Source organism: Halococcoides cellulosivorans (genome assembly GCF_003058365.1).
GTDB classification, from domain to species: Archaea; Halobacteriota; Halobacteria; order Halobacteriales; family Haloarculaceae; genus Halococcoides; species Halococcoides cellulosivorans.
Map to the genome: position 1 here is coordinate 1790452 of NZ_CP028858.1, position 54503 is coordinate 1844954.

General features: G+C 67.8%; 60 protein-coding genes (2 of these 60 only partly in view). 29 read left to right on the plus strand and 31 right to left on the minus strand.

The features are described from left to right. The 3 genes from HARCEL1_RS08840 to HARCEL1_RS08850 all read left to right on the plus strand — a co-directional run. Window positions 1-797, plus strand: partial view of a 50S ribosomal protein L10 gene (locus HARCEL1_RS08840; RefSeq protein ID WP_108382528.1) — the 3' portion only. The gene continues 235 nt to the left of window position 1, outside the view; only the last 797 of its 1032 coding nucleotides appear in the window; the start codon falls outside the window, past its left edge; the stop codon is at window positions 795-797. 18 nt (window positions 798-815) lie between these two features. Continuing rightward, entirely contained in the window at window positions 816-1145 is a 330-nt protein-coding gene (gene rpl12p, locus HARCEL1_RS08845) for a 50S ribosomal protein P1 (protein WP_108382530.1), read from the plus strand. 103 nt (window positions 1146-1248) lie between these two features. Next, window positions 1249-2523: a tripartite tricarboxylate transporter permease gene (locus tag HARCEL1_RS08850; RefSeq protein ID WP_108384184.1), complete on the plus strand. Its 1275-nt coding sequence runs from the start codon at window positions 1249-1251 to the stop codon at window positions 2521-2523. A 16-nt stretch (window positions 2524-2539) separates the two neighbouring features. On the opposite strand, the gene HARCEL1_RS08855 is transcribed toward HARCEL1_RS08850, so the two are convergent. From HARCEL1_RS08855 to pan1, 5 genes are all read right to left on the minus strand, one after another. Further along, window positions 2540-3562 carry a phosphoribosylaminoimidazolesuccinocarboxamide synthase gene (locus HARCEL1_RS08855; protein WP_108382533.1) on the minus strand — a complete coding sequence of 341 codons (1023 nt, stop codon included), beginning with the start codon at window positions 3560-3562 and terminating at the stop codon, window positions 2540-2542. 384 nt (window positions 3563-3946) lie between these two features. Then, window positions 3947-5869, minus strand: a complete 1923-nt coding sequence (locus HARCEL1_RS08860) for a heme-binding protein (RefSeq protein WP_108382535.1) — start codon at window positions 5867-5869, stop codon at window positions 3947-3949. Window positions 5870-5938: 69 nt separating this feature from the next. Continuing rightward, entirely contained in the window at window positions 5939-7726 is a 1788-nt protein-coding gene (locus HARCEL1_RS08865; RefSeq protein ID WP_108382537.1) for a site-2 protease family protein, read from the minus strand. Between the two features lie 52 nt (window positions 7727-7778). Further along, a complete protein-coding gene (locus HARCEL1_RS08870; protein ID WP_108382539.1) occupies window positions 7779-8228 on the minus strand; it encodes a UPF0179 family protein in 450 nt (149 codons plus the stop codon). A gap of 82 nt (window positions 8229-8310) precedes the next feature. Beyond that, window positions 8311-9522, minus strand: a complete 1212-nt coding sequence (pan1, locus tag HARCEL1_RS08875) for a proteasome-activating nucleotidase Pan1 (RefSeq protein WP_108382541.1) — start codon at window positions 9520-9522, stop codon at window positions 8311-8313. Between the two features lie 150 nt (window positions 9523-9672). Between pan1 and HARCEL1_RS08880 the strand changes: the two genes are divergently transcribed. Next, window positions 9673-9960, plus strand: a complete 288-nt coding sequence (locus HARCEL1_RS08880) for a helix-turn-helix domain-containing protein (RefSeq protein WP_108382543.1) — start codon at window positions 9673-9675, stop codon at window positions 9958-9960. A 108-nt stretch (window positions 9961-10068) separates the two neighbouring features. Here HARCEL1_RS08880 and HARCEL1_RS08885 read toward each other — a convergent pair whose 3' ends face one another. Both HARCEL1_RS08885 and HARCEL1_RS08890 read right to left on the minus strand, forming a co-directional pair. After that, the gene (locus HARCEL1_RS08885) at window positions 10069-10860 is read right to left on the minus strand and encodes an aldo/keto reductase (RefSeq protein WP_108384187.1); all 792 of its coding nucleotides are present in this window, start codon (window positions 10858-10860) and stop codon (window positions 10069-10071) included. 227 nt (window positions 10861-11087) lie between these two features. Further along, entirely contained in the window at window positions 11088-11345 is a 258-nt protein-coding gene (locus tag HARCEL1_RS08890; RefSeq protein ID WP_108382545.1) for a hypothetical protein, read from the minus strand. 144 nt (window positions 11346-11489) lie between these two features. Here HARCEL1_RS08890 and HARCEL1_RS08895 point away from each other — a divergent pair, with 144 nt between their 5' ends. Then, on the plus strand, window positions 11490-12023 hold the full coding sequence (locus HARCEL1_RS08895; RefSeq protein WP_108382548.1) for an Rrf2 family transcriptional regulator: 534 nt from the start codon (window positions 11490-11492) through the stop codon (window positions 12021-12023). Window positions 12024-12056: 33 nt separating this feature from the next. Here the strand turns inward: HARCEL1_RS08895 and HARCEL1_RS08900 are convergent, their stop codons facing one another. Continuing rightward, complete coding sequence (locus HARCEL1_RS08900) at window positions 12057-13118, minus strand: Gfo/Idh/MocA family protein (protein ID WP_108382550.1); 1062 nt, start codon at window positions 13116-13118, stop codon at window positions 12057-12059. 142 nt (window positions 13119-13260) lie between these two features. Here HARCEL1_RS08900 and HARCEL1_RS08905 point away from each other — a divergent pair, with 142 nt between their 5' ends. From HARCEL1_RS08905 to HARCEL1_RS08915, 3 genes are read left to right on the plus strand one after another with little or no spacing between them, the layout of a single operon-like run. Beyond that, on the plus strand, window positions 13261-14511 hold the full coding sequence (locus tag HARCEL1_RS08905) for a COG1361 family protein (protein ID WP_159077077.1): 1251 nt from the start codon (window positions 13261-13263) through the stop codon (window positions 14509-14511). Further along, window positions 14498-15160, plus strand: a complete 663-nt coding sequence (locus HARCEL1_RS08910) for an ABC transporter ATP-binding protein (protein WP_108382554.1) — start codon at window positions 14498-14500, stop codon at window positions 15158-15160. The genes HARCEL1_RS08905 and HARCEL1_RS08910 overlap by 14 nt, the downstream gene beginning before the upstream one ends. Beyond that, window positions 15157-16296, plus strand: a complete 1140-nt coding sequence (locus tag HARCEL1_RS08915) for an ABC transporter permease (protein ID WP_108382556.1) — start codon at window positions 15157-15159, stop codon at window positions 16294-16296. The genes HARCEL1_RS08910 and HARCEL1_RS08915 overlap by 4 nt, the downstream gene beginning before the upstream one ends. Window positions 16297-16329: 33 nt before the next feature. Here HARCEL1_RS08915 and hpt read toward each other — a convergent pair whose 3' ends face one another. Next, on the minus strand, window positions 16330-16884 hold the full coding sequence (gene hpt / locus HARCEL1_RS08920) for a hypoxanthine/guanine phosphoribosyltransferase (RefSeq protein ID WP_108382559.1): 555 nt from the start codon (window positions 16882-16884) through the stop codon (window positions 16330-16332). A 126-nt stretch (window positions 16885-17010) separates the two neighbouring features. On the opposite strand from hpt, the gene HARCEL1_RS08925 reads away from it, so the two are divergent. Both HARCEL1_RS08925 and HARCEL1_RS08930 read left to right on the plus strand, forming a co-directional pair. Further along, the gene (locus HARCEL1_RS08925) at window positions 17011-17202 is read left to right on the plus strand and encodes a hypothetical protein (protein WP_108382561.1); all 192 of its coding nucleotides are present in this window, start codon (window positions 17011-17013) and stop codon (window positions 17200-17202) included. Continuing rightward, window positions 17203-17496, plus strand: a complete 294-nt coding sequence (locus HARCEL1_RS08930; protein ID WP_108382564.1) for a type II toxin-antitoxin system RelE family toxin — start codon at window positions 17203-17205, stop codon at window positions 17494-17496. It begins immediately after the preceding gene. A 43-nt stretch (window positions 17497-17539) separates the two neighbouring features. On the opposite strand, the gene HARCEL1_RS08935 is transcribed toward HARCEL1_RS08930, so the two are convergent. From HARCEL1_RS08935 to HARCEL1_RS08945, 3 genes are read right to left on the minus strand one after another with little or no spacing between them, the layout of a single operon-like run. Beyond that, a complete protein-coding gene (locus HARCEL1_RS08935) occupies window positions 17540-17929 on the minus strand; it encodes a PIN domain-containing protein (RefSeq protein ID WP_108382567.1) in 390 nt (129 codons plus the stop codon). Continuing rightward, the gene (locus tag HARCEL1_RS08940) at window positions 17919-18140 is read right to left on the minus strand and encodes a ribbon-helix-helix domain-containing protein (RefSeq protein WP_108382569.1); all 222 of its coding nucleotides are present in this window, start codon (window positions 18138-18140) and stop codon (window positions 17919-17921) included. Before HARCEL1_RS08940 ends, HARCEL1_RS08935 begins: the two co-directional genes overlap by 11 nt. 30 nt (window positions 18141-18170) lie before the next feature. Further along, window positions 18171-19424, minus strand: a complete 1254-nt coding sequence (locus HARCEL1_RS08945; RefSeq protein ID WP_108382572.1) for an RNA-guided endonuclease InsQ/TnpB family protein — start codon at window positions 19422-19424, stop codon at window positions 18171-18173. Window positions 19425-19765: 341 nt separating this feature from the next. On the opposite strand from HARCEL1_RS08945, the gene HARCEL1_RS08950 reads away from it, so the two are divergent. Beyond that, window positions 19766-19957, plus strand: coding sequence for an antitoxin VapB family protein (locus HARCEL1_RS08950; RefSeq protein ID WP_108382574.1), 192 nt, complete (start codon window positions 19766-19768; stop codon window positions 19955-19957). An 82-nt stretch (window positions 19958-20039) separates the two neighbouring features. On the opposite strand, the gene HARCEL1_RS08955 is transcribed toward HARCEL1_RS08950, so the two are convergent. From HARCEL1_RS08955 to HARCEL1_RS08965, 3 genes are all read right to left on the minus strand, one after another. Next, entirely contained in the window at window positions 20040-20489 is a 450-nt protein-coding gene (locus HARCEL1_RS08955; protein ID WP_174182924.1) for an HVO_A0114 family putative DNA-binding protein, read from the minus strand. 603 nt (window positions 20490-21092) lie between these two features. Continuing rightward, complete coding sequence (locus tag HARCEL1_RS08960) at window positions 21093-21587, minus strand: type IV pilin (protein ID WP_108382577.1); 495 nt, start codon at window positions 21585-21587, stop codon at window positions 21093-21095. A 287-nt stretch (window positions 21588-21874) separates the two neighbouring features. Continuing rightward, window positions 21875-22057: a DUF7836 family putative zinc-binding protein gene (locus HARCEL1_RS08965; RefSeq protein WP_108382579.1), complete on the minus strand. Its 183-nt coding sequence runs from the start codon at window positions 22055-22057 to the stop codon at window positions 21875-21877. Between the two features lie 115 nt (window positions 22058-22172). Between HARCEL1_RS08965 and HARCEL1_RS08970 the strand changes: the two genes are divergently transcribed. After that, on the plus strand, window positions 22173-22523 hold the full coding sequence (locus HARCEL1_RS08970; protein WP_108382581.1) for a nucleotidyltransferase domain-containing protein: 351 nt from the start codon (window positions 22173-22175) through the stop codon (window positions 22521-22523). Then, complete coding sequence (locus HARCEL1_RS08975) at window positions 22516-22890, plus strand: HEPN domain-containing protein (RefSeq protein WP_108382583.1); 375 nt, start codon at window positions 22516-22518, stop codon at window positions 22888-22890. The genes HARCEL1_RS08970 and HARCEL1_RS08975 overlap by 8 nt, the downstream gene beginning before the upstream one ends. Before the next feature lie 8 nt (window positions 22891-22898). Here the strand turns inward: HARCEL1_RS08975 and HARCEL1_RS08980 are convergent, their stop codons facing one another. Together HARCEL1_RS08980 and cysE are read right to left on the minus strand one after the other, a co-directional pair. Further along, entirely contained in the window at window positions 22899-23465 is a 567-nt protein-coding gene (locus HARCEL1_RS08980; RefSeq protein WP_108382585.1) for a DNA-3-methyladenine glycosylase family protein, read from the minus strand. Beyond that, entirely contained in the window at window positions 23462-24025 is a 564-nt protein-coding gene (cysE, locus tag HARCEL1_RS08985) for a serine O-acetyltransferase (protein WP_108382588.1), read from the minus strand. The genes HARCEL1_RS08980 and cysE overlap by 4 nt, the downstream gene beginning before the upstream one ends. Window positions 24026-24201: 176 nt before the next feature. Between cysE and HARCEL1_RS08990 the strand changes: the two genes are divergently transcribed. From HARCEL1_RS08990 to HARCEL1_RS09015, 6 genes are all read left to right on the plus strand, one after another. Continuing rightward, on the plus strand, window positions 24202-25185 hold the full coding sequence (locus HARCEL1_RS08990) for an HhH-GPD family protein (RefSeq protein ID WP_108382590.1): 984 nt from the start codon (window positions 24202-24204) through the stop codon (window positions 25183-25185). Window positions 25186-25274: 89 nt separating this feature from the next. Further along, window positions 25275-25625, plus strand: coding sequence for an Hsp20/alpha crystallin family protein (locus HARCEL1_RS08995; RefSeq protein WP_108382593.1), 351 nt, complete (start codon window positions 25275-25277; stop codon window positions 25623-25625). Window positions 25626-25632: 7 nt separating this feature from the next. After that, window positions 25633-27378, plus strand: coding sequence for an ABC1 kinase family protein (locus HARCEL1_RS09000; protein WP_108382596.1), 1746 nt, complete (start codon window positions 25633-25635; stop codon window positions 27376-27378). 25 nt (window positions 27379-27403) lie between these two features. After that, window positions 27404-27937, plus strand: a complete 534-nt coding sequence (locus HARCEL1_RS09005) for a DUF5815 family protein (RefSeq protein WP_108382598.1) — start codon at window positions 27404-27406, stop codon at window positions 27935-27937. 47 nt (window positions 27938-27984) lie between these two features. Then, window positions 27985-28815 (plus strand): aldo/keto reductase, encoded by an 831-nt coding sequence (locus HARCEL1_RS09010; protein WP_108382600.1) that lies wholly within the window; start codon window positions 27985-27987, stop codon window positions 28813-28815. Window positions 28816-28852: 37 nt separating this feature from the next. Next, a complete protein-coding gene (locus tag HARCEL1_RS09015; RefSeq protein WP_108382603.1) occupies window positions 28853-31105 on the plus strand; it encodes a beta-glucosidase in 2253 nt (750 codons plus the stop codon). Window positions 31106-31132: 27 nt separating this feature from the next. On the opposite strand, the gene HARCEL1_RS09020 is transcribed toward HARCEL1_RS09015, so the two are convergent. Beyond that, window positions 31133-32449 carry a M28 family peptidase gene (locus HARCEL1_RS09020; protein ID WP_108382605.1) on the minus strand — a complete coding sequence of 439 codons (1317 nt, stop codon included), beginning with the start codon at window positions 32447-32449 and terminating at the stop codon, window positions 31133-31135. 91 nt (window positions 32450-32540) lie between these two features. Between HARCEL1_RS09020 and HARCEL1_RS09025 the strand changes: the two genes are divergently transcribed. Continuing rightward, window positions 32541-32987: a TIGR00725 family protein gene (locus HARCEL1_RS09025; protein WP_108382608.1), complete on the plus strand. Its 447-nt coding sequence runs from the start codon at window positions 32541-32543 to the stop codon at window positions 32985-32987. A 1-nt stretch (window position 32988) separates the two neighbouring features. Here the strand turns inward: HARCEL1_RS09025 and HARCEL1_RS09030 are convergent, their stop codons facing one another. Beyond that, window positions 32989-33384 (minus strand): DUF302 domain-containing protein, encoded by a 396-nt coding sequence (locus tag HARCEL1_RS09030; RefSeq protein ID WP_108382610.1) that lies wholly within the window; start codon window positions 33382-33384, stop codon window positions 32989-32991. 132 nt (window positions 33385-33516) lie between these two features. Here HARCEL1_RS09030 and pepF point away from each other — a divergent pair, with 132 nt between their 5' ends. The 5 genes from pepF to HARCEL1_RS09055 all read left to right on the plus strand — a co-directional run bounded on the left by pepF (window position 33517) and on the right by HARCEL1_RS09055 (window position 38061). Further along, window positions 33517-35322, plus strand: a complete 1806-nt coding sequence (gene pepF / locus HARCEL1_RS09035) for an oligoendopeptidase F (RefSeq protein ID WP_108382613.1) — start codon at window positions 33517-33519, stop codon at window positions 35320-35322. 110 nt (window positions 35323-35432) lie between these two features. Then, window positions 35433-36653 carry a proteasome-activating nucleotidase Pan2 gene (gene pan2 / locus HARCEL1_RS09040; protein ID WP_108382615.1) on the plus strand — a complete coding sequence of 407 codons (1221 nt, stop codon included), beginning with the start codon at window positions 35433-35435 and terminating at the stop codon, window positions 36651-36653. A 31-nt stretch (window positions 36654-36684) separates the two neighbouring features. Beyond that, the gene (locus tag HARCEL1_RS09045; RefSeq protein ID WP_108382618.1) at window positions 36685-36972 is read left to right on the plus strand and encodes a DUF5779 family protein; all 288 of its coding nucleotides are present in this window, start codon (window positions 36685-36687) and stop codon (window positions 36970-36972) included. Window positions 36973-37012: 40 nt separating this feature from the next. After that, window positions 37013-37654 (plus strand): hypothetical protein, encoded by a 642-nt coding sequence (locus tag HARCEL1_RS09050; protein ID WP_108382620.1) that lies wholly within the window; start codon window positions 37013-37015, stop codon window positions 37652-37654. After that, window positions 37651-38061: a hypothetical protein gene (locus HARCEL1_RS09055; RefSeq protein WP_108382622.1), complete on the plus strand. Its 411-nt coding sequence runs from the start codon at window positions 37651-37653 to the stop codon at window positions 38059-38061. Before HARCEL1_RS09050 ends, HARCEL1_RS09055 begins: the two co-directional genes overlap by 4 nt. A 12-nt stretch (window positions 38062-38073) precedes the next feature. On the opposite strand, the gene HARCEL1_RS09060 is transcribed toward HARCEL1_RS09055, so the two are convergent. The 3 genes from HARCEL1_RS09060 to HARCEL1_RS09070 all read right to left on the minus strand — a co-directional run bounded on the left by HARCEL1_RS09060 (window position 38074) and on the right by HARCEL1_RS09070 (window position 40416). After that, complete coding sequence (locus HARCEL1_RS09060) at window positions 38074-38283, minus strand: ribbon-helix-helix domain-containing protein (RefSeq protein WP_108382625.1); 210 nt, start codon at window positions 38281-38283, stop codon at window positions 38074-38076. A 40-nt stretch (window positions 38284-38323) separates the two neighbouring features. Further along, on the minus strand, window positions 38324-39127 hold the full coding sequence (locus tag HARCEL1_RS09065) for a hypothetical protein (protein WP_108382628.1): 804 nt from the start codon (window positions 39125-39127) through the stop codon (window positions 38324-38326). A gap of 65 nt (window positions 39128-39192) precedes the next feature. Further along, on the minus strand, window positions 39193-40416 hold the full coding sequence (locus HARCEL1_RS09070; RefSeq protein WP_108382630.1) for an MBL fold metallo-hydrolase: 1224 nt from the start codon (window positions 40414-40416) through the stop codon (window positions 39193-39195). Between the two features lie 162 nt (window positions 40417-40578). On the opposite strand from HARCEL1_RS09070, the gene HARCEL1_RS09075 reads away from it, so the two are divergent. Together HARCEL1_RS09075 and HARCEL1_RS09080 are read left to right on the plus strand one after the other, a co-directional pair. Next, window positions 40579-41205, plus strand: a complete 627-nt coding sequence (locus HARCEL1_RS09075; RefSeq protein WP_108382632.1) for a DUF7342 family protein — start codon at window positions 40579-40581, stop codon at window positions 41203-41205. Between the two features lie 2 nt (window positions 41206-41207). Further along, window positions 41208-41672, plus strand: a complete 465-nt coding sequence (locus tag HARCEL1_RS09080) for a hypothetical protein (protein ID WP_174182925.1) — start codon at window positions 41208-41210, stop codon at window positions 41670-41672. A gap of 5 nt (window positions 41673-41677) precedes the next feature. Here the strand turns inward: HARCEL1_RS09080 and HARCEL1_RS09085 are convergent, their stop codons facing one another. The 7 genes from HARCEL1_RS09085 to HARCEL1_RS09115 all read right to left on the minus strand — a co-directional run bounded on the left by HARCEL1_RS09085 (window position 41678) and on the right by HARCEL1_RS09115 (window position 49888). Then, window positions 41678-42970, minus strand: coding sequence for a glucose-6-phosphate isomerase (locus HARCEL1_RS09085; protein ID WP_108382634.1), 1293 nt, complete (start codon window positions 42968-42970; stop codon window positions 41678-41680). Between the two features lie 100 nt (window positions 42971-43070). Next, the gene (locus HARCEL1_RS09090) at window positions 43071-43790 is read right to left on the minus strand and encodes a DUF2103 domain-containing protein (RefSeq protein ID WP_108382637.1); all 720 of its coding nucleotides are present in this window, start codon (window positions 43788-43790) and stop codon (window positions 43071-43073) included. A 65-nt stretch (window positions 43791-43855) separates the two neighbouring features. Beyond that, a complete protein-coding gene (locus HARCEL1_RS09095; protein ID WP_108382639.1) occupies window positions 43856-45280 on the minus strand; it encodes a tRNA pseudouridine(13) synthase TruD in 1425 nt (474 codons plus the stop codon). A gap of 41 nt (window positions 45281-45321) precedes the next feature. After that, window positions 45322-45906 carry a hypothetical protein gene (locus HARCEL1_RS09100; RefSeq protein WP_159077078.1) on the minus strand — a complete coding sequence of 195 codons (585 nt, stop codon included), beginning with the start codon at window positions 45904-45906 and terminating at the stop codon, window positions 45322-45324. A 126-nt stretch (window positions 45907-46032) separates the two neighbouring features. Further along, a complete protein-coding gene (locus tag HARCEL1_RS09105; RefSeq protein WP_108382644.1) occupies window positions 46033-46224 on the minus strand; it encodes a hypothetical protein in 192 nt (63 codons plus the stop codon). Continuing rightward, entirely contained in the window at window positions 46224-47549 is a 1326-nt protein-coding gene (locus HARCEL1_RS09110) for a Coenzyme F420 hydrogenase/dehydrogenase, beta subunit C-terminal domain (RefSeq protein WP_108382646.1), read from the minus strand. The genes HARCEL1_RS09105 and HARCEL1_RS09110 overlap by 1 nt, the downstream gene beginning before the upstream one ends. A gap of 2 nt (window positions 47550-47551) precedes the next feature. Continuing rightward, complete coding sequence (locus HARCEL1_RS09115; RefSeq protein WP_108382649.1) at window positions 47552-49888, minus strand: rhodanese-like domain-containing protein; 2337 nt, start codon at window positions 49886-49888, stop codon at window positions 47552-47554. Between the two features lie 347 nt (window positions 49889-50235). Between HARCEL1_RS09115 and HARCEL1_RS09120 the strand changes: the two genes are divergently transcribed. Beyond that, window positions 50236-51099: a J domain-containing protein gene (locus HARCEL1_RS09120; protein ID WP_108382651.1), complete on the plus strand. Its 864-nt coding sequence runs from the start codon at window positions 50236-50238 to the stop codon at window positions 51097-51099. Here the strand turns inward: HARCEL1_RS09120 and menD are convergent. Further along, window positions 51096-52865 (minus strand): 2-succinyl-5-enolpyruvyl-6-hydroxy-3-cyclohexene-1-carboxylic-acid synthase, encoded by a 1770-nt coding sequence (menD, locus tag HARCEL1_RS09125; protein WP_108382654.1) that lies wholly within the window; start codon window positions 52863-52865, stop codon window positions 51096-51098. The two genes, HARCEL1_RS09120 and menD, sit on opposite strands and share 4 nt — an antisense overlap. After that, window positions 52862-54154, minus strand: a complete 1293-nt coding sequence (locus HARCEL1_RS09130) for an isochorismate synthase (RefSeq protein ID WP_108382657.1) — start codon at window positions 54152-54154, stop codon at window positions 52862-52864. Before HARCEL1_RS09130 ends, menD begins: the two co-directional genes overlap by 4 nt. A gap of 115 nt (window positions 54155-54269) precedes the next feature. Here HARCEL1_RS09130 and HARCEL1_RS09135 point away from each other — a divergent pair, with 115 nt between their 5' ends. Next, window positions 54270-54503, plus strand: partial view of a rubrerythrin gene (locus HARCEL1_RS09135; protein WP_108382660.1) — the 5' end (the start) only. It continues 345 nt past the right edge of the window; only the first 234 of its 579 coding nucleotides appear in the window; it begins with the start codon at window positions 54270-54272; its stop codon lies beyond the right edge, outside the window.

Sequence of the window (54503 nt, forward strand, 5' to 3'; positions counted from 1 at the left end):
TCGTCGAGCACCTCACGGGCCACGTCGGCGTCATCGCGACCGACGAGAACCCCTTCGCGCTCTACCAGCAACTCGAAGCCTCGAAGACCTCCGCCCCGATCAACGCGGGCGAGGTCGCGCCCAACGACATCGTCATCCCCGAGGGTGACACCGGGATCGATCCCGGGCCGTTCGTGGGCGAACTCCAGAGTGTGGGCGCGAACGCGCGCATCCAGGAAGGCTCGATCCAGGTGCTCGAAGACTCGACCGTCCTCGAAGCCGGCGAGGCCGTCACGGCAGACCTGGCGAACGTGCTGGGCGAGTTGGGCATCGAACCCAAGGAAGTCGGCCTGGACCTCTCGGCGCTCGTCGCTGACGGCGTCCTGTTCGAACCCGAGGAACTCGAACTCGACATCGACGAATACCGCTCGGATCTCGCGGGCGCAGCGGGCGAGGCCCGTGCGCTGGCGAGCGAGGCCGCCATCGCGACGCCGGCGACCGCCGCATCGCTGCTCGCGAGCGCGGACGCCGACGCGAGTGCGGTCGTCCTCGAGGGGGCCATCGCGGCCCCGGACGCCGTCGACGACCTGCTCGCGGCGGCCGACAGCGACCTGCGGGCGCTCGCCGCGTCGATCGACGACGAGGAGGCGCTCCCCGAGGAACTCGCCGCTGAGACTGCCGACACAGACGCATCGACCGACGAGCAATCCGACGGCGACGCCGACGAGACTGCCGACGAGGCAGATGCCACGGAGGACGACGACGCCTCCGAGGACGACGACGGCGACGCTGGCGCAGCGCTCGGCGAAATGTTCTGACACCATCGGAGACACACAATGGAATACGTTTACGCAGCACTCATCCTGAACGAATCGGGCGAAGAGATCAACGAAGACAACGTCACGGCGGTCCTCGAAGCGGCCGGCGTCGACGTGACCGAATCGCGCGTGAAGGCGCTCATCGCGGCGCTGGAAGACGTCGACATCGACGAGGCCGTCGAGGAAGCCGCCGTGCCCGCCACGACCGGTGGCGCGGCCGCGCCCGCCGCCGACGAGGGCGACGCCGATGACGGCGACGACGAGGAAGCCGACGAAGAGGAAGCCGCCGACGAGGACGACGAGGACGAAGAGGCCAGCGGTGAAGGCCTCGGTGACCTGTTCGGCTAATCACGCGGACCTTTTCCGTGCTGGATAGATCAGAGGGACAGTGCCGTCGATCGCACCGATCGATCGACCAGCCGCGCGTGTCGCGGACTGGCGACCCACAGCCATGACGGTGCCGGGCGTTCGCGTACTTCTCGCGCCGGAGACGACCGCCCTCGTGCTCGCAGCGATCGGCGTGGGCGTCGCTTGCGGGACGCTCACGGGACTCACGCCCGGCCTCCACGCGAACAACGTCGCACTCATCCTCGCGGGCATCGCGCCCGCGGTGCCCGCGCCGCCGCTCGCGGTCGCCGTCGCGGTGCTCGCGACGGGCATCGTCCACACCTTTCTGGATATCGTCCCGTCGCTCGCGCTGGGCGTGCCCGACCCCGCGATGGCCGCGACCGCCCTCCCCGGCCATCGACTCGTCCTCCAGGGCCGGGGGCGGGAAGCGCTGCGCCTCTCGGCGATCGGATCGGCGACCGCGCTGCCGGTCGCGCTCGTCGTCGCCGTCCCGCTGACCGCGGCGATGGTGCTGGCCTGGGGGACGATTGCCGAGGTGCTCCCGGTGATCTTCGGGCTCATCATCGCCTCGCTGATCTGGCTCGAAACCACGCGCCGGGCGCGGATCGGCGCGGCACTCACCATCGCCGCGTCGGGCGCACTCGGGGTGGCCGTCCTCGACGTCGGCGCGGCGGGCGACCTCGTCGCGCTCGGGCTGACCGCCGACGGCCTCTTGCCCGCGGGCAGCATGTTCGCGCCGCTGTTCGCGGGGCTGTTCGGCGCGCCCGTGTTGATCGACGCCATCGGGAGTGCGGGCATTCCGCCACAGGCCGACGCCGTCGTCGCCCAGTCCCGCCGTGCGGTCGGCCGGGCCGCGGGCGTCGGTGCGCTCGCGGGCGCGGTCGTCGGCTACATTCCCGGCGTGTCGAGTGCGATCGCCGCGACGTTCGCGCTACTCGCGCTCGACACCTCGGACCGGGGTGGCGAGCGCGCGTTCGTCGTCGCGGCCAGCGCGGTCAACACCTCCAATGCGATCTTCGCGATCTTCGCGTTGTACGCCCTGAGCGACGCCCGCACGGGCATTCTCGTCGCCGTCAAGCGGATCGGCGCACCCCAGTCGATCCCGATCTGGCTCGCGGCCGTCGCCATCGCGGCCGTCGCGGGCGCACTGTTGGTCCTCGTCGTCGGTGATCGCTACCTTGCGGCGGTCGGGCGGATCGATCCGACCTGGCTGTCGGTCGGCGTGTTGGGCCTGCTCGTCGTGCTCTCGGTCGTGTTCGCCGGGCCGATCGGGATCGCCGTCTTCGCGGCGAGCACGCTGATCGGGCTGGTTCCGGTGCGCTTCGGCGCGCGACGGGCGAGTTGTATGGGCGTGTTGCTCGTCCCGTTCGCGCTGTAGTCGGGCCCCGGTCGCGCTACAGCTCCGCGATGGTGTCGATCGTCCCCTCGATCGGTGGCGCGTCGAATATCGACCGGTCGCAGTAGGCGTTCGCCCCACCCCGATACAGATCGCTCGCCAGGTCGCGCAGGTCGGCCGGGAGCGGGTCGGGATCGACGTCACACAGCGAGCGCCAGTCCGCGACGCCCCGTTCGGCGGCCTCGTCTTTGGCCGTTTTGACCGCCTCGACCCACGCGGGCTGAGTCCGACGGTAGTGCTGGCGGAGGAACTCCTTGGAGAGCTGGACGCCGTCGGCCAGGAATCGGTTCTCGTCGAACGTGCCCGCGACGTCCGCGACGAGCACGTCGCCCCCGCTGTACACACACTCGATCTTGCCGTCGGCGTGGGTCCAGCCCGCCTGCTCGGCCTGGTCGGTCACGACGGCTTCGACCTCGCGGGCGCGCTGTTCGAGGACGTCGATCGACGCGGGCCCGGCGATGCGGTCGGCCTCCGACCGGTCGAGATACCGGTCCTGTTCTTCGTACTTCGTCGAGAACTCCACGACTGGCTCGGGCAACACGACGGTCTCGTCGGGCCAGTTCGCGACGTCGAGGCCGTGATCGGCGGGGTCGGTCCGCGAGCGCAGACTCGATCCCGGTGGCACCGTCCGCCGGAAGACGATCTCCAGGGGCACGACGAACTGTTCGCCCGCCGCGTCGTGGAACGCCGAATAGTCGTAGCTGCCGTCCGCGAACGGCAGGTCCGGCACGCGTGCGATCTGGAGGGCCATCTCGGTCGGAGCCCTCCCCGCGTCGAGGGCGTCCGCGAGCGGGACGGCGTCGGGCCCGACACCGAGATAGTGCGTGGGCACGCCCTCGTGTTCGAGGTGTTCGAAGTTGGACGCGCCCATCGTACACAGACTCGCGCCCTTCCCGGGGATGGCGTCGGGCATCTCGCCCCAGTCGAACACCGAGTACGCGTCACTGAACAGAAAGGCGCCCCGTCCGAGGCCGTCGGCCGAAGGCTCGCGATCGATCCGCACCGATTTCACGCTGGTCATGGCCGACCGTTGGTGGCCACTCCCTTCAGCGTGTCTGTCGGGCGTTCCGGACGGTTCGTGATAAGATTAACTCGAACCCGAAACAATAAGTACCTGTAGCTGTGACGTTCACTCGATGGCCCTCAGAGGCTGCCCGGTCGGCGTCACCCCCTCGCCGTCCGGACGACGTTCGTCGGTGTCGGACCGGCTTGCCCCCCTCTTCGGTCCACGCCGACGACTCCGATCGCGTTCCGGGCGGTCCCCCCTCCGCCCAGGACGCGAGGGCCGTCGTCACCCCTGACCCCCAATCCACAGGCTGCACACTCTGCCGGGTCGAACACCCCCCGTCCGATCCGGCAGTCGTTTTTCGTCTTCAGACCGACAGCGAGCGACGCGCGTCGAGTTTCACTCGGGATCCGCCAGCACGACGTGTCGGGGCTGATCCGCGAGGACTTCCCGGCCCCACGCGACGGTCTCGCGGAACGCCTCGGACCGGAAGAATTCGAGGGCGGACTCGCGATCGGTCCAGCGCGAGTCGATGAACGTGTTGGTGTCGTCGCCGACGTCGATCATGAGCCGACTCTCGCGGTGGCCGTCCATCTCCGCGAGTGTCTCACCGACGGTCTCGAAGGTCGCGACGAACTCCTCGCGGTGATCGGGTTGCACCCGGTAGAACAACCCGAGCGTCGTATAGCCGTCGTCGGGGCGGTCTTCGACTCCCGGAAGTCGGTCGAGGGCGTCGGCAACCGCACCAGCGTCGTCCAGTTCGTCCCAGAGCGTCACGACCGCCGCCGACCCCCCACCGTGTTCGCGATAGACCGTCGTCTCGTGGTGGCCCGCGCGGTCGGCAAACGGCTGGTCTGTGAGCGCGTCGGCCAACGCGTCGGGATCGGCCTCCGAGAACGCCACGAGCGCGGTCACCTCGTCGTCGCGCGGGCGGCCCGCGAACACGTCCAGATCGTCGAGATCGGCCGTCTCGGTCGCACTCGCGGCCGTCCCCGCGATCGGGCCGCGCACGCCACCGGTGACGCCGTCGAGGTCGAGGAGAAAGCCTGCCGCGGTCGTCGCCGCGCGTTCGGCGTCCCAGCAACTGATGACCCGGGTTTCGCCGCCGGAGGCCCGGACGTACGTGCCCAAATGCGAGTCGTAGTGATCGAAGTTCGAACGGAGCGCCGCGACCGCGTCGTTCAACTCGCTCGCGTCGGCGTCGGCGGTCAGCGCCAGCACGTACCCCCCGTCGGCGGGCGGGTCGACGCCGAACCGGACGAGGACGGCCTCGATGTCGTCGGTCGCCTCGATCTGGTCGAACGGGTCGTCGACGGTCTCGGGGCGCCCATCACCGCCGTTCGACGGGTGCTCACCGGCCTCGCCGTCGGGGTGAGCGTCCGACCCGTGGGCGTCGGTGTCGCCGCCGGGGTGGCCGTCGGCCTCGCCACCGTGACCGTGGGGGCCGCTCCCCGCGGACCCGGCGTCCGACTCGTGGTGGCCGTGCGAACCGCTGGCGGCCGCGTCGTCCGCCCCGGTCGACCCAGCCCCCGCCCCCGAGTCGCCAGCGGCCGCGATCCGGTCGCCCGCGAACACCGCGGGCAGGTCGGACGGTTCGATCTTCCGCCCGACGAAAAAGGGGCCGAACTCCGCGAACTGCGAGGTCGACGGGTCGAACCGCATCTCGTAGAGCAGGTCTTTCACGTCGGTCAGATCGTCGGCCCACAGCGTCACGCCCCACTCGTGGTCGTCGAACCCGATCGCCCCGGTGATCATCTGGGTGACCTTCCCCGCGTACTTCCGGCCGATCTCGCCGTGCTGTTCCATGTGCGCCGAGCGCTCTTCGAAGGGGAGATCGTACCAGTTCTGTTCTGGATCGCGGCGCTTGTCCATCGGGTAGAAGACGACGTGCTCGGCGTCGGGAATAGTGGGGTAGAGCCGCGAGTCGACGTAGCTCTGGATGCCCTCGCCGCCGGTCCCCTCGATCGCGGCCTCGAAGCGATCGGAGTAGCCCGAGGCCTCGGTGACCGACACGAACGAGTCGACCCGATCGGTCAGCCGACCGAGTGTCGAGCGCTGGGTCGCCCGATCGAGCGCGTCGATGTCGGCGGTCGTCGGGCGCAGGTGGACGATCAACAGGTCGGCGTCGGCCCCCACGATCGTGTAGATCGCACTCTGGCCCGCATCGGTGTCGAGGGCATCGGTGAGAAACGCCTGCGCCTCGTCGAGCAGGCGATCACGGGTGCGGTCGGGGGTGTCGGCCCAGCCGTCCCAGTCGATCGATCGAAAGTCGTGGAGGGCGTACCAGCCCTCGGCGGTCGTCGGCGGGTCGCGCGAATCCATGGTCGGGGTTCGCCGCCGCCGACAAGGAAGGTTCCGGCGAGCGACGGCCTCGCCGGGATCGGACCGCGACTACAACAGCATCGGGCCGAACAACATCACCAGCAGTCCCGCCCCCATGACCAGTCCGATCGTCGTCGTGACGACGCGGACCGCCGACCGACTGTTGAACCGCGTGCGCGAGAGCACGCCCTCCGTGCCGACTCTGAGGAGGTGCCCACCGTCGAGCGGGAACGCCGGGATGCAGTTGAAAAACGCGAGATTGACGTTGACCCATCCGGTCCAGAACAGGACGTTCGCGAGCGTGAAGACCAGCCCACCCAGGCCCGCGAGCGGGCCCTCGATCACGTAGAAGTTCGCGACGGGGTCGATGAAGCCCGCGAAGCCCTCGCCCGCGCTCATCGGAAGCATGGCGACGAAGGGCAAGAACAGTATCGCCCCGAGTCGAAGCAGGAAGTCGCCGCTCACGAGGTCGGCCAGCGGCGTCTCGCTGGTCAGCGTCGCGGCGTAGCGCTCGGCGGGATACGTCTCCAGGCCCACCTCTCCGACCCCCGCGGAGCTGTATCCGGGCCGGAGGCCACCGACACCCAGGTGTGGGTCCGAGGCATTCTCTGCGTCGGCGCCGAGTCTGACCGTCGCGGTCTCGCGCCCGCCGTCGAGCCGGTAGTACTCGATGTCGACACGATCCTCGGGCGCGAAATTGGGCGCGCGGAATCGGTCGATGAAAGCCTCGTAGGAGACAACGCGCTCTCCGCCGAGACGCGTGATGACGACCGGATCGTCCGTTCCCAGGCCGGTCGCAGTCCCGAACGGCCCGTCGGGATCGACGCCGGCGGCGAGCGCACCGATCGGCACCGTCGCCGTCCCGCCGGAGGTCTCGATCCGGGCAAGGGAGTGGTTCTCGACGGCCGCCTCGAACTCCGCGGTCGTCCGAACGGTGGTTCCGTTGACGGCGTGGATCGTCGGCCCGCCGGAGGTGTTGATCGGTTCGAACACCGCGGGGACGGCCCGGACGAGCATCACCGATCGGTCGAGGGCGACCTCGCGGCCGTCGGCCAGCCCCACCGTCACGCGGCGGTCCGATTCGTTGGCGAGTGCAGCGTCGAACGCGTCGCGATCAGCGACCGCCTCGCCCTCGACGCTCGTGATCCGATCACCGAACGTGAGTCCGGCCTCGTCGGCCGGCGATCCCCGATAGGTCTGGCCGACTGGAACGCCGTCCGCGACGGCGACCGACCCCATGACCGGCCCGAACAACAAGAGGAGCGCGACGATCGTGATCGCGAGGTTGTTCGTGACGCCCGCGGCGAACATCCGGGCCTGCGCGCCGCGATCGGCGGCGATCTGGCTGTCCTCGTCTGGCGCGACGAACGCGCCCATCGGGATCGGGCCCAAAAAGACCAGGCCCAGCGAGTCGATATCGATGTCCTCGACCCGACAGAGCAGGCCGTGGCCGCCCTCGTGGACGACGAGTGCGACAAGGAGCGCCGCGACGATCGCCGGGGCGGCCGCCAGCGGGAGATATTCGTTGACCCCGGGGATGACGAGCATGTGCCGGGGCTGGTAGTCGAGTTGGATCGACGGGTTCTGGAGCAGATTCGCGATCGACGTCCCGATGACGCCGAACATCGCGACGGCCACGACCGCCGCGAAGCCCAGTCCGAGGTTGCCCCAGGCCCGCCAGAGTCGTTTCGGACCGGCGAGTCTGTCGAGAAGGTCGCGCCCGCGACCGGTGTGCAGCGTGATCAGCGGGCCGCTCACGTTGACCGACTCCGGCAGGCGACCGGTCCGTTCGGCCCACATCGCGATCACCGACACCGCGATCAGGGCGACGAGCAGCCAGGTGAACGTCCCGACCATTGATTCAGAGGTCGACTGGCCCGGCAAAGAGGGTTGTGTCTGTGGAAGGGCCCTATTCGTCGGGGGGCGCGAGTTCGACCAGCGTCAGATCGCGATCGAGCATGCAGTAATCGTGCGGTGGGTCACCGATCACCGAGGCGATCTTTCGCGTCTCGTCGAACTCCAGACCGTCGGGCTCGCAGAGCGCGTGACTCGGGCAGTCGGTGTACTCACAGGGGCCTTCGAGCGTGACGGCACTCCCCGCGTACGCGCGTCGACTGGCGACATTCGCCTCGATCGGCGCGGGTTCGACCTCGACTGCGCGGACGCCGGCGTCGTGGACCGCACAGTCGAGGACGCTGCCGTCTTCGCGAACCTCCGTCACACGGTAACGGCGGCCCTCGACGAGGTTGAGACACTGATCGCGGTAGGGGCATCCGGCACAGCCCTCGGCCTCGCCGTGGTAGACGAACTCCTGTCCCGGGTTGGCGAGTCGGGTCCCGACGAGCGTGATCGTCGCCATCGTCGGCGCTTCGAGGTCACCCCCAGTAAGCCCACCGGTCCAAGACAGCGCCGACGAGCGACAGAACAGACCGCGACGCCCGTCAGGCGAACGTTCGGGAGATCGAGTCGTCGTCCTCTTCGTCCTGGATCTTCGCCCAGGCGTCGAGGAAGTCGCGATCGGTCACCTGGGTGCGGTCGTCACGGATCGCGAACATCCCGGCTTCGGTGCAGATCGCCTTGACGTCCGCCCCCGACGCCTCGTCGGTGGCCTCCGCGAGGTGGGCGAAATCCACCGACTCGGCCAGATTCATGTTCCGAGTGTGGATCTCGAAGATCTGTTCGCGACCCTCGCGATCGGGTTTGGGTACCTCGATCAACCGATCGAACCGGCCCGGACGGAGGATTGCGCGATCGAGCATGTCGAACCGGTTGGTCGCGGCGATGATGCGGATCTCGCCGCGGTCTTCGAACCCGTCCATCTCACTCAACAGCTGCATCATCGTCCGCTGGACCTCGGCGTCGCCCGAGGTCTTCGAGTCGGTCCGTTTGGCGGCGATGGCGTCGATTTCGTCGATGAAGATCACCGCGGGTTCGTGCTGACGGGCCAGATCGAACAGGTCGCGGACGAGTTTCGCGCCCTCTCCGATGAACTTGTGGACCAACTCCGAGCCAGCCATCTTGATGAACGTGGCGTCGGTCTGGTTCGCGACGGCTTTCGCGAGCATCGTCTTGCCCGTGCCGGGCGGGCCGTGGAGGAGCACACCGCTGGGCGGGTCGATGCCGACCTCGTCGAACATCTCCGGGCGATCGAGTGGCATCTCGACGGTCTCGCGGACCTCCTCGATCTGGTCGTGGATCCCGCCGATGTCCTCGTAGCCCACGTCGGGGCTCTGATCGACCTGCATGACGCGGGCCCGCACGTCGGTCTCGTCGTCGAGCGATTTGACGATCGACAGCGAGTTGTTCACCGCGACCCGGTCGTCGGGGTCGATCTCCGCGCGGAGTTCGTCGGTGACCTCGGTGAGCGCCTCCTGGTTGTTCCCATGTTGTTTGATGATGGCGCCGTCGTCGGTCATCTCCTGGACCGTCGCGACGAACAGTGGCGACTGTTTGAGCTTCTTGTTCTCGTGATTGAGGCGTTCGAGTTTCTGTTGAAACTTGTTGTTCTCGGCGTTCGCATCCAGCAGATCGTCACGCATCTCCTCGTTCTGGGACTTGAGCACCTCGATTTGCTCCTGCAGCGTCTCGATTTTCTCCTGTTTGGAAGCGTCCTCGTCGAACGGGAGTTCGACGTCGTCCACCGTGTCCGTCATTGACCTATTCGTAGCACTCGGCCGGTCAAGAGACTTCGGGTCGGCACAGTGCGCCCGGAGAACAGCGTGATCGACACTCGTCCGAGATACACTGTAGTAATACCCGCAAGCGAAATTATTATCTCCCGGTATCCCATTGGACCGCATACGATGAGCCAGACTCAACAGATTGCCGCCACGGAATCGACCAGCACGCCCGGATGGGACGCGATCGCGGATCACCCGCCGAGTGCGAAACTCGTCGCGAAGGTCCTTGAGTACAACGACGCACTCACACAGTCACAGATCGCAGAGCACTCGAAACTCCCCGGTCGGACCGTCAGGTACGCACTCGGGAGATTAGAAGAGGTGGACGTGGTCGAATCACGACCGTCTTTCCGTGACGCCCGCAAGCGCGTCTATTCACTCGCTATCGAGGACGACCCCGGGCCCGTCTGACCCAGGCCATCGATCGACGCCTCGGCGAGTGCTATCGGCCGATCGCGGTCGATCGAACTGTCGGTCGATCACGCCCTGTCGAACTGTCGGTCGGTCGAAAACGGGACGCTACTCCCAGGCGTCGGGGCCGAAGTCGGGATCGACACGCCGATCCCGCCGGTCGATCCCGTCGATCGCGGCGACGTCGCCAGGGGTGAGATCGAGATCGAGGGCGCCCAGATTGTCGCGAATGTGGGCCTCGCTCGTGGCTTTCGGGATCGGCGTGACACCTTTCTCACGTGCCCACGCGATGGCGACCTGGGCCGGACTCGCGTCGTGAGCCGATGCGATCTCGGTGATCGTCGGATCGTCGAGGACGGCCCCGCGCGCCAGCGGCGAGTACGCGACGATTTCGAGGTCTGTCTCGGCGGCGAACTCCCGCAGGTCGCGCTGGGGCAGGTAGGGATGCATCTCGACCTGATTCGCGAAGATCGGGGCGTCGATCGCCGCCTGGGCCTCTCGAACGTGTTCGGGGGTGAAATTCGAGACGCCGATCCGGTCGATCAGCCCCCGGTCGAGCAGGTCCTCGAACGCGTCGAGTGTCGCAGTCGGCTCGTAGGCGTGAGCCGGCCAGTGAACGTACAGCAGATCGACCGCGTCGACGCCGAGGCGGTCGAGACTCGCTTCGGCGGTCTCGATCACGTTCTCGGGGGCGAGATTGCGCGTCCAGATCTTCGTCGCGAGAAAGATCTCCTCGCGATCGACGTCCGCGCGGGCGATTCCCTCACCGACCGCCGCTTCGTTCTCGTAGATCTGGGCGGTGTCGACGTGGCGATAGCCCGCCTCCAGGGCGGTCGCGACGCTCGTGGCACACTGGTCGGGGTCGGCGTTCTCCCAGGTTCCCAGGCCGAGGGTGGGCATTCCCCCGACGCGACGGATCTCGGTGGCGGCACGCTCTGACATGACGTCCCCCCGTTCACGTGGTGGGGCCAAGAATCGTCTGGTCGACCGACGGCCAGTCCAGCGATCGAGGCCGACGCTCTCGAAATCGGGCGTCCGGTGATCCAAAATCGATGGAGGACGGACGTGCTCGGTCATCACGCGAGACATCGATCCGCGATCGTGAGCGGACGGGAGACGTCTCGATCTCAGGGATTCAGCCGCTTCATCGTGTCTTCGAGGGACTCGTCGTCGGACTGTTCTTCAGCGAGTTTGTCGTAGACGGTCCACCCGTTCGAACCCTGGTAGATGTCGCCTTGCTCGACGGCCCCGTCGTCGTCGGGGGTCAGCGCCGCCTCCAGACCCAGCACCCGGCCCAGCGTCTCGTTGACGGACTCGTCCGACCGTTGTTCGCGGCGCAACGCGCCGTACACCTCCTCGGAGACGTCGATGGATTTGTCTGTCATCGTCGGGCCCCTTTGATATACGTCCTCAACCCTCTTGAATGTCGTTGGCCACAGATCGGGGGGTATAAACCACGTCGTCCGAGAGTCGTTCGTGTTTCGTGTGTCACCGTCGATTTTAAGAACGGGTATCACGAAAAATCACTCATGTCATCAATCGAATTGACTCCGAGTCAGAAGAACATCCTCCAGGAACTGGTCAATCTGTTTCGTGACACCGAAAGCGCCGTCAAAGGCGAGGAGATCGCCGACCGGGTCAACCGCAACCCCGGCACGATCCGCAATCAGATGCAGAGTCTGAAAGCCCTCCAGTTGGTCGAGGGCGTCCCCGGGCCGAAAGGCGGGTACAAACCCACCGCGAACGCCTACGACGCCCTTCAGATCCAGGACATGGAGCACGCAGCGGACGTCCCCCTCTTTCACGAGGGAGAACTCGTCGAGCAGGCGAACGTCGCGGAGATCAACCTCACGAGCGTTCATCACCCCGAGAACTGCCGTGCCGAGATCCATCTGCAGGGGTCGATCGCGAGTTTCGACGAAGGCGACACCGTCACCGTCGGGCCGACGCCACTCTCGAAACTCCAGGTCATCGGCCGGGTCGACGGTAAAGACGACACGAACAACATCTTGATCCTCGTCATCGAGGACATGGTCGCGCCCGCCGAGACACCCGAACACTGATCGCCGGTCTTTCTGTCCGACAGCCGACCGTTCTCACGCTCTGCGGTCGGCCACCATCGCCGCCAGGGGGTTGTCGTCGATCTGAAGCGGGAACGTCACCCGTTCGGTGCGTCGGGCCGATTCGTACGTCCCGAAGACGAGTTTCGTCGCCCGGAGCGCGTTCTCGACCCCGAGTGGCGACGGCGTGTCGGTCGACAACGTCTCCACCACGTTCCGGAGCGCTCGCTCGATGGCCGCGTCACTGTGGATCGACTCGTCGGTCTCGAAGGTCTGCCAGTCCCCACCGTCGACGCGATATCGATGTCGGTCGGCCGCCTCCTCGTCGGGATAGCCGACGCCAAGTTCGATCACGCCGTCCGCGCCGACGATCCGGTGGTGGGCCCCGATCAGACCGGGGCCCGCCGCCTCCCCGGTCGCGATCAGCGCCTCGACACCCGAGGAATAGCGCCACTGCGCCAGCGCCTGTGAGGCGTTGAACACCCCGAAATACCGCTTCGCGTCGCGCGGATCGACCTGTCCGAACACCCACTCTGGGTCGCGTTCGCCCACGAAGGCGCCGACGAGATCGACCGAATGAGTCCCGTAATCGAACAGCGTCGGTGCGGCGGCCTCGACGCGCACGACCGACCCGACAATTCCCTCGTCGATCAACGCCTGGGCCTCCTGGACGGCGGCGGCGAACCGGCGCTGGTGGTTGAACGTGAGACGGGTGCCCTCCCGGTCAGCGACACGGGCCATCCGTCGGCTCGCCCCCCAGGTGTGGGCCATCGGTTTCTCACAGTGGACCGCCGGGACGCCGGCCTCGGCACAGTCGACGACGATGTCGGCGTGCGTCGACGGCGGCGTACAGACGCTGACGAGGTCGGGTTCGATCACGTCGAGCATGCGTTCGTGCTCGGTGAACACGCCATCGCCCGAGAGGCCGTGCTGGCGAGCGAACGACTTGACGCGGCCGGGGACACGGTCCACGGCCGCGACGAGATCACAGTCGTCGATCGCCGCGTAGGCGTCGGCGTGTCGGTACGCCATCGCATACCCCGTCCGATCCGGTTCGTCGGGGTTCTCACCGGTCCCGACGATGGCCACCCTGGTCATAGATTCGCATCGCAGAGCCACCCCAAAGTCGTTGGGAACGCGGCGGAATGGGGTGCGGTCGACGTGACGGTCTCCTCTCCAAAATACACGACAATATTACATGACCAAGAAGTTTATGTGCACCCCGATCTGACCGCAGTTTATGGACATAATGAGCGGGGCCGGTGGCGAGACCGACCGCGACCGGACACGCCGCCAGCTGGCGGTGTTCGTGGCGTTGATCGTGATGGCGAGTCTCGTCGGTACAGTCGTCCTGATCGGGAGCGCACAGGCCGCCGACGTCGCGGTCGTCAGCGTGACGAGCACGCCGGATCGGCCGACGGTGTACGACGACGTCCGGATCGAAGCGAGCGTGACGAACCCCGAATCGTCCGACGAGCAGTACATCGTCGACCGACTCGTGATCCGGGAAGGGGCCGATCCGACGAGTGACGTGGTGGAACGCGAAGACACCTCCGCGACCGTCCGGCCGGGGACGACCGGATCGGTCGCGTCGGAGATCGACATTTCGGAGAGCGGCACCCGAACGGTGTACGCCCACATGCGGATCCTCACCGGCGGGAGCGGGTCGGTATCGGTCGTCCGGCCGGTCACGTTCGAGGTGGCCGACCCCCACCCGAGTCTGAGTCTCCGGGCGAGTCCGATCGACGCGGCCAACCGGACGACGCTCTCGGTGAACGTCGTCAACGGGCGCGAGACCGACCTCCGTGGGCTCTCGCTGGAGGCCGATGCCGATCGGCTCCGGATTCAAGAGCCCCGCCGTGTCGCGGGTGACCTCGCGGGCGGCGAGACGGCCCGCTTCGAGTTCACCGGCGTCGAGGCCACGCCCGGGCCCGAGACCGTCGACGTTTCGATGAGCTACGTCACCGCCGACGGCGACGAGCGCGAGACGACGACAACGCTCCAGACGGACCTCCAGCCCCGACAGAACCCCGCCGAGATCGTCCTGACGGGCACCCAGATCGCCCGCGAAGACGGGCGACTGGTCGTTCGCGGCGAGGCGAGCAACGTCGGTGGGTCGAACGCCTCGGGCGTCCGCATCGGGGTCGACTCGGCGGACGGCGTCTCACCGGCCCAGAACCAGGCGACCTTCTTCGTCGGATCGGTCGAGGCCGACGAGTACAAGCGATTCACCGTCAACGCCGCCGTCGAGAACCTCTCGGCCCCGGTGACGGTCCCGCTCCGGATCGACTACACCGTCGACGGAGTGAGTCGCTCACAGACCGTCGAGTTGGGCTACAGCAGCGGTGGCCAGTCCGACGATGACGCCTCGGGTGGGGCAGGCCCGACCGGAGTCGCGGGGATCGCGGGCGTGCTCGTGGTCGTCCTGATCGGCCTCGGGGCACTGTACGGTGTCTACCGCTATCGCTCTCGGGACGATGGCGACGCTTGACGTCACGGACGCGGTCAAGGAGTACACCCGCGGGTCGGAGACGGTCCGCGCACTCGACGGCGTCTCGCTGTCGATCGACGCCGGCGAATTCGTCGCCGTCGTGGGGCCCTCCGGGAGCGGGAAGTCCACACTGCTCAACCTGCTCGGGTTGCTGGACGTCCCGACCGAGGGGACCGTCGAGATCGACGGCACCGACGTCGCGACGCTGTCGACCCGCGAGCAGACCGATCGACGCCGAGAGACCATCGGGTTCGTCTTTCAGCAGTTCTTTCTCGTGCCGACGCTGACCGCGCGCGAGAACGTCGCCGTCCCGCGGCTTTTGATCGACAAGCGCAGTCGAGTCCTCGACCGGGCCGACGAGTTGCTCGACGACGTGGGCCTGGCCGATCGCGTCGACCACCGCCCGAACGAACTCTCCGGCGGGCAAAAACAGCGCGTCGCGATCGCTCGCGGGTTGATCAACGAGCCACGCGTCGTGCTCGCGGACGAGCCGACGGGGAACCTCGATCACACGACCGGCGAGCGCATCCTCGATCTGTTCGCGGAGGTCACCGAGCGGGACGTCGCGGTCATCACCGTCACCCACGACGATCAGGTCGCGGAGTTCGCGGACCGGGAGATCCACCTCATGGACGGTGAAATCGTATGATCGGCCGACAGTGGCGCATCCAGCGCGCGCTCACGACGATGGCCGCACGCAATCTCCGCCGGTCGGGCGTGCGCACCGGCCTCGCCGTGCTCGGCATCGTCATCGGCGTCGTCGCCATCGCGTCGATCGGAGCGCTCGGGGTCGCCTTCCAGACATCCTTCTCCCAGCAGGTCAGCGACGTTACCTACTCGGCGCTCGTGACGCCGGGCGACGACGCCACCGAGCCGTATCTCACCGACCGCGACGTCCGGACGATCCGCCAGTACACCGACGTGGAGGTGTTCGCGGTCGCGACCGGGTCGGCCCGCGTGACCGCGTTCGGGAATTCGGAACGCACGAGTGTCTACGGGTTCGAACGACCGGGGCGGACTCTCGACGCCAGAGCGGGGTCGATCCCCGAGGTCTGGCGGTCGGGCGCGATCGTCGGATCGAGTCTGGCCGACGACCTCGACGTGGGCGTCGGTGACTCGGTGACCGTCGGCGGTCAGCGCCACCGGGTCGTCGCCGTCCTCGAACCCGCTGCCGGGCAGTTCAGCCTGCTCGAAGACAACGATCGACTCTATCTCCCGCCGAGCGCGGTCGACCGGCGCGGCTACAGCCAGGTGATCCTCAAAGCCGAGAGCGTCCCGGAGATCAACGCGACCGCCCAGACGCTACGCGATCGGCTCAACGAACGCGGCGAGTTGTACGACGTCCAGGACTTCACGAACGTCCAGGATCAGATCCAGGCGCAGTTCGCGCTCATCCGAACGTTCCTCATGGCGATCGGCGGCATCTCGCTGTTCGTCGCCGCGGTGAGCATCCTCAACGTCATGCTGATGAGTGTCATGGAGCGCCGCACGGAGATCGGCGTGTTGCGGGCCGTGGGCTACCACCGTGGGGACGTCTTGCGGCTCATCCTGAGCGAGGCGATCCTCATCGGGGCGATCGGGACGATCGTCGGCGTGCTCGTCACGCTGGTCGTCACGATGGTGATCAACGGCGTGATGCTCGACGACCCGCTGGCCTTTACGACCCAGTCGGCCGTCCAGATCGGCATCGGCGCGGCGTTCGGCGTCGTCGCGAGTGCGGTCAGCGGGCTCTACCCCGCCTGGAAAGCCGCCAACGAACACCCCGTCGAGGCGCTCCGGGGATAGCCCGATCGCCAAGGGCACACGAGCGTCGCCCGGTCACTCGACGATCGTGACCTCGCCGTCGACCATCTCGACGCGGACGAGACTCGTCACGCTTTCCTCGCGGTCGGCCATTTCGTTTCCGCCGCCGACCTTCTCAATGACGGCGACGATGTCGACGATATCAGCGCCGATCGAATCGAGCGCGCCGACGATCGCATCGAGCGTCCCGCCGGTCGAGAGCACGTCGTCGATGACGAGCACGCGATCGCCCGCGTGGACGTCGTTGATGAACATCTCCGATTCGGAGTAGCCGGTGACCTGCTGGAGCGACACCTCGCCGTCGAGGCCGTACTCGCGTTTCCGGACGACCACCAGCGGGACGTCAGTCATCATCGAGACGCCCGTCGAGATGTGGATGCCCATCGCCGCGGGCGTGACGATCTTGTCGACGTTTTCGACGTCCGCCGCGCGGATGATCCGGACGACGATCTCCCGGAGGAGTGCGGGTTTCAGCGTCGGGACGCCGTCGCTGATCGGGTGGACGAAGTAGTGATACCCCTCTTTTTCGATCACCGGCGTCTCCAACAGCGAGCGTTCGAGTCGGTCCATGCGCCGCCGTTCGACGGAGCGGGCCAAAGGGCTGTTGGGTCCGTTTGTAGGGATGTTCGACCACCGCGCCCACGTCGATCAGATCGGACGGAAGATTTACCCGGCTGAAGCGGCAATCTTGTAAATATGTCACGGGCTGAAAAGCGAATCCCCGTCCGCGAGGAGACGTTCGACCGACTGGGCGAGTTCAAAGGGGCGGGCGACACCTGGGACGAGGTCATGCAGGAGTTAATCGGGGCCAGACAGGAACAGAACCGTCGAGAGCTGCTCGAACGGACCGACGACGAGGAGTACGTTCCCCTCGACGAGATCGAATAAATGTCGTACACCGTGTTACTGGCCGAACAGCCGCGATCCGTTCTCGACGACGCCGACGACAAAACCGATCGGATCGTCCGCGACAACCTCCAGAAACTCGCAGACGACCCGTATCCTCGACCGAACGCTGGACGTGGTGACCGCGAAAAGCTCACCGTCGACGGTCGATCGATGTATCGGTTACACATCGGGCGCAGCTATACGGCGTTCTATACGATCGACGACGGTGAGACGGCTGTCCGCGTGCGTGAAATTCTCCCGATCGACGAGGCTCATCGTCGGTACGGGACGTAGCCGCGGCGCGATCGGCACGATCGGACATCCATTCGAGCGGAGATCAGTCGATGGCTCGCGGATCGACGTGATCGATTTCTTCGATCTGGGGGGGGAACAGGGTGTCCGTCGAGACGATCGGTTCCTCACGGACAGACGCAGTGCCGAGATGCACACCGTCGAAGACGTTCAGCGCCTCGTACTCCGAACGAAGGGAACTCGCAGCGTCCAGTGCGTCACTCGTTAGCGGAACCAGTTCGACGCCGAGACGGACGATCTCACGATGAGCGCTGACGACGCGATCTCGATTCCACTCATCCTCCATGACGTACTGAAGTTCGATACCCGTCGCCACCGAGGTCGTCGGCTCGTCGATCGATTCGATGTCGACGGCACTCGCCAGCCAGTCGTCCGCTTTCAACTCCGCCAGGATGACATCGAGATCAAGGTACACGCTTTCGATCCAGGCGGTCCTCGACGTCTGCCCGCGCGTCGCTGTCCGCTCGTTCGTGGAGCCGCTGTCGCTCGTCGCGGACCACGAGTCGGGCCCCGTACCGGAGCGCGGCGGACCGCGACCCGAAAACGCCGTCCTCGACGAGTCCGTCGAGTCGGTCGACCAGTTCCGGCGGCAGCGACACCGGAACCGACTGTCGATCGCTACTCATACCTCCACGTAGCGTATACGATCGTTTGAGCTACCCACCGCTAAAGCGGTGGGATTCAGCGTGGACTGCCGTTCTGGCCGATTCTTCGGCAGGAGAATAGCCTCCATTCACGTTCAACGTCCCGCTGTTCAAGCGCACACCCAAGGGTGCGCCTCCGTCGCCCCCAGTTTGGTTGCGACGGAGATACCGTAACCCGATGTTCTTCGCGGCGTTGTAATCAGCGTGGTTCGCATACCCGCACTTCAGGCACTCGAAGTCATCGTCATCGCGGTTGTGGGGATGGGTGAATCCGCAGTGTGAGCAACGCCGACTCGTGTTCTCGGGGGCAACCTGCGTAACCGCAATACCGTATTCTTCGGCCTTGTACTCAACGTAGTTGTAGAGGCGGTCAAACGCCCACTTGTGCCCCCACGACGCACCAGTCCGCTCACGAATATCGGCCAACTCCTCGAATGCGATGACCGAACACTCGTTCTCGCGGGCTTCTGCAACGAGTTCGTTGGCGATTCGGTGCAACATCAACTTGAACCGCCCATCCTCTTTCCGACCGACGGACTGCATATTCTCGTGCGCCCAGCGCGTCCCGCACTGTTGAAGCGAGCCACGTCTCTTCTCGTACTCACGCCGCCAGTGGTCGAACTCATTGCCCGTCCAGACCGTTCCCGTCGAGGTGACCGCGAGGTTGTTCACGCCGAGGTCAACACCGAGAACCGTTCCGTTCTCAGTTGTTGCCTGTTTCGACGTGTCGGACTCCACTTCCTTCTTGCAGTGGATGTGAAGTACCCAGTTGCCGTCTTGGGAGTGTAGTTCCGCACCCGTAATTTCATATTCATCTGAAAACAGGTACTCCGAGTGCGGCGTGTCACTATCCTCGTCAGGCAGTACGTAGTCGGCTTCAATCCTGCCGTCTGTGGTGGCGAGGCTCACGTAGTCGTCGTGGAAGGTGGCTGTGCGGTGGTCGTAGACGACGTGTGGGCTGGTAAAGCGTGGTTTTGATGCCTTCTTGCCGTTCTTCCAGCGGGCGACGACGCTTTTGCAGGCTTCCGCTGCTTTGTTCCGAGCGGCTTGTACCAGTCCACCGTTGAAGCCGTCTGTTTTCTCGCGTACATCGTCGTAGGTTTCATCGTCCAGCGTGGTCTTGCTCGTGGTGACGTACTCGCCGTGGAACGCGTGGTCTACGACGTACTGTGCCGACCAGAGGAACGTGTCTACGGTGTCTTCGAGGAGTGCAGCGTCATCGCTGTCCACGTCGAGCGCAACGGGGACAGTACGCCGCACCTCCATACCTTATATGTAGAGTCTATGTTTTTTAAACATTGGGGAGTCGGCCTGCTCCTGTAACGTGGTTTGATTCCCAGTTGTCGGCTTCTGCGAGCGGGCAATGCGCGGCGCTACGCGCCGCGATTTCGAGGCGACAGAGTCGTCTCGCCGCCCGCTCGCACGGCCCGCGGAACGTAGTTCCGCGCTGTCATCCCACGGCTAAAGCCGTGGGTTTTCGCCTCGCACTTTCTATAACTATTTCCCAGGGAAGCCGAGACGGCCGTCAGCCATTGCCGTGCGGCCGTCGGTCGGCGGGGAGGCCATCGCGCACACGGACATCCGATCGGAACGGCAATTCAGGACGGATGGCACGGGCTGAAAAGCGAATCCCCGTCCGCGAGGAAACGTTCGAGCAGTTAGAGGCATTCAAGCGATCGGGCGACACCTGGGACGATGTCATGCAGCAGTTGATCGAGGCCAGACAGGAACAGAACCGTCGCGAACTACTCGAACGGACCGACGACGAAGAGTTCGTCCCCCTCGACGAGGTCGAATAGCGATCCTCTACGATAGTAAGACGCGAGCGCCCGCGGTCGGTTTTCCTCGAACCCGGCCACACAACCACATCGTGGCCGATCGTCACGGCGCGGCGGCGGTCGCGTCCCCACCCTCTGGCTCGAAGGGGAGATCGATGAGGAGTTCGTCGAACCAGACGACCGGGCGCTTGCGCTGGCCGTCCTGTTCGAAAAAGACGACGCCGAGTCGAGCGAGTCGGTCGAGTTCCTCGTGGACGTTTTTCACGTCACGATCGACGACCCGCGACGCCTCGTTGATACTGGCCGGTTCGTCCCGACGAATGGCTTCGATGAGGTCGAGCACGCGCGGCGTGAACGTCGCCATCAGATCGTCGTAGCTCGAAAACGACAGCGTCGGCGGCGACGCCGCCTCCTCGCCCGCATCGATCGACTCGATCGCGTCGGTCACGGCCCCGTGAAACTCCGCGGAGGACTCCACGGTCACGACGAGCGTCGAGTGGGCCTGTAGCTGTTCGCGCTCCATCGGGTGCAGCGGTGGGGTGGTGTCGGTCATGGGTAATGGGGGTTATTCGACCTCGAACGCGGATTTCGGGATCTCGCTCCAGAACCGGCCCCAGAGGTCGAATTTCGGTATGTGAGCCACAGTGATACGAGTATTGGTCCATGGACCAATGGCTATCAGTGGGCGACAGCATTTTTACGCCGACTAAAATCGTCCACATCGAGAGACACGCTGTCGATTCGAGCGGTCCGCGACGGCAGCACGCGTCGCGAGGGCGCTCGTCGCGGACGACGAGTCGGGTCCCGGCGGACGCGACACCGCGGTCGAAGTCGCTCGCCGGCGACTGGAGTCCACGTGCGGGTTCCCAGGTGAGGACGCCCAGCGAGAGAACGACGGGAGACACTGGCGCGAAACGGCTGTGAGAACTCCATTCGGGACTGATTTCGAGTGTCGGGACGCCGTCGCTGACGGGATGGACGGAAGGGGAACGCTCGTTTTCGATCCGGCGGCTCAAAAGTGAGCGGTCGAGTGTGTCTATGCGCCGCACTTCGACGGAGTAGGCCGAAAGGCTGTTAGACCGGTCTGAATTTGACAAAAAGGTCTCTGACTCGACTGACCGAAATGAAAATGCGTCGAAAATCCGATTATGCGACGTTAGAAGGTGTGCTCGCCGATGACCGTACTACTTCCGCCGCCAGTGTAGACGACTCGAACAGTTAATCCATCAATATCGGCAGGGGGGCTACTGAGACTGTCAATGTGAACCAGTGCCTGATTGCCGGCAGTCAAGGTACCACTCGAACCAAAGCTGGTCGAGGGGCCAGAGTCGGTAACATCTTCACCAGCCAGTTGAATTTCGATATCTTCCAAATTGAGGGCGTTTTCTCCGGCGGGCGCGTTCGTCACAGTAATGTTAGCAGAGGTCGAGTTGCCAGAATCGTAATCGAACGCGACAGCCGACGTCCCCGAATCTGCCGCGAGACCGTCCATCTGCGTCACCATCAGACCGACCGTCCCCGCGAGGATGACGGTAATTGCGACCATCAGGACGACCCCGATGACTGGACTCACTGCGCTGTCGTCTGTAAACATCTCGTTGAGTTTCATGGTTTGATTTTCCCGTGTGGGTTGCTCGCGCGTCCGGGTCACCGACGACCTCCATCGACGGGCGACCAGGTCAGGTCCCCCAGCTTGCAGCCCCGGTGCGCGTACTGCCAACTATGGAGACCGGTGTAAATAACATTATCGTTCGTTTCACCCCGCTGGGACAAAATCGCGCGTTTTCACGGCCAGAAAATACCCCACGGGAACGGTGTCGAACGGCGACCAGACCTTTCTTTCTCAGTACTAAAAATTGATTTTTGCCTTCTCAGCGGTCGCTCCTGTCGAATCGCAGTCCAACCGCCAGACAGCGTCGGGACGAGCGGTGAGAACGGCTACGCGCGCAGCGAGCGGAGGATTTCGAGGTCGCGCGCGGTGCGGGTGAACTCCGACAGTGGTGCGGCGCCATCGCAGTCGTCACAGGTGTGTGTGGCGTCGGGCCCGGGCAACGTCGTCGCCGTCTTCGAGTATTCGTGATCGCAGTCCGGGCACGTCAGTTGAATCCACGCTTCCTCCATGGTCTTTCGTATGGGTTCGGGGGTTGGTAAACGTTGTCGTACATGTCGGTCCGGAGAGCGGCGGAGCGGACAGCGAGGGGCAACGATTTCCACGCTGGCGTGCCTACGGGAAAGTATGAGCACGCGGGAGGACCGTCGGGCCACGGCGCACGCGTCCGCCGCGCGAGCGTTTGTCGAGCGCGTCCGCGAGCGCGATATCGACCGCCTCGACACGCTGTTGCAGTTCGGATCGACCGTCCGCGGCGAGGCGAGCGGGTTGGGAAGCGACGTTGACTTCCTCGCGATCGTCGACGACGACGCGGATCGGGACGCAGTCGAGACAATACTCAGCGATACTGCATACGACGTAATGGTCGAATACGGGCCCGTGGTCGAGGTCCACGTCCGATCACGATCGGCGGTCGAGCGACAGCGCGATCACCCGTTTTTCTCGCGAGCGTTTCGAGAAGGGAAAATCCATGTCTGAAAGCGTCGCTGAGCAGGTTCGACAGGCGCGCGAAGCGCTGAACGACGCCAGCGGGGCCCGATCCGCAGGGCTCTCCGAGACCGTCATCATCAACCGGTGTTATTACGCCTGTTTTCATGCCGCACAGGCAGTCCTCTACGACCGTGGGTTCGAGCCGACATCTCACGGTGGCGTGCTCTCATTGTTTGGGTCTGAAATCGTCACGGAGGGCGACATATCCAGGGACCACGGGCGGTTTCTCAACGAGTGTTCGACGCTTCGAAAGCGGGCCGATTACGGTCCAGACGCTCCAGAGACCGACATCAACGACCTGATCGAGGAGACAGCGTCGTTCGTGGACGACGTGCTCGACCTGATCGAAAACTGACCCGCCGATCAGTCTTCGAGCGCCCACAGATACCGCGCGGCGTAACTGCGATACGGCGCCCAGCGCTCGGCGATCGAGCGCATCTCCGCGCGTGTCGGGTCGTCGAACAGCCGTTCCATCGCGCGGCGGACCCCCAGATCCTCGACGGGGAAGACGTCCTCGCGCCCGAGCGCGAAGATCAGGTACATCTTCGCGGTCCAGGGCCCGATCCCGTGGATCGCGGTGAGCGCGTCAGTGACCTCCCGATCAGACTGGTCTGCAAAGGCCGCGGGCCAGTCGTGATCTTCGTGCGCGCGGGCGACCGCGCGGAGCGCCTCGACTTTCGCGGTCGAGAGCCCCGCGTCGGCCAACGCCGCAGGATCGGTCCCGAGAATCGCGTCGGGCGTCGGCTCGACGGCCTCGAACAACTGTTCGCGGATCGACCGTGCCGACGCCATCGACAACTGCTGGCGGACGATCGAGACGACGAGGCGACGGAAGGGGTCGGCGTGGGCCTCGATCGTCACGGGACCAACGCGCTCGACGACCGGACCCAGATCGGGATCGTCGCGTAGCGTCGCGATCGGCCCACTCATGAGGCGTTGTTGGGAATGTCGACATCCGCCGCGACGGACTCACAGTAGGGTTCGTCGACCACCTCGGCGGGGACGCCCGTGACGGTCGCCTCGGGCGGGACCTCGTTGACGACGACCGCGCCGGCACCGACGCTCGCGCGCTCGCCGATCGTGATGTCCCCGACGACGGTCGCGCCCGCGCCGATCGTGACGCCGTCCTCCAGGGTGGGGTGGCGTTTCTCGCGGCGCATGGTGTTCCCCCCGAGCGTACAGCCGTGGTACATGTGGACGTCGTCGCCGATCACGGCGGTCTCGCCGATGACCGTTCCCATGCCGTGATCGATGAAGAGGCGCTCGCCGATCTCGGCACCGGGATGGATCTCGACGCCCGTGAACAGGCGTGCGAAGTGACTGAGCAGGCGCGCGGGGAGATTCCAGTCGCGCTCCCAGAACGCGTGGGCCAGCCGGTGAATCCAGACCGCGTGAAGGCCAGCGTAGGTCAACACGACGGCGAGCGTACTCTGAGCGGCGGGATCTTTCGCCATGGCAGTGCGAACGTCGTCGCGGAATCGGTCGAACATCAGTCAATCCTCGCTCCCCACAGGGCAGGGCACGTTACACACAGGTAGGTGTCCGACGCACTAAAGTCGGGTGATCGCCGACGCTGCCGCCGGGTGTGCGTCCGCGGTGGGTCCCGAAACGGCGAGCGCGTCCGTGATCCGAAGATGCATTGGGCCGGACGACCGACCCGCCGCCGATGAGTAGCGTGGCGTGGCCGACGGATCCCGACCACCTCCGCGAGGCCCTGCTGGCGTGGTACGACGACGGGCATCGCGAGTTTCCCTGGCGCGACGATGCCGACCCCTGGGCGATCCTCGTCTCGGAGGTGATGAGCCAGCAGACCCAACTCGATCGGATCGTCGAGCCCTACCGCGAGTTCGTCGATCGGTGGCCCACCCCGGGGGCGCTCGCCGCCGCGGATCGTAGCGCGGTCGTCGCGTTCTGGACCGATCACAGTCTCGGCTACAACAACCGGGCACGATATCTCCACGAGGCCGCCGCTATGGTCGTCGAGGAGTTCGACGGGTCGCTGCCCGCGGATCGCGACTCGCTCCAGACCCTCCAGGGCGTCGGCCCCTACACCGCGACCGCGGTCGCAGCGTTCGCGTTCGATCGGCCCGTCGCCGTCGTCGACACCAACGTCGAGCGCGTCCTCTATCGGCTTCTCGAGGGCGTCCGCGAACACGACGATCCGCCCTACGACGCGTTGATCGAGGAACTGCTCGCGCCCGACCGCCCGGCGGCGTTCAACAACGCGATCATGGAACTCGGTGGCGTCGCCTGTACACCGACGCCCGCGTGTGACGACGCCGCGTGTCCGTTCCGATCGCACTGTCATGCCTATCGGACGGGCGATTTCACCGCGCCAGACGTGCCCACACAGCCCGCATTCGACGGGTCGCGCCGGCAGTTTCGCGGGCGCGTCCTCCGAACGCTCGCGGACGGCCCCCGCCCGGTCGACGCCGTCGGGCACGCGGTCCGGGTCGACTACGATCCGGCGGGCGACCCCGGCCGCGAGTGGCTCGATGGCCTGCTCGACGACCTGGAGCGCGATGGCCTGATCGAACGGCGCGAGAGCGACGGCGAACGCGTCGTCGCGCTGCGATCGTCGGACTCCCCGGCGGAGACTAGAGACGCGACAGCGGAGACTAGAGACGCGACGGCGGACGGACCTGACTGATCGACGATCGCCCAGGGCCCACAGTCCGTGCCCACACCACTCACACCGCGACCCCGGCCTTTTTCGCCTGGCCCGTCGTAGCCCGATCCATGACAGCGCTCGAAGACGGCCTCGCTGAACTGCCCGACTCGGTGTTCGCGGACCTCCTGGAGTCCGAGGAGGCCTACTGCCTCCGGATCGACGTGCCCGGCGCGACGCCCGATTCGACGACGGTGACCGCCGGCGACGGGCGACTCTCGATCGAGGCCCACCGGCAGAAAGACCCGCCGGCCGAATACTCCTACGTCGAGGAGCGCCGCCAGATGATCCTCGACGTCGAGCTTCCGCTCCCGCCGATCGTCGACAGCGACGAGGCAACGGCGAGCGTCGAGCGTGGCGTCCTCGAAGTGACGCTGCCGAAACGCCACACGGGCGGCGTCGAAATCCCCATCGAGTCGTAGGTGACGGCTGGTGTTTCGCTCCTACGCGCGCTTTCTGAGAGTCGTCCGGCAGTTCCTCCCGCTGGCGATCGCGTACGCCCGGGATCGCCGGCGTTGGGTGCTCGTCGGCGGGTCGCGTCGCGTCGACGCCGACACGCAGCGCCGACGCGCCGAGCGCCTGCTGGACTCGATGCTCACGCTCGGGCCGACGTTCATCAAACTCGGGCAGTTGCTCTCGACACGCCCCGACGTCCTCCCGCCGGCGTACATCGAGGAGTTCACGCGCCTGCAAGACGACGTGCCGCCCGCCGACTGGCCGGAAGCGAAAGCGATCCTCGAAGCCGACCTCGGCCCGATCGAAGAGGTGTTCACCGAATTCGACACCGCCCCGATCAGTGGCGCGAGTCTCGGGCAGGTGTACGCCGCCGAAATCGACGGCGAGCCAGTCGCGGTGAAGGTCCGCCGGCCCGGCGTCGAAGAGTTGGTCGCCGCGGACCTGCGGGTGATCAAATGGCTGCTGCCGATCCTCCTGTATTTCGTCGACGACACCCGGTCCTTTTCGCTGGAGACGATGGCCGAGGAGTTCGAGCGCACCATCACCGAAGAGATGGACTACGAGCGCGAGGCGAGGATGTGTGCGGCGATCGGCGCGAACTTCGCCGACGACCCGGGCGTCGCGATTCCCGACGTGTACGACGACTACTCGACCGATCGCGTCCTCGTCATGGAGTACGTCGACGGGACGAAAGTGACCGATCTGGACGACCTCGACGCGCGGGGGATCGACCGGACGGACCTGGCCGAGCGTCTCGAACGCACGTACTTCCAGATGATCGTCGACGACGGGGTCTACCAAGCCGATCCCCATCCCGGGAATCTCGCGGTGCAGGACGACGGCACGCTCGTCTTCTACGACTTCGGGATGAGTGGGCAGGTCGATTCTCGCGTGCGCGATCAGATCGTCGAATTCTACGTCGCCGTCGCAGAACAGGACATCGACGGGATCCTCGACGCGTTGATCCAGATGGGGACCCTGTCGCCCGAGGCCGATCGGCAGATCATGGCCGACGTCCTCGAACTCGCGATCGCTGACGCCCGCGGTGAGGAGATCGATCAGTACCGCGTCCAGGAGATCGTCCAGCGCATCGAGGACACCATCTACGAGTTCCCCTTTCGGTTGCCCCCGAATCTCGCGCTCGTCTTGCGCGTCGCGACCGTCGTCGAGGGCGTCTGTGTCACCCTCGATCCCGGGTTCGATTTCATCGCAGTCGCGACCGAGTACCTGGCCGACGAGGGCCACCTCCAGCGCGGTGTCGAGCGGGCCGCTCGCGACGCCGGCCGAGACCTGCGGGCAGCGGGCGAGGCGCTGGTGTCGGTGCCGCCGAAACTCGATCGCACACTCGACCGGATCGACCGCGACGCCCTGACGCTCACCGCGACGATCGACGACGAGAACGGCCACATCGAGCGTCTGGGCGCCCGGATCACCCTCGGGATGGTCGCCGCCGCGGGCGTGCTCTCGACGGCGATCCTCCAGGCGTTCGGCACACAGATCACCACGCTGTTTGCGGCACTGGGCACGCTCGTCGTCGGGATCGCCCTGTATCGATCGTTCCGCAAGCAGCGTGGGATCCGGGCGAAACCGCAGTTCACCCGTCAGAACCTGGGCGCAGGCGACGGAATCGGCGGAGACAGGACCCACGACGGGACACGTGCAGACGACGAACCGATCGCTGGCGATACGAACGGCGACGAGTCGTTCCGCGGCTCTTAAACCCACACCACACGAACGAGGTGGTATGTCAGTCCCAGGCGTGCCGACCGACGACGACCCGGAACTCGAACTGCCCTGTGGCGAGACCGTCGACGTCCGCGAGTTCGATCTGAACACCAGCGAGATCGACTGTGAGTGTGGCGAAGCCCACGGTGTCGTCTACGACACCGATCCGCTCACCCGGTTCATCCCCGAGCAGATGGCCCACACACTCGAAGAGACCGTCAAGCCCCGCGAGACCGACCACACGTTCGGAACGCTCCACGCGGTGGGGATGCTCGCAGACGAAGTCCCCCAGACGGTCGCCTCGACCGACGCCTCCGAGATTGGCGAGGTCGGGTTCAACTACGTCTGGGTGAGCGACTTCACCGCTCGCGAGGTCCACGTGCTGCTCGTCCAGTTGCTGGTCGACCTGATGGATCACGCCGTCGACCAGGTCGGTGACGACTCGATCAAATCCGCGTTCGCTGAACGGCTCGACGGCCTCGACGTCGAGGAGTTCGTCGACGAGTACCGCACCCAGCGGTCGTTCGACGGGCCCGACGACACCGCCGTTTAGGGCGGGGCTCCCAAACGCTCTTATCGGTCGGCGGTCCGTTCCCGAGTATGGCCCCGACCGTCGACCTGCCGACCGGCGCGATGCCCCAACTCGGCCTCGGAACGTACAAACTCCACGACGAGACAGTTCGCGAGGTGCTCGACACCGCGTACGACGCGGGCTATCGCCACGTCGACACCGCCGAGGGCTACGGCAACGAAGCCGCGCTCGGTGACGCGCTCGCGAGCTACGACCGCGACGACTTTTGGATCACCTCGAAGGTCTTGCCCTCGAATCTGAACTACGAGTCCGTGATCGACGCCTGCCAGGCCAGCCTCGACCGGTTGGGCATCGACACGCTCGATCTGTATCTCGTCCACTGGCCGAACCCGGCGATCTCGTTGCGCGAGACCCTCGACGCGATGGCGACACTCGTCGATCGCGGCCTCGTCCGTAACGTCGGCGTCTCGAATTTCACGGCCTACCAGCTCCGGGCCGCCCGGCGGATCAGTCCGGTCCCGATCGCCGTCGATCAAGTCGAGTTCCACCCCTACTATCAGCAAGAACGCGTGCGCGAAGAGGTGGCCGACGGCTCGATCGCACTCGAAGCGGCGGCCCCGCTCGCCCGCGCGGCGGTGTTCGACGACCCGACGATCACCGAGATTGCCGAGCGATACGATCGTACGCCCGCCCAGATCACGCTGCGGTGGGCGATCGAGCACGGCGCGACGGTCATCCCCCGATCGTCGACGCCCGATCACGTCCGAGCGAACGCGGACGTGCTCGACTGGTCGCTCGACGATCGGGACGTGGGGGCGATCGACGATATCGCGACCCGCGAGTCGGCGTACTACGAGGGGTTCGACTTCACAGGCGAGACGTACGGTATCGCTGAATAAGCGAACGATCAAATGGATCGCGGGCCGAGCGACGCGCATGCACGCAGCGGACGCCGCGCCCGCGATCGACGCCCTCCTCGATCGGATGACGCTGGCCGAGCAGTGCGCCCAACTCGTCGGTGTCCGCCCGTGCGATCTGGCCGATTCGGAGGGGCGATTCGACCCCGAGCGGGCCGCCGAGGCGATTCCCCACGGCGTCGGGCACGTCGCCCGCATCGGCGGGTGGGCCGGACGCGAGCCACGCGACGCTGCCGCGTTCGCGAATTCCGTCCAGCGGTTCTGTCGCGAGGAGACTCGCCACGGGATTCCCGCGATTCCCCACGAGGAGTGTCTCTGTGGCTACATGGGCCCGGGCGGGACGGTCGTCCCGCAGGCGATCGGGATGGCCGCGACCTTCGATCCCGACCTCCTCCGGGCGACGACCGACGCGATCGGGGCGGAACTCGCGGGGATCGGCTGTCGACAGGCGCTCTCGCCCGTGTTGGACGTGGGTCGAGACCCCCGATTCGGGCGGATCGAGGAGACGTTCGGAGAGTCGCCCGCACTGATCGAGGTGATGGCGACGGCGTTCGTCGATGGGATCCAGGACGGCGACGGGCCCGCACTCGGCGCGACGGTCAAGCACTTTATCGGGCACGGGACCCCGTCGGGTGGGCGGTCGCGTGCGTCGGTCTCGGTCGGCCCGCGTGACCTCCGGGCCGTCCACGCACGACCGTTCGAGACGGTGATCGCCGCGGCCGACCCCGACGGCGCGATGAACGCGTACAACGACGTCGACGGACGGCCCTGCGGGGGCGCCCCAGAGCTTCTTGAGGGCCTGCTCCGCGACGACCTGGGCTTCGATGGCACGGTCGTCTCCGACTATTTCAGCGTCCCGCAACTCGCCTCGGTCCACGGCGTCGCGAGCGACGATCGCGAGGCGGCCCGACAGGCACTCACCGCCGGGATCGACGTGGAACTGCCCGAAGCCGACGCCTATCGCGCCCTCGAAGCGAGCGTCGAGAGCGGCGATCTCGACCGCTCGGTCGTGCGGCGGTCCTGTCGGCGCGTCCTCGAACAGAAGGCCGCGCTCGGCCTGTTCGCGGATCCCACGATCGACGCCGAGCGGGCGAGCGATCGCGTCGGGGCCGAGCGCACCCGCCAACTGGCCCAGCGAGCGGCCCGCGAGAGCGTCACGATCGTCGAGTCGGGCCCGCTCCCGATCGACGATCCCGACCGTATCGCCGTCGTCGGGCCCCAGGCCGACGCGACAGTCGGCCTCCTGGGTGATTACGCCTACCCGGTCCACATGGAGGATCCGGACGCGTGTGCCGTGGTCTCGCCGGTGGAGGGGCTGCGTCGCACCGTCGACGCCCGAATCGACCACGCGCCTGGCTGTCCGCTGCTCGACGACGATCGGTCGGGCATCGAGGAGGCGCGATCGGTCGCCGCCGACGCGGATCTCGCGATCGCGGTCGTCGGCGCGCGCTCGGGGCTGTTCGCCGCCGAGACCGAAGACGGCGAGTACACCGGCCTGGCGAGCGCGGGCGAGGGGATCTCGCGGTCGGGGCTGGGCCTGCCGGGCGTCCAGCCGGAGTTGCTCGACGCACTCGCCGCGGTCGACACCCCCACCGTCGCAGTCGTCGTCGCGGGCCGCCCACTCAGGGTCGACGCGGCGGTCGACGGCCTCGTCTACGCCTGGCTGCCCGGCGAACGCGGCGGCCTGGGCCTCGCGGAGGCGCTCGCTGGGACCGACCCCGGCGGGCGACTCCCGGTATCGATCCCCCGATCGGCGGGTCACGTCCCCGCCCATCACGCCCGCCGGCCGCAGTCGGGCCCCGCGGGCTACCGGTTCGGACCGGGCGATCCCGCCCACGCGTTCGGCGCTGGCGAGAGCTACGCGACGATCGAATACGGCCCGCTGGAGGCCCCCGACGCGAGCGAGACGACGGCGCCGCTCGAACTCGCGACGACGGTCACGAACGTCTCCGATCGCCCGGGGGTCGCGGTTCCACAGGTGTACGCCACCGATCTGCCGGGCGATCGCACCAGCCCCGAGCGTGAGCTCTGCGGGTTCGCTCGGGTCGACCTCGATCCCGGCGCGTCGAAGCGCGTCTCCTGGTCGATCCCAGCGGTCGCGCTGGCCGACTACGACGCCGACGTGGAGCGGGTGCTCCACCCCGGACCCGCAACGATCGCACTCGGCCGGTCGAGTGCCGACCTCGTCGATCGGCAGTCATTCGACCTGACTGGCGACCCAGCACGGCTCCCGCCGGGTCGCGATCATCGGGCGACAGTCACGATCGAGTGAGTGGCCGTCACACCAATGACGGTCGAGTCACCACGCCTCGGGCCAGACGCCTGCCGTGCGCATCCGGTCGGACAGGCCCGTCTCCTCGAAGCCCGCCCGGATCGCGTCGGGGTCGCGCCGCGGGACGCGCGTGTCGAGCAACCGGCGGACGGCCACCGCCGCGACCATCGCGTGATCGCGGACGGTCGCGATCGAGACCTTCTCGCGGGTGTCGGCGGCAGTGTGGGTGACGCCGCGCTCCCAGCGATCGGTCCGCCCGCCGGGTCGAGTGCTGTGAAACTGCAGTGCCGGGACGCCACGCCGGAGAAAGGGCCAGTGATCGCTGTACGGGTGGGTCCGGGTCACCCGATCGATCGGCCGGTCGAGATCACGCGCGACGCCGGCGATCAGGTCGTCGAGCGCGTCCGACCCGTGGGTGATCGCCTTCGGGCGGGGGTGCCGGCCGATCCCGTCGCAGTTGACGACCGCGCGAATCCGGTCGGTGTCCATCGCGGCGGCCAGCGCCGCCGACCCGAGCAGGCCGACCTCCTCGCCGCCGACGGTCGCGACGTCGACGCCGAGCGGGAGATCGACGCCGACGAGGGTCTCGACGACCGCGACCAGCGCGGCGACGCCGGCCCCGTTGTCGAGTGCGCCCTCACCGATCGCGTGAGCGTCGTGGTGGGCGACGACGAGGACGCGATCCGCGGTGTCGGGGCCGATCCGCCCGCGCACGAGGTGGGTCTCACCGTCCGTCAGACGAGCCGAGACCGACAGTTCGACCGGCCGGTCACGGCGGTCGAGCGTCGCGGCGGTCTCGTGGCTGATCCCCGCCGCGACCAGCGGGCCCGCCTGGCCCGTCCCGACGGTGCCGGTCGGGCGGAGTTGTCCGGGCCGGTCGCCCGCGAGGAGAAATCCCGCCGCACCGCGTTCGGCGGCCCGCCCCACGGCGGCGAGGCGGTGCGTGTCGCCGCCGGCCCGAGAGAGGGCGATCGCGCCGTCGAGATCGGCGTCGGCGTCGATCGATCGAACGGGGCCGATCACCGTCCCCGCCGGCGAGTAGGGGAGCGCGGTCGCCGCGTAGTGATCGGGCGTCGCGTCGCCCTGGGCGTCGATGCCGGCGCTCGCTGCGGGCGGATCGATCGCGAGCGACGCGCCATCGGCGTGCCAGACCTCGATCGGGACGGCCTCGCGACGCGTGTCGACCGCGCCCGCCCGGTCGAGGTGATCGAGAATGCGGTCGGCCGCGCGACGCTCGCCGTCGTGGCCCGCGACGCGGTCGAGTGCGACCAGATCGTCGAGGACGCGCCCCGGGAGTGGCGACTGCCAGACCCGGCCGAGCGCGCGGTCGAGGGCCGCGTTCATGCCGGCCCATCGGGGGCCGTGACCTAAAGCCAGGGGGCGATCGTGGGCCCAGGATCGTCACTGCCAAACGACTGCCCTCGGAGGAGTTCGCATGCGCGTGAGTGTCATCGGTGGGAGTTCGGTCGACGAGGAGACCAGCGCGATCGCTCGCGAGGTGGGCCGATTACTGGCCGAGCACGGCCACACCGTCGTCTGTGGCGGGCGTGGCGGCGTGATGGCAGCGGTCTGTCGGGGTGCGAGCGAGGCCGGCGGGCAGACGATCGGCATTTTGCCCGGTGAGGACCGGAGCGCGGCCAACGAGTTCGTCGACACCGCGATCGCGACGGGGTTGGGCAACGCCCGCAACGCGCTGGTCGTCATGAATGGCGACGCCGCGATCGCGATCGACGGGGCGACGGGCACGCTCTCGGAGATCGCCCTCGGACTCGACGCGGGCCGGCCCGTCGCGGGCCTGGACACCCACGACGTGGCGGGCGTCGCGGCCGTCGACACGCCCGCAGCGGCGGTCGACTACGTCGAGCGGGCTGGCCCGGAGTAGCTTAGACGCGGTCCTCGACGGTGTCGAGCGCGCGCTGGAGTCGGTCGTCGACCTCGGTCGCGATCGGATCGAGCGCATCGTTGTCAGCCAGGCCAACGAGACGCTGTGGATCGACCGCCGCGACGACTACACCGTCGTCGGCCTCGTAGACGATCACGTTACACGGCAGCAACGCCCCGAGTTCGATCTCCTCGCGAAGCCCCTCGTGAGCCAGCGGCGGATTGCACGCCCCGAGAATGCGATACTGGCGGAACTGTTCGTCGAGTTTCGCCGCGAACGTTGCCTGCACGTCGATGTCCGAGAGGACACCGAAGCCTTCGTCGCCAAGTGCGTCGATCGTCGCCTCGACGACCGCGTCGAACTCGCCCGCGACCGTCGTTCGTGTCGTGTACGTCACGTCTCTGGGTGTCGCCGTCACCACCTAAAGGTTCGGTCGAGCGAGCACCCGGACCGGGCCCGACTGCAGCGGGCCGACCGACACGGACCCGACGGACGACACCCTTTACGTGCCAGCGATCCAGGCGGATCTATGCCCACCGCCGACTCCCGTGAAGCGGTTCCGACCGAGTACACCTGGGATCTCGACGCACTGTACGCCGACCGCGAGGCCTGGGCGGCCGACATCGCGAGCGCTCGCGAGTCCATCGACGACCTCCGTGCGTTCGAGGGTCAGGTCGCAGACGATGCCGACAGCCTCGCCGCGACGCTCGAAACCTACGAGGAGTTGATGCGGACCGTCTCGAACGTCGCCTCCTACGCCCGGATGTGCCGGGACGAGGACACCCGCGACGACGACGCCCAGGCCATGCTCGCGGAGGCCCAGTCGCTGTCCGCGGCCGCGAGCGAGGCCGCGAGTTTCATCGAACCGGAACTCCAGCAGGCCGGCCGCGAGGTCGTCGAACCGTATCTCGCGACCGACGCGCTGGCCGAGTACGACCACTACCTCGACGACGTGCTCCGGATGGAGGCCCACACCCGATCGCCCGAGATCGAAGCGCTGCTCGCAGATCTGGGCGAAGTGCTCGGCTCGCCCGGTGAGATCTACGACACGCTCGCGAACGCCGACATGACGTTTCCGAGCGTCCCGGCCCCCGAGGGAGAGGACGGCGACGTGGAGATCACTCTCGACAATGTCACGACCCTGCTCCAGCGCCAGGACCGCGCGTTCCGCGAGCGCGTCCACGACGCCTTCTACGGGGAGTGGGCGACCGTTCACAACGCCGTCGGGACCGCGTATCACAAATCGGTGCTGACCGACGTGAAATCGGCTCGCGCTCGGGACTACGACTCCGCACTCGACGCTTCACTCGACGGCCCGAACGTCCCGGTGGACGTCTACGACACCCTCGTCGAGACGGTCCGGGATCGCCTCGACCCGCTGCATCGCCACGCCCGGTTCAAGGCCGACCACGTCGGGGCGGAGGCGCTCCGGCCCTGGGATTTCTACGTCCCACTGACCGAGACCGAAAGTCCGGAGATTCCCTACGAAGAGGCCTGCGAGCACGTCCTCGACGCGGTCGGCGTGCTCGGTGAGGAGTACCGCGAGCACTGCGCCGACGGCCTGGAGAATCGCTGGGTCGACGTCTACGAGACGCCGGGCAAGCGCGCCGGCGCCTACAGCGGCGGGACCTACGACAGCCAGCCGTACATCCTCATGAACTACCAGGACGACGTCTCCTCGATGTACACGCTGGCCCACGAACTCGGCCACTCGATGCACTCGGAGTTGACCAGCGAGGCCCAGCCCTATATTTATGGCAGCTACGAGATCTTCGTCGCCGAGGTCGCGAGCACCGTCAACGAGGTCCTGCTGACGCGGCACCTGCTCGCCGAGAGCGACGACGACCGCCTGACCCGACACGTCCTCGATCAGTCGCTCGAACGGTTCCGCTCGACGCTGTTCCGCCAGACCATGTTCGCAGAGTTCGAACGGCAGGTTCACGCGACCGTCGAGGACGGCGACCCGATCACACCCGATCGGCTGGACGAGGCTTATCGCGACCTGAAAGCCGACTACTACGCGCCCGCGGAGTTGGACGAGCATATCGCACGGGAGTGGATGCGGATCCCGCACTTCTATCGGTCCTTCTACGTCTACCAGTACGCCACGGGCCTGTCGGCGGCGGTCGCGATCGCAGACCGGATCGACGAAGAAGGAGCGGACGCCGCCGCGGCGTATCGGGACTTCCTCGCGCGCGGGTCGAGCGACTATCCGGTCGATCTCCTCCGATCGGTCGGCGTGGATCCGACGACCGCCGACCCCGTCGCGGCGGCGATCGACGCCTATTCGGACGCACTCGACCGGATGGCCCGCGTCGCGGACCTGGACGGCTGACCGAGTCCGCCGATCGTCGACGATCCGCCCGGCGGCAGTCGACTGTGACCTCGCCGGGTGAGACGACCCAAAAGGCACTTTTTTCTTGGGTGGGTAGTTCGGGTAACCAGATGTCCCGTAGCCCGTCTCTCCCAGACAGTCCGAAGCTGGATATCGACGCCGAGATGGGGCCCGACGAGCGGCTGGCGGCGCTCACGGAACACTTTCGTGACGTTCGACGGGTCCACGAGGAACTCCACGATCAACTCGACGCCGCGCGGGCCAGACGGGACGAGATCGAAGCCGACGTCGACCAGCTCGAACGCGAGAACGAGACGCTGAAGACGTCGTCGCTCTACATTGCGACCGCCGAGGAACTCACCGACGACGGGATCGTCCTCAAACAGCACGGCAACAACCAGGAAGTGCTCACCGAGGCCAGCGACGCGATCCGCGATCGGCTCGACGCGGGCGATCGCGTCGCCGTCAACGACTCGTTTTCGATCAAGTCCACACTCGACCCCGAGACCGACAGTCGCGCACAGGCGATGGAGGTCTCGGAGTCCCCGACGGTGACTTACGACGACATCGGTGGGCTGGCCGAGCAGATCCGCGAGGTCCGCGAGGCGGTCGAACAGCCCTTGATCGAGGCCGATCGGTTCGTCGAGGTCGGCGTCGAACCGCCGAGCGGCGTGCTCTTGCACGGCCCGCCCGGCACGGGCAAGACGATGCTTGCGAAAGCCGTCGCGAACGAGACCGACGCCACGTTCATCAAGATGGCGGGCTCGGAGTTGGTCCAGAAGTTCATCGGTGAGGGCGCACGCCTCGTCCGCGATCTGTTCGAACTCGCCGCCGAGCACGAACCCGCGGTGATCTTCATCGACGAGATCGACGCCATCGCTGCCAAACGCACCGAATCGAAGACCTCGGGCGACGCCGAGGTCCAGCGGACGATGATGCAACTGTTGAGCGAGATGGACGGGTTCGAGGATCGCGGTGAGATCCGCATCGTCGCCGCGACCAACCGGTTCGACATGCTCGACCGGGCGCTGCTCCGCCCCGGCCGGTTCGATCGCCTGATCGAGGTGCCCAAACCCGACCCCGAGGGCCGGAAACGGATCTTCGAGATCCACACCCGCGAGATGAACCTCGCGAACGACGTCGATCTGGCAGCGTTGGCCGACAGCGTCGAGGAGGTCTCCGGCGCGGACATCCGCGCGATCTGTACCGAGGCCGGGATGTTCGCGATCCGGGAGGATCGTACCCAGGTGACCGAGCGCGACTTCCGTGAGGCGATCGCGAAACTCGAATCCGAGTCCGACGACGTCGGCACGCCCGTCGCGTTCTACTAAGCTTGATAGGGGTCGGCGTCGACCCCCTCGCATGAGCGAGTTCGATCTCGACTTGCGAACGATCGAAGAGTCGATCGAGGACAGCGACGGCCCCCACCGGATCGTACTCGACGTGCTCGACGGATCGACGCCGGACCGAGAGTACGTCGAGGCGATCGAGGCGGGCCAGGTCCTCGTCCTCGCGGTCGAGGGCGACGTCAACGAGCGCGCGGCGGGCTTCGCGCGCGACGTGCACGCCGGGGGCGGGTCGCTCGTCCACTTTCGTGGCTTTTTGATCGTCGCGCCACCGGGCGTCGGCGTCGACACCGACCGGCTGTGAGCCCCACCAAGACTTTGCGCCGTCGGGTGCGAGGTTCCCCATGGCACGTTTTATCGACTGTGGTCCGGCGCTGACCTGGATCACCGATCCCGACGAGCGCATGCATCGGGCCAGTCACGCCCTCTCGGTCGACGGTGAGACGTGGCTGATCGACCCCGTCGCCGTCGAGGGGCTGGCGGACCGCCTCGAAGATCGGCCACCGGTCGCCGGCGTGGCCGTCCTGCTCGATCGGCACAAACGCGACGCCGACGCGCTCGCGCGTGAGTTCGGCGTCCCGATCGCCATCCCCGATTCGATGGACGTCGCGAGCGCGTTCGACGCGCCGGTCGATCGGATCACGGACACGCTCGGTGAGACCACCGTTCGGGTCGAGACCGTGATCGACTGGCCGGTCTGGACCGAAGCGGTCGCCGTCCACGAGGCCAGCGAGACGCTGGTCGTCCCCGAAGCGGTCGGGACGGCCGCCTACGAACGGGCGGGCGGCGAACGCGTCGGCGTCCACCCCATGTTGCGCCTGATGCCCCCGCGATCGCTCGGGCGGTATCACCCCGACTGCCTGCTCGTCGGCCACGGCGAGCCGGTCTGTGAGGGCGCGAGCGCGCCGCTCGACGACGCACTCGCGCACTCGCGACGTCGCGCCCCCGCCGCCTATCTCCGCGCCGCTCGGGAGGCACTCCCATGAGCACCGTCCACGCGACGAGCGACCTGATCGGCGTGCTCTTAGACCGCGCTCGTGACCAGGAGCCCCAGCAGGTGACCGTGCCGCTGGCGACGACGCCCGCCGGACAGCTCGACGTCGGCCTCGACCCCGAGGTCGCGGTGTTTACGCACTTCTACTGGCCGACCGAGTCGAGCGTCGACGCCGTCTTCGGGATCGACCTCTCGACCCCGCTCGCCCGGACGAGCGGACGTTTTCTCTCCCATCCCGACGGTGAGGCCGCACCGACGGTGACCGACGATCTGCACTCGGTGCTGCTGGTCGGAGTCCCGCCCTGGGAGCGCGAGGACGTCCGGGCGTACGACCAGCACGGCCCCGCCGACCTGTCGATCCACGACGTCGAGTTGCCGCCCGAACACGTCGAGGAGTGAGGGCGGCGGCGATCACTCCAGATAGCCCAGGTCGCGCAACTGCTCGGTGATCTCCTCGAAGTCGGCCTCGGTGAGCTGGCCTTCGCGTTCGTGCTGGATGACGATACTCCGAAGCAGAAAGCGGACGAGATCGCTCGTCGACTGAAAGCTCGTGCCCTCGATGGTGTCCTCGACCCGATCCGCGAGGTCCCGCGGGATCGAGACGGTCGTGTAGTCGGTCATACGGAACAGTCGGTCGGGGCGTGGAAGGACGTTGTGCTCGCTACTCGGTGGCGTCGAGGGTGACCGCGCCCGCACCGACGCCCGCCGCGGCGCGTTCGACGCGATCGAGAAGTTCGGCCCGGCAGTCCTCGATCGTCGCGGGGTCGCCACCGATCCGATCGACGACGAGATCCTCGAAACGCGTGTCGTAGGTGCCCTGGCCCACGTGTTCGACGAACTCGTGGGTGCGCAGTTCGCGATTCGCGGCGTAGGCTGCCGTGCGGTCGCCGCCGACGCCGCCGGCCTCGAACGCCGCGACCGGTGTCGCGGGCCCCTCCCGATGATAGTGAACGAGCATCGCGACCGCCCGATCCGAGAGCGCGTCGATCCGGTCGTGGAGCGCCGCGAGATCGCTATTGCGCGGATCGGGCGATTCGACCGCGTCGAGACCGGCGAGCGCGTCGGTCAGCGTGTCGCCACTCCCGTCGGCAGCGTCTGTGTCGGAGTCGTTCCTGCCCTCAGCGTCAGAGGACCCCGCTTCCGGGAGGAGTCCGTCGTCACCACTGTCCGGGTCGAACGCAGGGCCGGCCTCCGACGCGTCGCCCGCCCGGGAGTCGCCAGTCGCCGTCGAATCGCCGCTCGCCTCGCCTGCGCCCACCCGCGTCCAGTCCGGCCACGCGGGGGCGTCCGGTGGATCGACCGTCGACTCGTCGTCGAGGTGCTCCGAGGCTGCAGCCACGAACTCCTCGACGAGGCGGTTGAGCCGACGCGCCTCGTCGAGTTCGGCTTCGAGGGCGGCGATCCGGGCGTTTTTCTCGTCGATCAGGGCCGACAGGTCCGCGACCCGATCGGACTCGTCGCTCATGGGAGAGACGTGCGTCTCGATGCGCTTAACTCCCCGTCAGACACCGCGTTCGAACCCGGAGCGGCTCAGACGGTGATCGGATCACCGACGGCGGGAGCCGCGGCGTCGATCCCGTCCGCGCGCAGCGACTCCGCGAACGATTCGCACCGATCGCCGTGCGTGACGAGCACGCGCGTGTCCCGATAGTCCGCGAGGAACGCCCGGAGACCGTCGCGATCGGCGTGGGCCGACAGATCGAACTGTTCGACGGTCGCACTCGCCTGGATCGATCGCCCGTCGACGGTCGCCCGACCGCGTTCGAGCAGGTCGCGGCCTGGGGTCCCGGGCACCTGAAAGCCCGTGAGTGCGATCGTGTTCTTGGGCTGGTCGGCCACCAGCGGCAGGTAGGTCGCGACGGGCCCGCCCCGACACATCCCACTGGTCGTGACGATCACCGTCGACTCGGCGGCGATCCGGTGGCGATCACCCGAGACGAACCGGGCGTGGGATTTCGCGCGGGCGAAGGCCCTGGGATCGGCCAGCATCGATCGGGAGTGATCGAGCAACTCGAAGACGCGCTGGCCCATCCCGTCGACGTAACAGGGGAGATCGGCCGCGGCGAGGATCGCCGCGACCTCCTGGGTGCGCCCGATCGCAAAGGCAGGCACGAGGACCGTCCCGCCGTTCCAGAGCGTGCGCTCGACGCGCTCGACGAACCGCGACTCGATGTCCCCGCGCGGCGGGCGCTCGGTGTCGCTGTAGGTCGCCTCACAGACGACCGCGTCCGCCGAGGGCCGGGCCGTCGTGCCCGCCAGCAGGCGCTGATCCGCCGTCGTGAAATCGCCGGTATAGAGCAGGCGCGTCTCACCGTCGTCGATCAGGACGTGCGCACTGCCCGGGACGTGCCCGGCGTCGAGGAGGGTCACCCGATAGCCCGCGGCGTCGAAGGGCTCGCCGTAGTCGTGGACCCGTGAGACCTCGCCGAGACGGGCGACGTGTGGGTCGGCAAAGGGCGCGCGTGGCGTCCCACCGTGAAGTTTGAGGGTATCCTGTGCGAGCACGCGCGTCAGATCGCGGGTGATGGGCGTCCAGTGAACGGGCGGGCGCTCGGTACCGGCGAGCAACGCGGGGATCGCCCCCACGTGATCGAGGTGGCCGTGGCTCGCGACGACGGCGTCGGGGTCGGGGATCGACTGGGGCAGGCGTGGCGACTCGTCGGCGGTCAGCCCGAAATCGACGAGCAGCGAGTCGTCGATCAGGAGGGCACTCCGACCGATCTCGCGGGCCCCACCGAGAAATCGCAGCTCCATGGCATCGTTCGGCGCCCCGTTGGGGAGTGGCTGACGGTCTGCTCCACGACGAGCAGTCGGGTCTTCCGATCGACCGCGTCAGCCTCTTCGAACTCGCCACCACCGAGGCACGCATATCTGTCCTCGAAATTCATATCTGTCCCGAGTGCGAACGCCCAGGCGATGGGCGACGAAAGCGAGCCGACTGTCGAGGGGCCGACGCCGGACGCGGAGTCGTTGCCGGAGCGATCGATCGACGATATCGACGCCTTCGAGGTCGATCCGGACGAGTTCGACGACCTCGACGAGTTCGCGACCGCCGAGTGGACGGCTTCGACGACGGCCAGAGAGCGCGTTCGGGCCGTCGCCAAACGGACGACCGAACCGACGACGGCCGGGGCAATCGCAGATCGCGCCGCCGTCTCGGTGACGGCCGCACGGAACACGCTGAACGCCCTCGTCGAGGACGGGCCGATCCGGTCCGAACAGACGACAAACGGCCGGCTCTACGCCCGTGATCCCGACTGGCACCTGATGGGGCAGATCGAGCGTCTCTCGCGGGCCGACGCGCTCGTCGATCGCATTCAGGCACTCCAGGAGGAACTGGCGGAGTATCGCGACACCTACGGGGTCGACTCCCCAGCCGAGGCCCTCGTCGAATCGGACCTCTCGGACTCGGAACTCGACGATATGTCCCACTGGCGAACGGCACGCCGTGATCTGGCCGTGCTCCAGGCGGCGTATCGATTCCGCGAGGCCCGTCGCTCGACGCGAACGGGCGGACACGACGCCCGTGGCGTCCCGCAGTAATCATGGTGATGGGACGCGGCACGCCGCTGGACGGCGACGCGATCGTCGCCGCCGTCAGCGCCATCGAGCGCCGACTCGGAGACTGTGTCCACGACGTGGCCTACCGGAACACACGAGACGGCCCATACGAGACTGCCTGTCTCACACCACGGGAAGCACGACTCACGCTCGTCCCGGGAATCGACCAGCGAGGCGGATATCTCGACGTCCAGTGGTGGGAGAACGGCGACTACAAATATCACTACCGCGAGGAGGGGCTGACATTTCGCTTCGGCCGAGAGGAAGCGAACGCCGAGACCGACGATCCAATTCGGCACTTCCATCCACCCGACGACCGCTCGGCCCACGAGCCGTCCGCGATCGCAGTCACGACACCCGAGCGCGTCTCGATCGCCGTCGGCACCGCCTGGATCAGTGCCGTCCGTACGGGCGATCCCGATCGACTGAACGACGGCGAACTGCCCTGAAACACCTACTCGACGACGAGTTCGGTCTTCTGATCGACCGCGTCAGCCTCTTCGAACTCGCCGCCACCGAGGAGGCCGCGCGCGGCCTTCTTGCCCCACTCGACGGCGGGTTGGACGAACGTATCGACGTCGTACAGTTCGCCCGCGAGGATCGTCGCGGCTTCCATACTGTAGAGGAGTTCCCCAAGCCCCCGCTCGTCGACCTCGTCGATCTCGATGCGGACGTTCGGCAGGTCCGCCTGGGCGAGTGAGGCTTCGGTGGCCTCGAACTCCGCGTCGAGAAGGTCGCCGAGTGTCGATCCGCCGAGATAGGAGAGTCCCTCCAGATCGGTCTCGGGAATCGCCCGATCGGCCCGCTCCTCGGGGCGGACGAGCGTCACCATCTTGTCGTGCGGTCCGGCCCGATACAGTTGCAACTGGGAGTGCTGGTCGGTCGCGCCAAGTGCGCGCACGGGCGTCTGCCCCAGGCCGTCTTTGCCCAGACTCTCCGCGGAGAGTTGAGCGTACCACTCCGCGAACGTCTCCAGCGATTCGGCGTACGGCATCATCGCGTTCACGCCCGCCCCGCGAACGTCGAGGGCGTACGTGATCGCGCCGTAGGCGTAGGCAGGGGTGTCGTACAGCGACCCCGAGAGGTCGTCGGCGACCTCGCCAGCGCCCGCGAGCACGGCCTCGATGTCGAGGTCCGCGAACGCCGCCGCGGCCAGCCCCACCGTCGAGAGTGCCGAGAACCGCCCGGGGACGCCGTCCGGGACGTCGAGCGCGGGCAGATCGTGCTGATCGGCGAGATTGCGGAGATTGCCCGCCTCGCCGGTCGTGACCCAGGTCCGCTCGGTCCAGTCGACGCCCGCATCGTCCATCGCCTCGCGGACGACCAGGAAGTTCGCGAGCGTCTCGGCGGTCGTCCCCGACCGGGAGACGACGTTGACCGCCGTCGATTCGAGATCGATCTCGCTGAGCAGGTCCTCGATCCACTCGGGGTCGACGTTGTCGAGATAGTACGCCTCGACGTCGTCGGCGAGCGCGTCGGTGAGTGTCGCCGCACCGAGTGCGCTCCCACCGATCCCGACGTTGAGCAGCGTGTCACAGTCGTCGAACGGTGCGACGGCGGCCCGGATCGCCTCGGGATCGACCGTCGAGGGCAGATTCAGTGATTCGTAGCCGTGAGTGCTGGCCGCCCGCCCGGCCGCGATGGTGTCGTGAGCGTCTGCGACGCGCCGATCGAGACGGTCCAGAGCGCCCTCGGGGACCCCTGGTGTCGCCTCGCTCGCGAGTGCGTTACCGATGTCGACCTTCATGTGACAGGGTCTCGCAGGCCGACACGTACGTCTGTCGATTCACCGGCGGCACTCGCCGGGATCGGTGGCCGGGGGGTGGCCCCCGGGCTGAGTTCGGCTCTCACTCGCCGCCGAAGCCCGCCTCGTCGAGCGCGACGTTCAGATCCGCGCGGATCCGCTCGCCCGCCGTGCGCTCGTCGGCGGTCGTCACCACGCGATTCTCCTGGACGGTCGAGCCCTGTCGGACGATCAGGCGGACGTTCCCGCCGCGATCCGCGCGGGTCGCCTTCGCGCGCAACTGCCCGCCGCTGGCCCCGCCGGTCTCGATCGGGCCCGGGATGACCTTCTTCACGTGCGGATGGTCGGCCGCACACTCGACGGCGGCCCGGCCCGCCCGATCACCGATGAGCGTCGAGTGCGCGCCGCTGATCTTCGCCGCGGGCGGGCGCTCAACGACCGCGAGGCCCTCGTCGCTACGATCCGCGAGGACGCTCTCGACGGGGTCGTCGGCCCCGACCCGGAAGAGCGGGCGAACGACCTGCCCGCGCAGCGCCTGGACGACCGTTCGGTCGCCCGCGACGTGGACGTCCTCGGGGCGCTTGCGATGGATCTCGTCGGCGATCAGCCCCGCGAAGTTTCGGAGTTCGATCGGTTCCGCGTCGCCCGATTCGGGCGTCGTCGTGATGGTGCGTGCGCCACGGACGTCCTCCTCGAAAATCGCCGTCACGGTCGCGCGATCGCGCGCACAGTCCACGACGACGGTGTCGGCGTTCGCGGTGTGACAGACCAGGCAGTAATCGCCCGGGCGATCCAGATCCGATCCGCATTGCCGACACGACACACCGTCCGATCGGCCGGTCGGCCCAAAAGGACCGCGTTTTCCCGTCCGCTCCCGTTCAACACGTCTCAGAGCCGGTCGGGATCGACCTTGCAGTACTCTCTGAGGATTGCGGTCGCGTAGCTTCCCTTGGGCAGCGCGAAGGATAGGGCAGGATCGTCGGCACTACTCACCGTCAGATCGGTCGCGACCCGGATCGCACGTCGATCGCCCGTGGAGCCGAAGGGGTCGGGGCCCGCGAACTCGTCCGGTGCGAGATCGGCGTCGTCGAGGAGCGCCCGTTCGATGTCACCGGGCGCAGTGTCCGCCGCAGCGAGTTCGGTTGCGGTGCCGACCAGCGGATGGGTGACGACCGCGCGCCCGCGCTCGCAGTGGCGCTCGATCGTCGCGACGCGATCCGAAGTCACCCGCTGGGTGCGAGCGGTGTCGGGGACGAACACGCCCTCGCGCTCGGTGCCAAAGGCGACCACGTCGCCGACGACCGGGCGATCGAACGGGAGGCCGCGCTCCAGGCGCGCCGACAGCATGCGATTGAACAGCCACGACTGGGCGGCGTGGACGTAGAGTCGCTGGAGGCTCTCGGGCGCGGTCTCGACCGCCGCCTGGAAGTCCGCGGGCGAGTCGGCGTCGCGCTCGCGACACCGCTGGAGCATCGCGCGCTCCTGGCCGAGATGGCCCGGCATCGCATCGAGTGCGCCCGCCCAGTCGGGGTCCTCGCCCGCGGCGAGACGCTCGAACGCCCGATCGGCGGTCTCGCGAGCGGCCTGGGTCCGCTCGGGTTCGCGCTCGCTGGGCCGGCCGACGACCGCGCGGACCGCGCCCTGCCAGTCGTCGCGGACGATCGCCAGTCCGACGCGATGGGTGATCGCACGGCGCGACCCGAACCGCTGCTGGCCGAACCAGTTCGGGACGGCGACGCGTGCCGTCCGAGTCGTATCGCTCGATTCGTCGGCGCTCGATTCCCCGTCCGATCCGTCCGCGTCAGTCCGCTCCGCTGCACCCGCGAACGCCGCTAACTCGTCGGTGATCGCCCCGACCCCGTCCGCGGCGTCCCGGACGACGATTTCGAAGCGGTTGCCCACCAGATCACCGAACAGGACGGGCCGACCGGTCCGGCCACAGACCGAGAGTTCCGCGTCGTCGATCGAGAGGTCGGCGACGGCGTCGGGGTCGGGGTCGCGAATCGAGAACAACTGTGTCGTGACGGCGTGGCGGTCTTTCGTCCCCGCCCAGGTGATCCGCTCGCGACTCATCTCCAGGCGGTCCGCAACCCGGCCCGCGAAGTCCGATGTCGCCCACCCACGAAGCGTCGCGCGAACGACGACGTGCGGATACGCGCCCGGATCGGCGTCGATCGACTCGAAATCGACATCCTCGATCTCATCGACGCGGAAATCTTTAGGGGAATCGCGCAGGCGACCGCCGACGCCGTCGGTGTCGCTGACGTAGTAAGCGATCCCCACGCTGGCCTCGTGGGGGTGGGCTTCGCGCATTGCGAGGAAGAGAACGGGGACGCATTAGTCGCTGGCGAAGGTCAGCCGCTGAGCCATCGGTCCAGCATCTCGATTCCGGCCTCGATCGGTCCGTCGCGACCGTCCTGGAAGTCCACGCCGGCGATCGACGGCGGCTCCGGATCGTCCGAATCGTCGACGAGAGCGATCAGCAGTGAATACGGACCCAGCGGTTCGGGGCCGAACGGTGGAGTCGTCTCGACGACCACCTGAATGCCATCGTCAGTCCGGTACAGCGTCCGCGGTGTGAGTTTCGATAGATCGCCCATCTTCTGGGCGAGCACCAGCGTCGTGCGCTCGAAGTCGATCTCATCGAGCCACAGTCTAAGGCGTGAGGAGTCCCTGTCGTTCGGCGGACTGAGATCGAGCCACGCCTCGGCTGTCGATCGATCGGTGAACGTCTGGCTGTACGTTCCGAACGGCTGGTCCTCCGGGCCGCCGTCTGCGAACTGAGGCCGTTCGCCCGCGCGTCGCTCGCGGGCTGACTCGACGAGGACATCACCCTCGGTCGAAAAGACCTCCAGTGAGAGGGACTCCACGTTGTTGCCAGGGTACGGCGTCGATCGGGCCCAGGCGACGGCCCCACTGGCTGCGAGCAGCAACGACACCAGTCCAGTCAGAAGTCGACGACGTTTCACGGTCGCGTCCACCCCTGAGCGTCGACGATCATGCGTCGTCTAACGGGCGACAGTCTGACAAACGTTTCGAGTCGATGTCGTTTCACCGATCGCGTCTCACTCCGCCCGCTCCTCCGAGAGGTGTTCCCACACCTCCGCACAGCCACAGCCGTCCTCGACGTCGAGGTGATCGTCCACGCGCTCGGTCTCGGCGGCGCGCTCATCGACATCCTCGGCGCTCTCGCTCGCCGCGTCATAGTCGTCGGTCGGTTCCTCGTCTCGCCGCTCGGTCGTGACAGTCTCGGACATTAACACCACTCCTCGTACTGCTGAATCCGCGCCGGGTTGAACGCGACCGGCGCGCGGTCGGTGCCGTCGTAGGCCTCGCGGTGGGCGGCGTAGGGGATCCAGATCCCACCGTCGGGGTCGATCTCGCGTGGCGACTCGCGACGGGCGCGCTCGCGATTCCAGGTCGCGATCTGGGCGATCGGGCCCGTCTCTTCGATCGGGCGGGTGTCGAGGTCCGTCGCCGCGAGCGCGCGCTCGCCGCGCGCGGTCCGGACGAGCACCGTCGACTCCTCGCGCTCGCTGCCGATCGTTCCGACCGCGATGTCCGCCGTGCGTCCGGTCGCGTCCCCGCATTCGAGACAGCCGTCGGGGATCGCACCCGCGACGCTATCGGCGGGTACCGATCGCTCCGTGCCGTCCGCGAGTTCGACTTTGAGCCCGTTGCCCACGAGATCCAGGCCCACGACGTCGCCGGGATCGATCGCGTGAGCGCTCTGGAGGACGCCCGCGAGATGCTCCTGTTCGAGCGCCTGGGTACACCACAGCGAGATCCGCAGGTCGATCGCGTCGAGTGGCGGGTGCTCGTCGAACCGCGGGTCCCGATAGTCGCCGTCGCCCGCGAGCGCGGCGACGCCCTGGTGGACACACGGCGTGCCCACGAGGGCGAGTTTTGGGTCCTCGGGCAGGTCCGCCGTGGCGATCAGGTCCGGAACGGCGGCGAGCTGGAGGGGCTGATCGAACACCGTCCCACCGCTCGCGCGGGCCTCGGCGGGGTCGGTGACGAGTTCGGGCGTGGGCGCGTCCAGCGGGGCGCCGCTCGCGACGACCGCACCGTCGATCTGGCCCGCCGCCAGCAGGTCGGCGAGCAGCGTGGAGACGACCCCGCCGTGTTGACCCTCGCTCGACCCGCGCGCGGCGACGGCCGCGCGGACCGGGCCCGGCAGGTCGTCGGTCGGCGCGGCGGTCGCGGGCGCATCGCTCGTCTCAGTGGCGGAGGCGTCGCTCGGCGTCGCCGCGGACGACGCCCCAGGCAGCGCCTCGTAGCGCAGGCCCGCGCGCGGACAGGTGTCCCAGCAGCGCGAACAGCCAGTACACATCTTCACGAGCGTCGGCCGGCGATCAGAGTCGGCGATGCCGATCGAATCGGACGGGCAGGCACTCACACAGGCCGCACACCGGACACACCGGTCGGCCGCGATGACGGCCTCGTCGAGGTCGCGAAACCAGACCTTGTTCCGCGGCGGGTCGACGTCCCGTGTGGATTCGCGTGGATCCGCACCGACGGATGGGACTCGCGGGCTGGCGTCGGACAGTGCGTCGGTCGTCGATGGGTTGGAGTCGGACATGATCAGTCGGCAGTGGGTTCGGCGACGGTGGTCGGATCGGCGATACTCGCGAGTTCGGCGGCGGGCGTCTCGCGGACGAACGCCTCGATCGAATCGCCCTCGCGGTCGGCGGCCTCGATCACCCGCGCGATCGCTTCGGGGCCGTCTTCGATCGGGATGCGCCCACAGAGCCAGCGGGCGAACTCCTGGTTGGCGGGATCGCCCCCGACGGCCAGGTCGACCGCCGGGTGGGGGACCGGGTCCGTCTCGTCGCGACGGGTCTCGCCGCGCAGGCCGACGTCGGCCAACTGTGGCTGGGCACACGAGGCGATACAGCCGCTGAGCGCGACCCGGACGCGATCGAAGCAGACGTCGAGGGTGGCGTCCAACTCGCGGGCCCACCGCCAGGCCCGAGCCTTGGTCTCGACGAGCGCGTACGTACAGTACTCCCGCCCCGTACAGGTGACCATCCCGCGGGTGACCGGGCCGGGATCGGGGCTGTAGGCCTCCAGGGGCTCACTCGCCCGGAGAGCGTCGACCCGATCGCCAGGCACGTCCGCGACCAGGAGGTTCTGGTTGTGCGTGATCCGCAGGTCGCCGCTGCCGTACTCGGCGGCCAGATCGGCGATCGCGGCGAGATCAGATCCGCCGATGCGCCCGACCGGGACGGCCAGCCCGACCATGGAGCGGCCGTCCCCCTGTTCGTGGACGCCGACGTGATCGCGGCGGACGCCCTCGCGGAGGTCCGTGCCCGCCGATTCGAGGGAGCCGTCGTAGTGGCGGTCGAGTTCGTCGCGGAAGGTGTCGACGCCCCACTGCTCGACCAGGAATCGGAGGCGGTTCACCGCGGTGTCGAGATAGCTCCCCTGCGCGACGAACAGGTCCGCCGTCGCCGCGACGATATCGACGACCCGCTCTGGCTCGACGAACACGTCGAGCGGGTCCGCGAAGCGGGGGCTATCGGAGAGTCCGCCGCCCGCGTGGACGTTGAAGCCCAGGCGACCGTCCTTTTTCGCGGGCGTGAAGCCCAGATCGTTGATCCCCGGGCGCGCGCTGACCTGGCGCGATCCCGCGACGCTGACCTTGAGTTTGCGAGGCAGGTTCGCATAGCGTGTGTCGGCCTCGAAGTACTCGGTGACGGCCTCCGCGACCGGCCGGGTGTCGATCACCTCGTCGGGAGCGAGACCAGCCGCGGGGTTGGCGACGACGTTGCGCACCGAGTTCCCCCCGGACTGGTACGTCGAGACGCCGACCGCCGAGAGGCGATCCCAGATCGCCGGAATGTCGCCCATCTCGATCCAGTGGTACTGGATCCCCTGCCGGGTCGTCAAATCGAGATAGCCACCGTCGAACGGGCCGGCGTCGTGACTCGCGGGCGGGACCGCGTATTCCTCGGCGATCGCCCCGAGTGTGCGGGCCTGGTCGGCGGTGACCAGTCCGCCCGGAAGCTTCGTCCGGAACATGTGGTGCTCGCCGCCCTGCTTCTGGTCGTAGATCCCGACGAGTTTGAGTTTGCTCGCGGAGTGCTCGCCCAGCGCGTCGTGGACCGCCCGCGTCCCCTCGCTGGCGTGTTCGCGGACGATCCGCTCGATCTCGGTGGGGTCCCACGTGGGCGCGGCGGCCTGCAGCCAGTCACGAAGACTGCCTTCGTAGAAAATAGCGTCGCCGTAGCCCGCGTCGAGCAAGGCGACGAGGACGAGACTCAGGCGTCGCGCCGTGTTACAATAGAGGACGATATCCGTGTCCGGATCGAGACCGACGGCCTCGAACACCGCCGCGCGCTCGTCGGGCGGGCGGACCGACCCTTCGGAGAGCAGGCGCTCGACGTCACAGTGGATCGCCCCCGGGATGTGGCCCTGATCGTACTCGGTCGCGGTCCGGGTGTCGAGGAGGATCGCCTCACCCTCGCTGGCGGCTTCGACCGCGCTGCGATCGGCCAGCAGCGGAGAATCGTAATCGGTCGACTCGTAGGTCGCTGGATCCGAATCGACGCTCTCGGTCGTCAGATCGACCGCGCGAGCGAGCGATTCCACGTCGTGACCGACCAGTCCGAGGTCGGCGTCGTGGCCGAGGACAGCGAGGGTCACCAGGAATCGTGCGGCGTTGGCCGGGTCCGCGCCGTAGGCGATCACTGGCGTCGAGCGGTCGATTCCCGCCGCTCCGAGCGCGTCGGTGATCGCGTCGGGGTCGGGGAGCATTCCGGGCGCGAAGCCCGTCGGATCGCGATACACGTCGGGTGGAATCGAGACTGCGTCAGGCACGTGGCCCACGTCGTGATAGGCCGCGGCCTCGCGAACGTCGACCACGACGGCGTCCGATCCCCCCAGAGTCTCGGGTGAGACGAATTGGATCTGTTGCATCACACAGTCCTCGACGCCCCCACGACATACCCCGTCCGCCCCTCCGCAACGTTGCCTCAGTTCGTGACGAAACGATTAGACAGAAGTCACAGCGTGCCACCAGATACGCCCACAAAGGAGGGCGCATACTGGACATACATCCACGAGACAGGATAGCACACGAAGAGTGAGGGCCTTTTCCACCCCCAATACTGCGGCGGTTCAAATAGGACCGGATGCGGAGGGGGACGTGTGACCGGCGGACTGCAGTCGAGGGTCTCGCCCGTCCCGGCAGGCGTTGCCGACACTGGTGACGCAGATCACCGCCAGCCGGTGCGATTAGGTATCCCCGGCCCCCAGGGTGAGGCGTGCCGACGCTGTACGAGGTGCTCGACGTGGACCGGGACGCCGACCGGACGCACATCAAGTCCGCGTTCCGCGACCGCGTGAAGGCCGTCCACCCCGATCACAGCGACCATCCCGACGCTCGCGACGCTTTCGAGCGGGTCTACACCGCCAAAGAGGTGCTGACCGACCCCGCCGAGCGCGAACGCTACGACACGATGGGCCACGCCGACTACATCCGCCAGCACGAGGACCCAGCGCTCTGGGAGGTCGACGAGACGCCCGCGGGGTCGACGGCGAAGGGGTCGACCCACCGATCGCGAACGACGGGATCGACCCAGGCGACGCGCGGGCAGACACAGACCAGCGCCACGACCGCTGGAACCGGACCGGCCTCCGGACAAGCGAACGGACACTCGCGCTCGCGACACCGGCGCTCGCGCAACCGGTACGCACGCCGCGAGAGCGTCGTCGACGAAGACGTCTCCTGGGCCGACGGCCAGGGCACCTGGACGGCCCGCCAGTCGGTCCCGGCCTCGCCGGCCGCCGGGCGGCGGACGGACCTCCGTCGGATCGTCGGCAGCACACAGTCACTCGTCATCGCGGGCGCGCTCGCACTGTTCTATCCGGCCATCGCACTCGGGGCGTTCACACCGGCTTTTCCGCTGGTGTTCAACGCGATGGTGCTCGTCTGTCTGATCGTCATCGCGACCTATTTGCTCGCCATCCCGGAGTTCGGACTGGCGATCTTCGGTGGGTGGGGCGTCCTCGGCGGGATCGGCCTCCTGCTCGTCGGCCCGACGCTCCCGCTGGCGATCGGCTACCTGCTCTCGACGTGGGTGCCCGCAGGCCTCGCGCTGTTGACGATGGCCGTGATCCGGTACTAGCGCTCGTCCGGAAACTCCCAATCGACCGCGCGGGCGACCTGCTCGGTGACGTCGGCCCGCCAGTCGTGACTGTCGGCCCCACGGAGGTCACACTCGACGATCGACACCCCGCCGACCGCCACGGTATCGGTGAGCGCGCGCTCGACGGCCACCCGGTCGTCGACCGACCGATAGTCCAGATCGTACATCGCGGCAGCGTCCCCGAAGGTGCGGCCGTGTGGGGCCCGGAAATACTCCTCGAAGGCCTCGAAGTCCGCGATCGGCAGTTCCTCGAAGATCCCCCCGCCGTCGTCGTTGAGCACGACGATCGTCGCCGGGCCGTCGATCCGGTCGGCGGCGATCAAGCCGCCGATGTCGTGGAGCGCGGACTGATCACCGACGATCGTGACCACGGGTCCCTCGGCGTCGGCGATCCCGAGTGCGGTGCTCGTCAGGCCGTCGATGCCGCTGACGCCGCGATTGCCGTGGACCGTGAGCGTGCGGTCGGCGGGCGCACCGAACCGGTCGAGATCGCGGACGGGCATGCTGTTGCCCGCGAACAGCGTCGTCCCGTCGGGAACGCTTGCGGCGATGGCGCGGACGACCGCGCCTTTCGTCCACGCGTCGTGGCAGGCGGCCCCGATCGTCGCCCAGTAGTCGTCGGCCGCCCGTCGGACGCTCTCGACCCAGGGATCGGCGGGCCGACGGTCTCCGTCGGGACTCGGTTCGAGACGGTCGGCCACCCGATCGACGAGCACCGTCGGGTCCGCGCCGACGACGTGGCCCGCGTGGAAGGTCGCCTCGCGGTACTCACGAGCGGGATCGACCAGGAACTGTCTCGGATCGGCGGCGGCCAACCGCTCCCGGAGCGGCTTCGAGGTCGGGGACAGTCCGAACCGGACGACGACGTCCGGCGCGGGCGCGTCGAGTGTGGCATACAGTCCGTCGTAGGCACCGATGGCCTCGGAATTTCCGAAGCGGTGCCCCGAGAGTGGATCCGCGAAGATCGGTGCGCCCGCACGGTCGGCGAGGCGGACGAGCGGATCGCGATCGGGCACCGGCGGGCCACGCGGCCCGACGATCAGCGCGGGCCGGTCGGCGTCTGCGAGCGCGCTCGCGACGCGGTCGACGGTCGCGCGACGCGGCACGCTCACGCCCCGCTCGACACGAACCATCGGGCCGTCGCGGCCCGCCGCACCGATCGGTGCGCGCTCGGCCAGATTGTCGGGGACGCTCCCGTCAGGGGTCGGCTCCAGGGGCTTGCTGAAGGGGACGTTGAGGTGGACGGGACCCGCGGGCGGGCCACGCGCGGCGTCGATTGCCCGAGCGACGGTCACCCGCAGCGAACGCAGGCGCCGCGATTCGGGCGCGGGTTCGGGCAGCGTCCGGTCGAAGCGGGGCGCGCCGGCGAACACGCCCGCCTGCTCGGTGGTCTGGTTCGCACCGCTATCGAGCAGTTCGGGCGGGCGATCGGCGGTGAGGACGACCAGCGGGACGCGGCCCTCGTCGGCTTCCATCACCGCCGGGTGGCAGTTCGCGACGGCCGTCCCCGACGTCGTGACGACGGCGGTCGGGTCGCCGGTCGCCCGGCCCTGCCCGAGCGCGAGAAACGCCGCGGAGCGCTCGTCGGGGTGGACCACGGTGTCGATCCCGTCGTGATCGGCCAGTGCGCAGACGAGCGGCGTCGACCGACTCCCGGGCGCGATCACGGCCCGTTCGATCCCCGCCGCGACGCACTCCTCGACGGTCGTCGCGGCCCACAGCGCGGTCCGGTTGGGCGCGGTCATTCGAGTAGATCGAGCATCGGGCGGTACTTCAATTCGGTCTCCGACCACTCGGCGTCCGGGTCCGAGTCCGCGACGAGGCCAGCGCCGGCGAAACAGTGCGCGCGACGGCCCTCGATCAGCGCCGACCGAATCGCGACCGCAAAGGAGCCGTCACCGGTCGCGTCGAACCACCCGACGGGCGCGGCGTACCACCCCCGATCGATCCCCTCCAGGTCCGCGATCCGCATCATGGCGCGATCCGGGGGCTGGCCACCGACGGCCGGCGTCGGGTGCAGCGCGTCCGCAACCGACAGAGCGTGTACGTCGGTGTCGAGAGTCGCCTCGATCGGCGTTTCGAGGTGCTGGACCGAGGCCAGTCGACGGAGTCGTCGGTCGGCCACGCTGACGCTCGCGGGCAGCGATTCCAGTTGGTCGACGATGGCGTCGACGACGACGCGGTGTTCGTGGTCGTCTTTCGCGCTGGCCTGGAGTTCCGCGGCCAGATCGGCGTCGGCCGCTCGTGACCCGCCGCGGGCGGCCGAGCCAGCGAGTGCCGTCGTGGTGACCGTCCGGCCCCGACGATCGAGCAAGATCTCCGGGGTCGCGCCGAGGAAGGTGCCGCCGCCGACGGGCGCGACCGCGAATCGCGTGCAGTCGGGGTAGCGATCACCGAGATCCGCGAGTGCGCCACCGATCCCGACGGGACCCCCGAGGTCGGCATGCAACGACCGGGCGAGGACGACCTTGCGAAGCTGACCCGCCCCGATAGCGTCAGTCACGCGCTCGACCTGCCGGATCCACTCCATGCGGTCGGGGCGGCGCTCGACCGCGTCGATCCCGGGCGGATCGTGAGCGGGTGGGTCCTGGCCTTCGATCGCCATCCGGAGTCGCTCGAACCGGGCGTCGACGCGGTCACGACCGCGGACGACGAGCCAGGTCTCGCCGTCGACCCGGGCCGCGACGACCGCCGGGAGGACGACCGCCGCCGGAGCGAACCCCGCCCACGACTCCGAGTCCGGTGTGAACGCCGCGCCGCCGTACCACCGCGGCGACTGCCCGGCGGGACCCGTCGTGTCGACCGTCGCGAGCGTCGCAGTGGCGCGCTCCTCGATGGTCTCGAACCGATCCGACCCCGCTGCCGTGACCCGGGCGACCTGCCCACCGACGACGCGTCGCTCGTCGGCCCGGAGCCAGGCCATGCGTGGCCGATCGAGACCGTCGAAGGCAGCTAAAACGGAGCCGTCGGCAATCCGCTCGGCTCGCGTCGTCAGCCCGCCCGACGCGACGGCGGACTCGCCCACCGAATTCATCGGGGAGGAATAGCCGTCCCGCTCGGTTAAGCGCTCGCACTCCGACCGAACGGGCCCCGACGGCATCGTTTAAGGCGATCCGGGGCAATGCATCGACGATGGGAGCGGACGAGCGGTGAGCGTCACGCAGTCGATCGATTCGGTCCACCAGTTCGCCCGTCTGATTCAGATCGGGGTCGTCCTGGAGGAACTCGTCGAGACCCGCGCCAGGGCCCAGACCGGCGCCGTCGAGGAGCCGATCCGATCGCATCTGGAGGCCGCCGCGGCGACCGCCGCCGAGCACCGGACGCGCCTGCTGGGCGTCCTCGACGCGATCGATGCCGATCACGGGCCGGCCGAGGAACTCCAG

Excerpts from the sequence above, each read along its gene's own strand:
- HARCEL1_RS09050 (WP_108382620.1), top strand. The coding sequence starts at position 37,013 with ATGGCACGTTTTATCGACTGTGGTCCGGCGCTGACCTGGATCACCGAT.
- cysE (WP_108382588.1), bottom strand. The coding sequence starts at position 24,025 with ATGTTCGACCGATTCCGCGACGACGTTCGCACTGCCATGGCGAAAGAT.
- pan1 (WP_108382541.1), bottom strand. The coding sequence starts at position 9,522 with ATGACGGACACGGTGGACGACGTCGAACTCCCGTTCGACGAGGACGCT.
- HARCEL1_RS08850 (WP_108384184.1), top strand. The coding sequence starts at position 1,249 with ATGACGGTGCCGGGCGTTCGCGTACTTCTCGCGCCGGAGACGACCGCC.
- HARCEL1_RS08955 (WP_174182924.1), bottom strand. The coding sequence starts at position 20,489 with ATGACCGACACCACCCCACCGCTGCACCCGATGGAGCGCGAACAGCTA.
- HARCEL1_RS08900 (WP_108382550.1), bottom strand. The coding sequence starts at position 13,118 with ATGACCAGGGTGGCCATCGTCGGGACCGGTGAGAACCCCGACGAACCG.
- HARCEL1_RS09005 (WP_108382598.1), top strand. The coding sequence starts at position 27,404 with ATGTCAGTCCCAGGCGTGCCGACCGACGACGACCCGGAACTCGAACTG.
- HARCEL1_RS08965 (WP_108382579.1), bottom strand. The coding sequence starts at position 22,057 with ATGGAGGAAGCGTGGATTCAACTGACGTGCCCGGACTGCGATCACGAA.
- HARCEL1_RS09045 (WP_108382618.1), top strand. The coding sequence starts at position 36,685 with ATGAGCGAGTTCGATCTCGACTTGCGAACGATCGAAGAGTCGATCGAG.
- HARCEL1_RS09020 (WP_108382605.1), bottom strand. The coding sequence starts at position 32,449 with ATGAACGCGGCCCTCGACCGCGCGCTCGGCCGGGTCTGGCAGTCGCCA.
- HARCEL1_RS08945 (WP_108382572.1), bottom strand. The coding sequence starts at position 19,424 with ATGGAGGTGCGGCGTACTGTCCCCGTTGCGCTCGACGTGGACAGCGAT.
- rpl12p (WP_108382530.1), top strand. The coding sequence starts at position 816 with ATGGAATACGTTTACGCAGCACTCATCCTGAACGAATCGGGCGAAGAG.
- HARCEL1_RS09055 (WP_108382622.1), top strand. The coding sequence starts at position 37,651 with ATGAGCACCGTCCACGCGACGAGCGACCTGATCGGCGTGCTCTTAGAC.
- HARCEL1_RS08980 (WP_108382585.1), bottom strand. The coding sequence starts at position 23,465 with ATGAGTGGGCCGATCGCGACGCTACGCGACGATCCCGATCTGGGTCCG.
- HARCEL1_RS09110 (WP_108382646.1), bottom strand. The coding sequence starts at position 47,549 with ATGTCCGACTCCAACCCATCGACGACCGACGCACTGTCCGACGCCAGC.
- HARCEL1_RS08915 (WP_108382556.1), top strand. The coding sequence starts at position 15,157 with ATGATCGGCCGACAGTGGCGCATCCAGCGCGCGCTCACGACGATGGCC.
- HARCEL1_RS08990 (WP_108382590.1), top strand. The coding sequence starts at position 24,202 with ATGAGTAGCGTGGCGTGGCCGACGGATCCCGACCACCTCCGCGAGGCC.
- menD (WP_108382654.1), bottom strand. The coding sequence starts at position 52,865 with ATGACCGCGCCCAACCGGACCGCGCTGTGGGCCGCGACGACCGTCGAG.
- HARCEL1_RS09095 (WP_108382639.1), bottom strand. The coding sequence starts at position 45,280 with ATGCGCGAAGCCCACCCCCACGAGGCCAGCGTGGGGATCGCTTACTAC.
- HARCEL1_RS08975 (WP_108382583.1), top strand. The coding sequence starts at position 22,516 with ATGTCTGAAAGCGTCGCTGAGCAGGTTCGACAGGCGCGCGAAGCGCTG.
- HARCEL1_RS08940 (WP_108382569.1), bottom strand. The coding sequence starts at position 18,140 with ATGAGTAGCGATCGACAGTCGGTTCCGGTGTCGCTGCCGCCGGAACTG.
- HARCEL1_RS08855 (WP_108382533.1), bottom strand. The coding sequence starts at position 3,562 with ATGACCAGCGTGAAATCGGTGCGGATCGATCGCGAGCCTTCGGCCGAC.
- HARCEL1_RS08910 (WP_108382554.1), top strand. The coding sequence starts at position 14,498 with ATGGCGACGCTTGACGTCACGGACGCGGTCAAGGAGTACACCCGCGGG.
- HARCEL1_RS08870 (WP_108382539.1), bottom strand. The coding sequence starts at position 8,228 with ATGGCGACGATCACGCTCGTCGGGACCCGACTCGCCAACCCGGGACAG.
- HARCEL1_RS09105 (WP_108382644.1), bottom strand. The coding sequence starts at position 46,224 with ATGTCCGAGACTGTCACGACCGAGCGGCGAGACGAGGAACCGACCGAC.
- HARCEL1_RS08880 (WP_108382543.1), top strand. The coding sequence starts at position 9,673 with ATGAGCCAGACTCAACAGATTGCCGCCACGGAATCGACCAGCACGCCC.
- HARCEL1_RS08860 (WP_108382535.1), bottom strand. The coding sequence starts at position 5,869 with ATGGATTCGCGCGACCCGCCGACGACCGCCGAGGGCTGGTACGCCCTC.
- HARCEL1_RS09080 (WP_174182925.1), top strand. The coding sequence starts at position 41,208 with ATGGTGATGGGACGCGGCACGCCGCTGGACGGCGACGCGATCGTCGCC.
- HARCEL1_RS09075 (WP_108382632.1), top strand. The coding sequence starts at position 40,579 with ATGGGCGACGAAAGCGAGCCGACTGTCGAGGGGCCGACGCCGGACGCG.
- HARCEL1_RS08995 (WP_108382593.1), top strand. The coding sequence starts at position 25,275 with ATGACAGCGCTCGAAGACGGCCTCGCTGAACTGCCCGACTCGGTGTTC.
- HARCEL1_RS09070 (WP_108382630.1), bottom strand. The coding sequence starts at position 40,416 with ATGGAGCTGCGATTTCTCGGTGGGGCCCGCGAGATCGGTCGGAGTGCC.
- HARCEL1_RS09025 (WP_108382608.1), top strand. The coding sequence starts at position 32,541 with ATGCGCGTGAGTGTCATCGGTGGGAGTTCGGTCGACGAGGAGACCAGC.
- pepF (WP_108382613.1), top strand. The coding sequence starts at position 33,517 with ATGCCCACCGCCGACTCCCGTGAAGCGGTTCCGACCGAGTACACCTGG.
- pan2 (WP_108382615.1), top strand. The coding sequence starts at position 35,433 with ATGTCCCGTAGCCCGTCTCTCCCAGACAGTCCGAAGCTGGATATCGAC.
- HARCEL1_RS08865 (WP_108382537.1), bottom strand. The coding sequence starts at position 7,726 with ATGGTCGGGACGTTCACCTGGCTGCTCGTCGCCCTGATCGCGGTGTCG.
- HARCEL1_RS09010 (WP_108382600.1), top strand. The coding sequence starts at position 27,985 with ATGGCCCCGACCGTCGACCTGCCGACCGGCGCGATGCCCCAACTCGGC.
- HARCEL1_RS09015 (WP_108382603.1), top strand. The coding sequence starts at position 28,853 with ATGCACGCAGCGGACGCCGCGCCCGCGATCGACGCCCTCCTCGATCGG.
- HARCEL1_RS08895 (WP_108382548.1), top strand. The coding sequence starts at position 11,490 with ATGTCATCAATCGAATTGACTCCGAGTCAGAAGAACATCCTCCAGGAA.
- HARCEL1_RS08890 (WP_108382545.1), bottom strand. The coding sequence starts at position 11,345 with ATGACAGACAAATCCATCGACGTCTCCGAGGAGGTGTACGGCGCGTTG.
- HARCEL1_RS08905 (WP_159077077.1), top strand. The coding sequence starts at position 13,261 with ATGGACATAATGAGCGGGGCCGGTGGCGAGACCGACCGCGACCGGACA.
- HARCEL1_RS08885 (WP_108384187.1), bottom strand. The coding sequence starts at position 10,860 with ATGCCCACCCTCGGCCTGGGAACCTGGGAGAACGCCGACCCCGACCAG.
- HARCEL1_RS08970 (WP_108382581.1), top strand. The coding sequence starts at position 22,173 with ATGAGCACGCGGGAGGACCGTCGGGCCACGGCGCACGCGTCCGCCGCG.
- HARCEL1_RS09060 (WP_108382625.1), bottom strand. The coding sequence starts at position 38,283 with ATGACCGACTACACGACCGTCTCGATCCCGCGGGACCTCGCGGATCGG.
- hpt (WP_108382559.1), bottom strand. The coding sequence starts at position 16,884 with ATGGACCGACTCGAACGCTCGCTGTTGGAGACGCCGGTGATCGAAAAA.
- HARCEL1_RS09065 (WP_108382628.1), bottom strand. The coding sequence starts at position 39,127 with ATGAGCGACGAGTCCGATCGGGTCGCGGACCTGTCGGCCCTGATCGAC.
- HARCEL1_RS09115 (WP_108382649.1), bottom strand. The coding sequence starts at position 49,888 with ATGCAACAGATCCAATTCGTCTCACCCGAGACTCTGGGGGGATCGGAC.
- HARCEL1_RS08950 (WP_108382574.1), top strand. The coding sequence starts at position 19,766 with ATGGCACGGGCTGAAAAGCGAATCCCCGTCCGCGAGGAAACGTTCGAG.
- HARCEL1_RS08925 (WP_108382561.1), top strand. The coding sequence starts at position 17,011 with ATGTCACGGGCTGAAAAGCGAATCCCCGTCCGCGAGGAGACGTTCGAC.
- HARCEL1_RS09085 (WP_108382634.1), bottom strand. The coding sequence starts at position 42,970 with ATGAAGGTCGACATCGGTAACGCACTCGCGAGCGAGGCGACACCAGGG.
- HARCEL1_RS09130 (WP_108382657.1), bottom strand. The coding sequence starts at position 54,154 with ATGAATTCGGTGGGCGAGTCCGCCGTCGCGTCGGGCGGGCTGACGACG.
- HARCEL1_RS08930 (WP_108382564.1), top strand. The coding sequence starts at position 17,203 with ATGTCGTACACCGTGTTACTGGCCGAACAGCCGCGATCCGTTCTCGAC.